The 54,989-nt window shown below is 69.8% G+C and carries 61 protein-coding genes; 43 read left to right on the top strand and 18 right to left on the bottom strand.

What is annotated here, in order from left to right:
- Positions 1 to 304: 304 nt before the first annotated feature.
- On the bottom strand, positions 305 to 1,660 hold the full coding sequence (locus ACFW0G_RS06315; protein WP_378323718.1) for a hypothetical protein: 1,356 nt from the start codon (positions 1,658 to 1,660) through the stop codon (positions 305 to 307).
- A 381-nt stretch (positions 1,661 to 2,041) separates the two neighbouring features.
- On the opposite strand from ACFW0G_RS06315, the gene ACFW0G_RS06310 reads away from it, so the two are divergent.
- A complete protein-coding gene (locus tag ACFW0G_RS06310) occupies positions 2,042 to 2,542 on the top strand; it encodes an RNA polymerase sigma factor (protein WP_378323717.1) in 501 nt (166 codons plus the stop codon).
- 34 nt (positions 2,543 to 2,576) lie between these two features.
- Here ACFW0G_RS06310 and ACFW0G_RS06305 read toward each other — a convergent pair whose 3' ends face one another.
- A complete protein-coding gene (locus ACFW0G_RS06305) occupies positions 2,577 to 3,743 on the bottom strand; it encodes a pyridoxal phosphate-dependent aminotransferase (protein ID WP_378323716.1) in 1,167 nt (388 codons plus the stop codon).
- 29 nt (positions 3,744 to 3,772) lie between these two features.
- Here ACFW0G_RS06305 and ACFW0G_RS06300 point away from each other — a divergent pair, with 29 nt between their 5' ends.
- The gene (locus tag ACFW0G_RS06300; RefSeq protein WP_378323715.1) at positions 3,773 to 5,071 is read left to right on the top strand and encodes a DUF445 domain-containing protein; all 1,299 of its coding nucleotides are present in this window, start codon (positions 3,773 to 3,775) and stop codon (positions 5,069 to 5,071) included.
- A 795-nt stretch (positions 5,072 to 5,866) separates the two neighbouring features.
- Here ACFW0G_RS06300 and ACFW0G_RS06295 read toward each other — a convergent pair.
- The gene (locus ACFW0G_RS06295; protein ID WP_378323714.1) at positions 5,867 to 6,334 is read right to left on the bottom strand and encodes a CGNR zinc finger domain-containing protein; all 468 of its coding nucleotides are present in this window, start codon (positions 6,332 to 6,334) and stop codon (positions 5,867 to 5,869) included.
- Between the two features lie 90 nt (positions 6,335 to 6,424).
- On the opposite strand from ACFW0G_RS06295, the gene ACFW0G_RS06290 reads away from it, so the two are divergent.
- From ACFW0G_RS06290 to ACFW0G_RS06280, 3 genes are read left to right on the top strand one after another with little or no spacing between them, the layout of a single operon-like run.
- Positions 6,425 to 6,793 carry a VOC family protein gene (locus tag ACFW0G_RS06290; RefSeq protein ID WP_378323713.1) on the top strand — a complete coding sequence of 123 codons (369 nt, stop codon included), beginning with the start codon at positions 6,425 to 6,427 and terminating at the stop codon, positions 6,791 to 6,793.
- Positions 6,794 to 6,825: 32 nt separating this feature from the next.
- Positions 6,826 to 7,221 (top strand): zf-TFIIB domain-containing protein, encoded by a 396-nt coding sequence (locus tag ACFW0G_RS06285; RefSeq protein WP_378323712.1) that lies wholly within the window; start codon positions 6,826 to 6,828, stop codon positions 7,219 to 7,221.
- Positions 7,222 to 7,878 carry an AAA family ATPase gene (locus ACFW0G_RS06280; RefSeq protein ID WP_378323711.1) on the top strand — a complete coding sequence of 219 codons (657 nt, stop codon included), beginning with the start codon at positions 7,222 to 7,224 and terminating at the stop codon, positions 7,876 to 7,878. It abuts the gene before it with no gap.
- On the opposite strand, the gene ACFW0G_RS06275 is transcribed toward ACFW0G_RS06280, so the two are convergent.
- Positions 7,821 to 8,999: a methyltransferase domain-containing protein gene (locus ACFW0G_RS06275; protein ID WP_378323710.1), complete on the bottom strand. Its 1,179-nt coding sequence runs from the start codon at positions 8,997 to 8,999 to the stop codon at positions 7,821 to 7,823. The two genes, ACFW0G_RS06280 and ACFW0G_RS06275, sit on opposite strands and share 58 nt — an antisense overlap.
- A 151-nt stretch (positions 9,000 to 9,150) precedes the next feature.
- On the opposite strand from ACFW0G_RS06275, the gene ACFW0G_RS06270 reads away from it, so the two are divergent.
- The 6 genes from ACFW0G_RS06270 to ACFW0G_RS06245 all read left to right on the top strand — a co-directional run bounded on the left by ACFW0G_RS06270 (position 9,151) and on the right by ACFW0G_RS06245 (position 13,635).
- Positions 9,151 to 9,582: a helix-turn-helix domain-containing protein gene (locus tag ACFW0G_RS06270; protein ID WP_378323733.1), complete on the top strand. Its 432-nt coding sequence runs from the start codon at positions 9,151 to 9,153 to the stop codon at positions 9,580 to 9,582.
- Positions 9,579 to 10,256: a hypothetical protein gene (locus ACFW0G_RS06265; protein WP_378323709.1), complete on the top strand. Its 678-nt coding sequence runs from the start codon at positions 9,579 to 9,581 to the stop codon at positions 10,254 to 10,256. Before ACFW0G_RS06270 ends, ACFW0G_RS06265 begins: the two co-directional genes overlap by 4 nt.
- A gap of 85 nt (positions 10,257 to 10,341) precedes the next feature.
- Positions 10,342 to 10,635 (top strand): DUF2516 family protein, encoded by a 294-nt coding sequence (locus tag ACFW0G_RS06260; RefSeq protein ID WP_378323708.1) that lies wholly within the window; start codon positions 10,342 to 10,344, stop codon positions 10,633 to 10,635.
- Positions 10,636 to 10,678: 43 nt separating this feature from the next.
- Positions 10,679 to 11,233: a YbaK/EbsC family protein gene (locus tag ACFW0G_RS06255; protein WP_378323707.1), complete on the top strand. Its 555-nt coding sequence runs from the start codon at positions 10,679 to 10,681 to the stop codon at positions 11,231 to 11,233.
- A gap of 6 nt (positions 11,234 to 11,239) precedes the next feature.
- Positions 11,240 to 12,700, top strand: coding sequence for an aromatic amino acid lyase (locus ACFW0G_RS06250; RefSeq protein ID WP_378323706.1), 1,461 nt, complete (start codon positions 11,240 to 11,242; stop codon positions 12,698 to 12,700).
- Between the two features lie 50 nt (positions 12,701 to 12,750).
- Positions 12,751 to 13,635 carry a hypothetical protein gene (locus ACFW0G_RS06245; RefSeq protein ID WP_378323705.1) on the top strand — a complete coding sequence of 295 codons (885 nt, stop codon included), beginning with the start codon at positions 12,751 to 12,753 and terminating at the stop codon, positions 13,633 to 13,635.
- Here the strand turns inward: ACFW0G_RS06245 and ACFW0G_RS06240 are convergent.
- Positions 13,632 to 15,023, bottom strand: a complete 1,392-nt coding sequence (locus ACFW0G_RS06240; RefSeq protein ID WP_378323703.1) for an AlkA N-terminal domain-containing protein — start codon at positions 15,021 to 15,023, stop codon at positions 13,632 to 13,634. The two genes, ACFW0G_RS06245 and ACFW0G_RS06240, sit on opposite strands and share 4 nt — an antisense overlap.
- Before the next feature lie 153 nt (positions 15,024 to 15,176).
- On the opposite strand from ACFW0G_RS06240, the gene ACFW0G_RS06235 reads away from it, so the two are divergent.
- Positions 15,177 to 16,016: an isocitrate lyase/phosphoenolpyruvate mutase family protein gene (locus ACFW0G_RS06235; protein WP_378323701.1), complete on the top strand. Its 840-nt coding sequence runs from the start codon at positions 15,177 to 15,179 to the stop codon at positions 16,014 to 16,016.
- Here the strand turns inward: ACFW0G_RS06235 and ACFW0G_RS06230 are convergent.
- The 3 genes from ACFW0G_RS06230 to ACFW0G_RS06220 form a co-directional block, all read right to left on the bottom strand.
- Positions 15,968 to 16,846, bottom strand: a complete 879-nt coding sequence (locus tag ACFW0G_RS06230; protein ID WP_378323700.1) for a GNAT family N-acetyltransferase — start codon at positions 16,844 to 16,846, stop codon at positions 15,968 to 15,970. The two genes, ACFW0G_RS06235 and ACFW0G_RS06230, sit on opposite strands and share 49 nt — an antisense overlap.
- A gap of 630 nt (positions 16,847 to 17,476) precedes the next feature.
- The gene (locus ACFW0G_RS06225; RefSeq protein WP_378323699.1) at positions 17,477 to 17,659 is read right to left on the bottom strand and encodes a DUF397 domain-containing protein; all 183 of its coding nucleotides are present in this window, start codon (positions 17,657 to 17,659) and stop codon (positions 17,477 to 17,479) included.
- 16 nt (positions 17,660 to 17,675) lie between these two features.
- A complete protein-coding gene (locus ACFW0G_RS06220; RefSeq protein WP_378323697.1) occupies positions 17,676 to 18,509 on the bottom strand; it encodes a helix-turn-helix domain-containing protein in 834 nt (277 codons plus the stop codon).
- Between the two features lie 457 nt (positions 18,510 to 18,966).
- On the opposite strand from ACFW0G_RS06220, the gene ACFW0G_RS06215 reads away from it, so the two are divergent.
- On the top strand, positions 18,967 to 20,034 hold the full coding sequence (locus tag ACFW0G_RS06215; RefSeq protein WP_378323696.1) for a transporter: 1,068 nt from the start codon (positions 18,967 to 18,969) through the stop codon (positions 20,032 to 20,034).
- A 65-nt stretch (positions 20,035 to 20,099) separates the two neighbouring features.
- Here the strand turns inward: ACFW0G_RS06215 and ACFW0G_RS06210 are convergent, their stop codons facing one another.
- Both ACFW0G_RS06210 and ACFW0G_RS06205 read right to left on the bottom strand, forming a co-directional pair.
- Positions 20,100 to 20,816, bottom strand: coding sequence for an ABC transporter permease (locus ACFW0G_RS06210; protein WP_378323695.1), 717 nt, complete (start codon positions 20,814 to 20,816; stop codon positions 20,100 to 20,102).
- A complete protein-coding gene (locus tag ACFW0G_RS06205; RefSeq protein WP_378323732.1) occupies positions 20,813 to 21,508 on the bottom strand; it encodes an ABC transporter permease in 696 nt (231 codons plus the stop codon). The genes ACFW0G_RS06210 and ACFW0G_RS06205 overlap by 4 nt, the downstream gene beginning before the upstream one ends.
- Positions 21,509 to 21,650: 142 nt before the next feature.
- Between ACFW0G_RS06205 and ACFW0G_RS06200 the strand changes: the two genes are divergently transcribed.
- The 3 genes from ACFW0G_RS06200 (at position 21,651) to ACFW0G_RS06190 (ending at position 24,268) form a co-directional block, all read left to right on the top strand.
- Positions 21,651 to 22,562 (top strand): ABC transporter substrate-binding protein, encoded by a 912-nt coding sequence (locus ACFW0G_RS06200; protein WP_378323694.1) that lies wholly within the window; start codon positions 21,651 to 21,653, stop codon positions 22,560 to 22,562.
- Between the two features lie 142 nt (positions 22,563 to 22,704).
- Positions 22,705 to 23,139 (top strand): SRPBCC family protein, encoded by a 435-nt coding sequence (locus ACFW0G_RS06195; RefSeq protein WP_378323693.1) that lies wholly within the window; start codon positions 22,705 to 22,707, stop codon positions 23,137 to 23,139.
- A 112-nt stretch (positions 23,140 to 23,251) separates the two neighbouring features.
- Positions 23,252 to 24,268, top strand: coding sequence for an NADP-dependent oxidoreductase (locus ACFW0G_RS06190; RefSeq protein WP_378323691.1), 1,017 nt, complete (start codon positions 23,252 to 23,254; stop codon positions 24,266 to 24,268).
- Between the two features lie 14 nt (positions 24,269 to 24,282).
- Here ACFW0G_RS06190 and ACFW0G_RS06185 read toward each other — a convergent pair whose 3' ends face one another.
- Complete coding sequence (locus tag ACFW0G_RS06185) at positions 24,283 to 24,924, bottom strand: pyridoxamine 5'-phosphate oxidase family protein (protein WP_378323690.1); 642 nt, start codon at positions 24,922 to 24,924, stop codon at positions 24,283 to 24,285.
- A 9-nt stretch (positions 24,925 to 24,933) separates the two neighbouring features.
- Positions 24,934 to 25,536 carry a TetR/AcrR family transcriptional regulator gene (locus tag ACFW0G_RS06180; RefSeq protein WP_378323689.1) on the bottom strand — a complete coding sequence of 201 codons (603 nt, stop codon included), beginning with the start codon at positions 25,534 to 25,536 and terminating at the stop codon, positions 24,934 to 24,936.
- 98 nt (positions 25,537 to 25,634) lie between these two features.
- Here ACFW0G_RS06180 and ACFW0G_RS06175 point away from each other — a divergent pair, with 98 nt between their 5' ends.
- Complete coding sequence (locus ACFW0G_RS06175) at positions 25,635 to 26,684, top strand: NAD(P)-dependent alcohol dehydrogenase (protein ID WP_378323688.1); 1,050 nt, start codon at positions 25,635 to 25,637, stop codon at positions 26,682 to 26,684.
- 25 nt (positions 26,685 to 26,709) lie between these two features.
- On the opposite strand, the gene purU is transcribed toward ACFW0G_RS06175, so the two are convergent.
- Both purU and ACFW0G_RS06165 read right to left on the bottom strand, forming a co-directional pair.
- Positions 26,710 to 27,585, bottom strand: coding sequence for a formyltetrahydrofolate deformylase (purU, locus tag ACFW0G_RS06170; RefSeq protein WP_378323686.1), 876 nt, complete (start codon positions 27,583 to 27,585; stop codon positions 26,710 to 26,712).
- 100 nt (positions 27,586 to 27,685) lie between these two features.
- Complete coding sequence (locus ACFW0G_RS06165; RefSeq protein ID WP_378323685.1) at positions 27,686 to 28,420, bottom strand: DedA family protein; 735 nt, start codon at positions 28,418 to 28,420, stop codon at positions 27,686 to 27,688.
- Between the two features lie 233 nt (positions 28,421 to 28,653).
- Here ACFW0G_RS06165 and ACFW0G_RS06160 point away from each other — a divergent pair, with 233 nt between their 5' ends.
- Entirely contained in the window at positions 28,654 to 29,418 is a 765-nt protein-coding gene (locus ACFW0G_RS06160) for a S1 family peptidase (RefSeq protein ID WP_378323684.1), read from the top strand.
- Between the two features lie 113 nt (positions 29,419 to 29,531).
- Here the strand turns inward: ACFW0G_RS06160 and ACFW0G_RS06155 are convergent, their stop codons facing one another.
- Both ACFW0G_RS06155 and ACFW0G_RS06150 read right to left on the bottom strand, forming a co-directional pair.
- Positions 29,532 to 30,338 (bottom strand): class I SAM-dependent methyltransferase, encoded by an 807-nt coding sequence (locus ACFW0G_RS06155; RefSeq protein ID WP_378323682.1) that lies wholly within the window; start codon positions 30,336 to 30,338, stop codon positions 29,532 to 29,534.
- A complete protein-coding gene (locus ACFW0G_RS06150; RefSeq protein WP_378323681.1) occupies positions 30,320 to 30,820 on the bottom strand; it encodes a DUF2505 domain-containing protein in 501 nt (166 codons plus the stop codon). The genes ACFW0G_RS06155 and ACFW0G_RS06150 overlap by 19 nt, the downstream gene beginning before the upstream one ends.
- Before the next feature lie 25 nt (positions 30,821 to 30,845).
- Between ACFW0G_RS06150 and ACFW0G_RS06145 the strand changes: the two genes are divergently transcribed.
- From ACFW0G_RS06145 to ACFW0G_RS06085, 13 genes are all read left to right on the top strand, one after another.
- A complete protein-coding gene (locus ACFW0G_RS06145) occupies positions 30,846 to 31,907 on the top strand; it encodes a UDP-N-acetylmuramate dehydrogenase (RefSeq protein WP_378323680.1) in 1,062 nt (353 codons plus the stop codon).
- 166 nt (positions 31,908 to 32,073) lie between these two features.
- Positions 32,074 to 33,246 (top strand): Ig-like domain-containing protein, encoded by a 1,173-nt coding sequence (locus ACFW0G_RS06140; RefSeq protein WP_378323679.1) that lies wholly within the window; start codon positions 32,074 to 32,076, stop codon positions 33,244 to 33,246.
- A complete protein-coding gene (locus ACFW0G_RS06135) occupies positions 33,247 to 34,074 on the top strand; it encodes an alpha/beta fold hydrolase (RefSeq protein ID WP_378323678.1) in 828 nt (275 codons plus the stop codon).
- Positions 34,075 to 34,145: 71 nt separating this feature from the next.
- Entirely contained in the window at positions 34,146 to 35,399 is a 1,254-nt protein-coding gene (gene mshA / locus ACFW0G_RS06130; protein ID WP_378323731.1) for a D-inositol-3-phosphate glycosyltransferase, read from the top strand.
- Complete coding sequence (locus ACFW0G_RS06125; RefSeq protein WP_378323677.1) at positions 35,399 to 35,908, top strand: YbjN domain-containing protein; 510 nt, start codon at positions 35,399 to 35,401, stop codon at positions 35,906 to 35,908. Before mshA ends, ACFW0G_RS06125 begins: the two co-directional genes overlap by 1 nt.
- A 66-nt stretch (positions 35,909 to 35,974) precedes the next feature.
- A complete protein-coding gene (locus tag ACFW0G_RS06120; RefSeq protein WP_378323675.1) occupies positions 35,975 to 36,874 on the top strand; it encodes a DUF4349 domain-containing protein in 900 nt (299 codons plus the stop codon).
- 548 nt (positions 36,875 to 37,422) lie between these two features.
- Positions 37,423 to 38,172: a phosphoglyceromutase gene (locus ACFW0G_RS06115; protein ID WP_378323674.1), complete on the top strand. Its 750-nt coding sequence runs from the start codon at positions 37,423 to 37,425 to the stop codon at positions 38,170 to 38,172.
- A 262-nt stretch (positions 38,173 to 38,434) separates the two neighbouring features.
- Positions 38,435 to 38,641 carry a hypothetical protein gene (locus tag ACFW0G_RS06110; RefSeq protein WP_378323673.1) on the top strand — a complete coding sequence of 69 codons (207 nt, stop codon included), beginning with the start codon at positions 38,435 to 38,437 and terminating at the stop codon, positions 38,639 to 38,641.
- Between the two features lie 63 nt (positions 38,642 to 38,704).
- Entirely contained in the window at positions 38,705 to 38,995 is a 291-nt protein-coding gene (locus ACFW0G_RS06105) for a hypothetical protein (RefSeq protein WP_378323672.1), read from the top strand.
- 139 nt (positions 38,996 to 39,134) lie between these two features.
- A complete protein-coding gene (locus ACFW0G_RS06100; protein WP_378323671.1) occupies positions 39,135 to 40,061 on the top strand; it encodes a hypothetical protein in 927 nt (308 codons plus the stop codon).
- Positions 40,051 to 41,472: a peptidoglycan-binding protein gene (locus ACFW0G_RS06095; protein ID WP_378323670.1), complete on the top strand. Its 1,422-nt coding sequence runs from the start codon at positions 40,051 to 40,053 to the stop codon at positions 41,470 to 41,472. Before ACFW0G_RS06100 ends, ACFW0G_RS06095 begins: the two co-directional genes overlap by 11 nt.
- On the top strand, positions 41,469 to 42,182 hold the full coding sequence (locus ACFW0G_RS06090; protein ID WP_378323669.1) for an ABC transporter ATP-binding protein: 714 nt from the start codon (positions 41,469 to 41,471) through the stop codon (positions 42,180 to 42,182). The genes ACFW0G_RS06095 and ACFW0G_RS06090 overlap by 4 nt, the downstream gene beginning before the upstream one ends.
- A complete protein-coding gene (locus tag ACFW0G_RS06085; RefSeq protein ID WP_378323668.1) occupies positions 42,179 to 43,411 on the top strand; it encodes an ABC transporter permease in 1,233 nt (410 codons plus the stop codon). The genes ACFW0G_RS06090 and ACFW0G_RS06085 overlap by 4 nt, the downstream gene beginning before the upstream one ends.
- A 23-nt stretch (positions 43,412 to 43,434) precedes the next feature.
- On the opposite strand, the gene ACFW0G_RS06080 is transcribed toward ACFW0G_RS06085, so the two are convergent.
- Positions 43,435 to 44,085: a DNA-binding response regulator gene (locus ACFW0G_RS06080; protein ID WP_378323666.1), complete on the bottom strand. Its 651-nt coding sequence runs from the start codon at positions 44,083 to 44,085 to the stop codon at positions 43,435 to 43,437.
- A 76-nt stretch (positions 44,086 to 44,161) separates the two neighbouring features.
- Here ACFW0G_RS06080 and ACFW0G_RS06075 point away from each other — a divergent pair, with 76 nt between their 5' ends.
- The 3 genes from ACFW0G_RS06075 to ACFW0G_RS06065 all read left to right on the top strand — a co-directional run bounded on the left by ACFW0G_RS06075 (position 44,162) and on the right by ACFW0G_RS06065 (position 47,078).
- Complete coding sequence (locus tag ACFW0G_RS06075; protein WP_378323665.1) at positions 44,162 to 45,049, top strand: oxidoreductase; 888 nt, start codon at positions 44,162 to 44,164, stop codon at positions 45,047 to 45,049.
- Positions 45,050 to 45,156: 107 nt separating this feature from the next.
- Positions 45,157 to 46,392 (top strand): sensor histidine kinase, encoded by a 1,236-nt coding sequence (locus tag ACFW0G_RS06070; protein WP_378323664.1) that lies wholly within the window; start codon positions 45,157 to 45,159, stop codon positions 46,390 to 46,392.
- Entirely contained in the window at positions 46,389 to 47,078 is a 690-nt protein-coding gene (locus ACFW0G_RS06065; RefSeq protein WP_378323663.1) for a response regulator, read from the top strand. The genes ACFW0G_RS06070 and ACFW0G_RS06065 overlap by 4 nt, the downstream gene beginning before the upstream one ends.
- Positions 47,079 to 47,093: 15 nt before the next feature.
- Here ACFW0G_RS06065 and ACFW0G_RS06060 read toward each other — a convergent pair whose 3' ends face one another.
- The gene (locus ACFW0G_RS06060) at positions 47,094 to 47,333 is read right to left on the bottom strand and encodes a hypothetical protein (protein ID WP_378323661.1); all 240 of its coding nucleotides are present in this window, start codon (positions 47,331 to 47,333) and stop codon (positions 47,094 to 47,096) included.
- Between the two features lie 182 nt (positions 47,334 to 47,515).
- Between ACFW0G_RS06060 and ACFW0G_RS06055 the strand changes: the two genes are divergently transcribed.
- The 9 genes from ACFW0G_RS06055 (at position 47,516) to ACFW0G_RS06015 (ending at position 54,891) form a co-directional block, all read left to right on the top strand.
- A complete protein-coding gene (locus ACFW0G_RS06055; protein ID WP_378323659.1) occupies positions 47,516 to 48,397 on the top strand; it encodes a helix-turn-helix domain-containing protein in 882 nt (293 codons plus the stop codon).
- Complete coding sequence (locus tag ACFW0G_RS06050) at positions 48,366 to 48,608, top strand: DUF397 domain-containing protein (protein ID WP_378323658.1); 243 nt, start codon at positions 48,366 to 48,368, stop codon at positions 48,606 to 48,608. Before ACFW0G_RS06055 ends, ACFW0G_RS06050 begins: the two co-directional genes overlap by 32 nt.
- Positions 48,609 to 48,716: 108 nt before the next feature.
- A complete protein-coding gene (locus tag ACFW0G_RS06045; protein WP_378323657.1) occupies positions 48,717 to 49,700 on the top strand; it encodes a hypothetical protein in 984 nt (327 codons plus the stop codon).
- A gap of 157 nt (positions 49,701 to 49,857) precedes the next feature.
- A complete protein-coding gene (locus tag ACFW0G_RS06040; protein ID WP_378323656.1) occupies positions 49,858 to 51,387 on the top strand; it encodes a hypothetical protein in 1,530 nt (509 codons plus the stop codon).
- Positions 51,388 to 51,490: 103 nt separating this feature from the next.
- On the top strand, positions 51,491 to 52,297 hold the full coding sequence (locus ACFW0G_RS06035; RefSeq protein WP_378323654.1) for a sugar phosphate isomerase/epimerase family protein: 807 nt from the start codon (positions 51,491 to 51,493) through the stop codon (positions 52,295 to 52,297).
- Positions 52,298 to 52,527: 230 nt separating this feature from the next.
- The gene (locus ACFW0G_RS06030; protein WP_378323729.1) at positions 52,528 to 53,301 is read left to right on the top strand and encodes a thioesterase family protein; all 774 of its coding nucleotides are present in this window, start codon (positions 52,528 to 52,530) and stop codon (positions 53,299 to 53,301) included.
- A gap of 117 nt (positions 53,302 to 53,418) precedes the next feature.
- Entirely contained in the window at positions 53,419 to 54,228 is an 810-nt protein-coding gene (proC, locus tag ACFW0G_RS06025; RefSeq protein WP_378323653.1) for a pyrroline-5-carboxylate reductase, read from the top strand.
- A gap of 203 nt (positions 54,229 to 54,431) precedes the next feature.
- Positions 54,432 to 54,647, top strand: a complete 216-nt coding sequence (locus ACFW0G_RS06020; protein WP_345397694.1) for a helix-turn-helix domain-containing protein — start codon at positions 54,432 to 54,434, stop codon at positions 54,645 to 54,647.
- 142 nt (positions 54,648 to 54,789) lie between these two features.
- Entirely contained in the window at positions 54,790 to 54,891 is a 102-nt protein-coding gene (locus ACFW0G_RS06015; protein ID WP_007030867.1) for a 30S ribosomal protein bS22, read from the top strand.
- The last annotated feature ends 98 nt before the right edge of the window (positions 54,892 to 54,989 follow it).

Genomic DNA, 54,989 nt, shown 5'->3' with positions numbered 1-54,989 from the left:
CTCATCTGGGTTTTTGTTGTGTTTTTTTTGTGTTGGGGGTTTGTTTTTTTTTTTTTGGGCGGGGGGGGCGGGGGGGGGGGGGGGGGGCCCGCGCCGGGACCAGGACCCGATCCAGCCGGGCGCGGTCGGCCGGTCGGGAAGCTGATGGGTCGAGAACCCCTGGTGTCGTCGAGGGAACACAGCAGACGTGAAGAAGTCACGGATAATGTGCTGTATCAGGGAAAACGTCGCGGACAGCCGCGGCCAAGGCCCGAAAGTTGATCTTGTTTTGGGCGTTCTTCTCCCCGCTGACCCGGTTTGGTGGTCAGTCGGGGGAGGTCGCGGGAAGGGCTGCTTCCCGGCCCGCGCCGTCGGCCGCGTGGTCGCGGCTGACGCCGATCAGGCGGAGCTGGGTGACAGTCGCCTCGTCGGTGTGCACGGCCAGCGGCTGGCGGGTACCGCCGGCGCTGTCGTGGCTGGTGCTGATGCTGGTCGAGGGCGCGACGACCGGCGCGTTCGGGGCGCCGGGCAGGCCGCCGCCTCCGCCGCCCCCGTCGGTCCTGGCGTGCGTGCCGGAATCGCGCGGCCGGTCCGGCGCGGTGGCGGTGGCGGCTGGTGTCTCCTGATGCCACCCGGATGCCCGCGGCGCCGGATCGGACGTGGCGGGGTACTGCGATGAGCCGGCCGCCGGGGTCGCCGGCGCGGCGGGGAGCGCGGCGGGCAGTGCCACGATCGGGCGTGCTTCGCCGGGCACGGTGATCTGGATGGCCGGCCGCGTCGCGGTGACGGTGCCGCTGCCGGACGTTCCGCCACCGGAGAACACCGGGTCGAGGATGTCGTCGAGCGGTGCCCGCACGATGGGGCCGGGTTCGCAGGATGGTGCTGTCGGCGGCGAAGCGAGCGGCGGCAGCACGGTGCCGACGGCGCCGGTGATCGTGTCGACCACGCCGCCCAGGGTGTCGCCGACGAGGCCGACCAGGCCGCCGACGAGCCCGCCGAGCAGTCCGGGCCCCTGCCGCGGCTGTGCTTGCGGCGTGTCGGCGGCAGGCTGGGTGTCGGCTGCTTCAGGCGTCGACGTCGCAGGGCTTTGCCGCTCGGCTGTTCGCGCGCTGTCGGGATCCGGCGTGCTGCTGCCCGCTGCGGGGCTTGGTGGCGCGGATGCCGCGGGTTCGCTCGGCGGCTGGGGAGCCGTCGACACGGCGGTGTGCCGCTGTGCGACCACCTGCCCGCTCGCGCTCGTGCTCCTGGCCGCGATCGACCGCCCGGAACCGCTTTCTTCGGACGCAGTGTCCGTTGTGGACGAACCGGTGGACGGAGTGGTGGGCGAAGTCGCCGGCGAGTCGGCGGGCGACCTGTGCTGGCGATGAGGCCGCGTCGCGTGCGCGTCCGCGTGCGAAGCCGAAGACGAGGCCGGTGTGGCGACGGCGGTGTCACCGGGCGACCCCGGGACGTCGTCGGCCGACGCGGCGGAGTTCGAGAGCGCGGCGCCGAGCAGCCAGCCTGCCAGCGTCAGGCCGCCGGCGAGGAGAATCCGGGCTGCGGGCCGGGGCAACGGGGCCGCCCACGGGCGTGGGCCGCGGAACCTGCCCGCGTGCGCCGGAGCGGGAACCGGGAGCGTGGCTTCTACCGGTCCGAGCGCGGGTAGCGCGATGCCGCGGCGAACTTCCGCCGTGCCAGTCACCGCCACCACCACCGTCCGCGCCTGAAGCTCAAGCGTTGCGCCACTTGAGGTTGCTCTTGCTGGGGTCTCTTCCGGCCAGGTCGCAGTTCCCCCGGTGCTCGCCCTCTTTCTAGCACCGCTGGCGAGTCTTTCATCTCTTCGGCGTTGTATCCACCCCGTAAGGCGGAACGGGCGTACCGGCTTCGGTGGCTGGTTGTCGGAAGTTGATCACTCTCAGTGTGATTTTTCCCGACTTGGAGCGGCCGACCGGGCGGCTGCGCAGAAGTACTCAAATGCCGGTTGACCTGATGTTTCCCGGATCCGTGCTGCGGAGCGTGCCGTCGAAGTCGCGTTCGGTGCTCGAATCCGGCGCTTCGCCGGGCGAGGTGGAAGGGGACGGCGGTGTGGTGGGACGAGGACTGGGACGACGCGGTGCGCAGGCTCTTCCCCGCGGTGGTGCGGCGGCTGGTGGCGCGGCACCTCGCCGAGGCCGATGCGCAGGACGCGTGTCAGGAGGCGTGGCTCGAACTCTTCCGGAAACCGTGCGCGCTGCGTGATCGTGACCGGTTGGAAGCGTGGCTCTGTACCACCGCGCGGCGTTGCTCGGCACGCATGATCGCCAGGCGGGCGCGGGAGGCCGTGGCGCTGCCGCGCTCTCCGGAACCCTCACCCGAAACCCGGGTGGTGATCGCGGAACGTGATCAGAAGCTGTGGAGCGTGGTCGCCGACCTGCCCGAGCGGTCACGGCGGCTGCTGTACCTGCTGGCGCATCGGCCGGAGCTGTCGATCGCCCAGGTCGCCGCCGATCTGGGGGTGAGCCCGGCGAGTGTCGCCACGCTGAGACGCCGTTGCTGCGAGCGTGTCCGGCGAAGACTGCAGGCCGAAGGCGTGCATCGCGGCTGAACGGATAGTGATCAGACGAGTCCGCCGGTCGGCGTCAGCCCAGTTTGCGCAATCGGGTGATGGCCTCGTCGATGACCTCGTTGCGCTTGCAGAACGCGAAACGCAGCAGGTGTTTCCACTCGTCCGGGTGATCTGTGAACACCTTGACCGGGACGGCCGCGACGCCCACTCGCTCGGGCAATTCCCACGCCAGTTCGGCGGCGTCGGTGAAGCCGAGCGGCCGGACGTCGACACAGATGAAGTAAGTCCCCGCAGTGCGGCGCACCGCGAACCCGGCGTCGGCGAGGCCCGTGGCCAGCCGGTCGCGTTTGTCCTGGAGGCTGTCGCGGAGGCCGTCGACCCAGGGCAGCTCGTGGTCCAGCGCGTGCGCGACAGCCGGTTGCAGCGGGCCGCCGGAGACGAACGTGATGAACTGCTTCGCGGCCTTCACCGCCGCGACCAGATCCGGCGTCGAGCAGACCCAGCCGATCTTCCAGCCGGTGCAGTTGAAGGACTTGCCCGCGCTCGAGATGCTCACCGTCCTCGACCGCATGCCGGGCAGCGTGACCAGCGGGATGTGTTCCGCGTCGTCGAACACCAGGTGCTCGTACACCTCGTCGGTGATCGCGATCAGGTCGCGCTCGACGCAGAGCGCCGCGAGCGCCGCCAGCTCCGCGCGGGTGAACACGGTGCCGGTCGGGTTGTGCGGCGAGTTGATCAGGATCGCGCGGGTGCGCGGGGTGACCGCGGCGCGCAACGCGTCGACGTCGAGACCGAAGCGCCCGTCGGGGCCTTCGACGAGCCCGACGACACGACGTTCGGCGCCGGCCATCGCCACCGCGGCCGCGTACGAGTCGTAGTACGGCTCGATGACGATGACCTCGTCGCCGGGCTGGGTGAGCGCGATCAGCGACGCGGCGATGGCTTCGGTGGCGCCCGCGGTGACGAGGATCTCGGTGTCCGGGTCGTACTCGGTTCCATACCGCGCCCGGTGGCTTGCGATGGCCGCGCGCAGCTCGGGCCTGCCGGGGCCGGGCGGGTACTGGTTGGCGCCGCCGTACAGGGCGTCCTTGGCCGCGTCGAGCATGCCGGCGGGGCCGTCGGTGTCGGGAAAACCCTGGCCGAGGTTGATCGCTTCGTGCTTGACGGCCAGCGCGGTCATCTCGGCGAAGATGGTCGACGTGAACGGCTGGAGGCGGGGGACGAGAGCAGGTTCGCGCACGAAGAGCCATCCTCACGGACAATGGCGTCGTGGAGCAACTGATCCCCGCGAAGACGACTCCGGCCGACCCGCCCGGCGGCGCCGCGGCCGAGGCCGAGAAGCAGCGCGGCCTGCGCAAGATGAAGCGGGTCGCGCTTTCGTTCCTGCTCGGCGCGACCGTGATCTTCCTGCTGACCAGCTGGGCCCAGTCCGCGGGCTGGCCGGGCTGGGTCGGCTACGTGCGGGCCGCCGCCGAGGCGGGCATGGTGGGCGCGCTGGCGGACTGGTTCGCCGTGACGGCGCTGTTCCGTCATCCGCTGCGGCTGAAGATCCCGCACACCGCGATCATCCCGAACAAGAAGGACGCGCTCGGCTCGAGCCTGGGTGACTTCGTGTCCACGAACTTCCTCTCGGAGGAGGTCATCCGCGACAAGCTGCGCCGCGTCGAGATCTCGAAGCGGCTCGGTGCCTGGCTCGCGCAGCCGGAGAACGCCGAGCGGGTCACGTCCGAGCTGGCGACGGCGGTGCGCGGCGCGGTGAAGGTGCTTCGCGACGACGACGTCCAGGCGATCATGGAACAGGCCGTGGTCAAGCGGGTCATGGCGAAGCCGTGGGGACCGCCGATCGGGCAGATCCTGGCCGGGGTGTTCGCCGACGGCGCGCACCACAAGCTGGTGGACCTGATGTGCGACCGCGGCTACGAATGGGTCCGCGACAACCACACGACGATGCTGCGCGTGGTCTCCGACCGGGCGCCAAGCTGGTCGCCGAAGTTCGTCGACGAGATGCTCGCGGACAAGGTCTACGGCGAGGTGCTCTCGTTCGCGTGGGCGGTGAAGACGGACGTCAACCACCCGATGCGGCTGGCGCTGGACAAGTTCCTCGGCGAGTTCGCGCAGGACCTGCAGACCGATCCCGAGGTGATGGCGCGGGCCGAGCAGGTCAAGACGCAGGTGCTGGAGCACCAGGAGGTCCAGAAGCTGATCGGCACGGCATGGGCCTCGACCAAGGAGATGCTGCTCAACGCGGCCGAAGACCCGTCGAGCGAACTGCGGCGGCGAGTGCGCGAAGGCCTCCGCTCGCTGGGCGGCCGCCTGGTGTCCGACGACCAGCTGCGGTCCAAAGTGGACGATTGGGTGGAAGGGGCCGCGGCGTACCTGGTGCGCAACTACGCCAAGGAGATCACCACGATCATCACCGACACCGTGGAACGCTGGGACGCCGAGGAGACCTCGCGCAAGATCGAACTCCAGGTCGGCAGGGACCTGCAGTTCATCCGCATCAACGGCACCGTGGTGGGTGCCTTGGCGGGTCTCGTCATCTACTCGGTGGCGCAACTGCTCTTCTGACCCGGCCCTGCGCCACTCCTGCCGCCGCCGGACTCCCTCCCGGCTAACCCCCTCCCCCACCCTTCCCTTGGGGGGCAGCCCTGCAACAGTCTATCGCCCCGGCACGACAGAACCCGGGCGAAAGCCGCTGAGGGCGCGAGTTGTCCACAACGGGGGTAAGGCTGTGGAAAGTTCGGTGCGGCAAGGCAAATCGTGCTGTGAAGGGGTCCTTACCGGCGCTGAGCGCCGGTAAGGATTCGGCGGGACCTCGTCACTGGCGAAGCCGGACGTTGGGCGTCCCGAACGGCGCGTTCGAGACGTTCAACGTCCGCACCGCGTCGTTCGGGACACGGGGTTCCGGGCCGCCACGCCCCACCAGCCTCACCCGTCACCACAGCCCCGAACGTCGGGGCCGCGAACGGCACCTTCACGACGTAGATCGCACCGGCGAGGCGGCCGAGTGCTGAAGGACACTTCAGTGCGTTGGCCGTGGTGAAGCGCCTTCAGTGCTCCGTCCATGCCCTCGCCACCACCCTCAACGGAGACGCTGCGCGTCCACAGCGCACCGAAGGCGTCCTTCAGCGCGAGCCGCACTACCGCGGCCGAGTCCCAGCACGCGAACAACGGCCGCGGCTCTATACCACACTTCGAGGACCCCGAAACCAGTTGTCCACAGGAAGCTGAGTTATCCCCCGGGTTATCCACAACATTTCACGGCGATGGAGTAGTGGGTATCCACAACGTGTGGGGGTGTGGATGAACAGTGAGCGGATATGTGGGGGCGCCGAGCGAGTTGTCCACAGTCGCCCGGTGGGGTTAGCTGTGGATCTCCGCCGCCCTGGCCCGCCAGGAGCGGGCCTTCTCGCGGTTGCCGCAGACCCGCATCGAGCACCACTGGCGGGAGCGGTTGCGGGATTCGTCGTAGAAGGCCCACAGACAGTCGTCCGCGGGGCAGATCTTCAGCCGGATCCAGTCGCCTCGCACCGCCAGCCGCGCCGAAGCCGCGAGAACCGCGCCGACGGCGTCCGCGGCGACCAGCGCCGGGCCGTCCTCGGTCAGGGAGATCTGCGTGGCGACGTCGAGGGCGCCGCCTGGTAGCCGGGGATCGCCGATCGCGGCCCGCAGTTTGTCCCGGGCTGCCCGCGCATCAGTAGCCGGATTCGGGGAAACCCCGTGTTCGGCGGCCCAGCGATGCCAGCGCTCGGGATCGTCGAGCAGATCGTCGCCGCGTTCGACGTTGACGGTGTTGAGAAAGGCCACCACCAGGGAAGCGTCGGTGTGCACCCCGTCAGTGTACGGGCGTGACCGGTTGCGACCTGCCCGCCTAACCACCATAATCCGAACATCGGTTACAGCTGGCGAAAGGGGCGACGGATGAGTGCGATACCGACGTTCGGGGGAGTGGCGCTGGACTGCCCGGATCCGGCGGCGCTGGCCGGGTTCTATCGGGAACTGCTGGGGTGGGACTCGGCCGAGATCAAGCACGAGGGGCACTGGGCCACGCTGACCAATCCCCAGGGCGGTGCACGGCTGGAGTTCCAGCGCGTCGAGGATTTCCGGGCGCCGGCATGGCCGTCGCAGGAGAATCCCCAGCAGGCGCACCTGGATCTCGACGTCGCCGACATGGAAGCCGCGCACGAGCGGGCACTGGAGATCGGCGCGAAGCTGCTGGACGACTCGCCACGTACGTTCCGCGTGTACGCCGATCCCGTCGGTCACCCGTTCTGTCTGTGCGCCTGCTGACCGGAACGCGCGGCTGACGCGCCGACCGGAAAATGCGTAGGCTGCCATATGTGATTTGTCCGAAGTGTCAGAATCAGATGCGGACCGTCGACAAGAACGGCATCCACATCGACCAGTGCGACGGCTGCCGCGGCATCTTCCTCGACCGTGGTGAGCTGGAAGCCATCGTCGGCGCGGAGAACACGTACTACAACCAGGCGCCACCGCCGTACCAGGGCGGTCCGCCGCCCACCGCGCACTACGGCAGGCCGGACTCGCCGAAGCCGTATCGCGGCGGCTACGGCGATTCACCCAAGCCGTACCGCGGTCGCTACGGCGATTCGCCGAAGCCCTACCGGCACGGCGGCTACTCCGACTCACCGCGGCCGTACGGACACGGCGGGCACGGCCACCGCAAGCGCAGCTTCCTCGAGAACCTCTTCGACTAGGTGGTTCTCGACCTCAGGATCTGCCCGGCCTGCGGGGACCGCGCCGAGCACCCGATCGTCGACGGCGAAACGCTCACCTGTGCCCACTGTGGGCACAGGTGGCCGTTTCGCAAGCTCCCGCTGTTCGCGCTGACCGGCCCGAGCGGCGCCGGGAAGTCGACCGTCGGGCCCGAGCTGGCCCGGCGGCTAGCTCCCGATGTCGTCGTACTGGAGCAGGACGTCCTGTGGATCGGCGCGCTGCGTGACGACATCCCGGCGTTCCGCTCGGCCTGGCTGCGGATGGCGGCGATGCTCCACCAGAACGGTCGGCCGGTCGTGCTGTGCGGGACCGTCGCGCCGCCGGAATTCGAACCGCTTCCCGAACGTGTCTTCTTCGACGGCATCCACTACCTCGCGCTGATCGCCGGCAACGACGTCCTGCGCCGCAGGCTCCGGGCCCGGCCGGAATGGCGCGAGTGGGACGAGTCGCGCATCGACGAGATGCTGGAGTTCACCGACTGGCTCCGTGACAACGCGAAGGCGCTCGACGTCGAGCTGTTCGACACCACGGACGTCCCGCTCGAGGCCGCGACCGACCACGTCGAAGCCTGGGTCCGGGATCAGCTCACCCGCAGCGGCCAGCGGCGGCCGTCCGGCGAGTCCAGCCAGAACTCCTGACGCTCGCCGTCGAGGGTCAATCCGAACCGGTCCCGCTCCGGCTTGCCCAGCTCGCACCATTCGCCGTACGCGCGCTCGGCGATGTCCCACAACGCGCGGGGGCCGCCCTGAGCGACTTCGCGGACGTCGCCCGCTTCGCGGCAACGTGCCCATGAGCCGTCCGGATGGACGAGGACGAGTCCGCTGGTCGTGCCGTCGACGCCGGGTTGCGGGTCGAATTCCGTGGTGTCCTCGCGGATCGTGCCGACGCCTTCCAGTGCGAGACCGGCGAAGAACTCGAACCGGTTCTGCGGCTGGAGCACCATCGCCAGGGGCAGGTGGGCCCGTCGCCAATCCTTCGCGCACGGCGAGGGCGGCATCGGGAGATCGCGCCGGTGCGCGCGAAGCGGCATGAAACGTCCGTCGCGGGCGAGCACCTGGCCTCGTCCCGTCCCGCCTTCGCCGACGACGATCCGGACCAAGCCGGCGCCGATCGGCCGGTTCAACGTCGTGACGATCATGCCGCCGGGCACGGTTTGCGCCAGCCACGCGGGCGGGATCACCGACACCGCGCAGGTGCACAGGATCCGGTCGTAGAGCACCCCGGCCGGGAATCCCTGGGCACCGTCGGCCGCCGCGCACGACGGCGCATACCCGCATTCCGCCAGCCGCGCCTTCGCCGCTGCCACGAGCGCGCCATCGATGTCCACTGTGGACACCTGGCCGGAGCCGGCGCGGTGGCAGAGCAGGGCGGTGTTGTAGCCCGTCCCGGTGCCGATCTCCAGCACCCGCTGGCCGTCGCCCAGCAGCAGTTCCTCCAGCATGATCGCCATGATCGAGGGCATGCTCGACGAACTCGTCGGCGTCCCGGCGACCGGTCCCGACCCGCGCGCCAGCTCCCAGAGGTTCGGGTCGTCGTCCAGCTGGGTAACCAGGACGTCGGTGGAGTAGACGCGCTCGCGCCAGCCGGGGTCGCCGCGTTCGACGGCCCGCCAGCCGCCGTCGACCGGCAGGAAGAACCGTGGCAGGAAGGCGTGGCGCGGCACCGAACGGAACGCGGCGATCCAGCGCGGGTCGTGCAGCACTCCCTCGGCGAGCAGCCGCTCGACGAGGCGGCGTCGCAGGCGCGCCATGCCTGTCATGTCCCCACGGTAGCGGGTGAGCGCGAACACACCCGATAGTTGCAAGCAGAGTGCTTGCAATAGCTAGCACTGGCGCGTAGCGTGGAAACCGTCGCGAGGAGGTGACCGGATGGCAGAAACCGGTGGGACCCAGCCTGGTACGGGCGGCCCGATGGAGAAGGTCGCGGACATCGCTTCCGACATCGGCGAGTACATCCGCCAGCAACGGAGCAACGCGAAGATCTCGCTGCGCCAGCTGTCCAAGCTCGCCGGAGTGTCCAATCCGTACCTGAGCCAGATCGAGCGCGGGGTCCGCAAGCCCAGCGCGGAGATCCTCCAGCAGATCGCCAAGGGCCTGCGCATCTCGGCCGAAGCGCTCTACGTGCAGGCGGGAATTCTCGACCTGCCGACGGGCGGCCCGGTCGGCGACGCGATCCGGGCCGACGCCGAGCTGACCGAACGCCAGAAGCAGGTCCTGCTCGACGTCTACGAATCCTTCCGTCGCGAAAACTCAGCTGCCCGGCCAGCCGCTGAGCCCACCGTGACCCCAGAGACCTCTGCACCAGCCGCCGAAGGCACCAAAGACACCAAGGAGTCAGCATGACCGCCCCGAAGACCGAGGACGTCCGCAAGGCCCTCAACAACGCCATCGACCAGGTTCGCACGCCGCTGCTCGCCGCGCTCGGGGCCGGCAACCTCGCCACCCAGGCCGTTTCCGACGCCGTGTCCAAGGCCAAGGAGAAGGTGACCGAGGGCAGCGAGACCGCCCGCAAGAACCTGTCCGACCTGCCGACCGACGTCGAGAGCCTGCGCGAGAAGGTCGACCCGGCCGAGCTGCGCAAGATCATCGACGAGTACACCGAGGCCGCGCTCAAGCTGTACAACAAGCTGGCCGAGTCCGGCGAGGAGGCCTGGGACAAGCTGACCGCGCAGCCGCAGGTCAAGAAGGCCATCGAGCAGCTCGAGGACGCCTTGAGCACTGCTCAGGAGCGCGTCGAGGGCGCCACCTCCGAGGCCCGCGAGCGCGTCGACGAGGTGCTCTCCAAGGTCACCAAGCGCACCCGCTCCGCCGGTGAGAAGACCGCCCGCACGGTCAAGAAGGTCGCCGCCGACACCGCCGAAGCCGTCGAGGACCTGGGTGACGACGTCGCCCACGAGACCCGCTCGGTGACTCGCAAGGTCGCGAACAAGACCGCTCCGCGTGCGGCCAGCACCACCCGCCGCACCACCACGAGCCCGGCCGCGAAGAAGCCGGCCACCCCGAAGGCCGACAAGTAACGAGCCCGCTCCGGCTCAGTCCCCCGGCGCCCGCATCGGCGTCGGGGGACTGAGCCGTTCGGGCGGTTTGCCGTAAGCTGGGACAGTGCTAGTCGCCGAATGGATCATGAGAGTCGTCCACTGGGGCAGCGCATCGGTCGGGCTCTTCGCCTTCATTCACGCGCTCCTTCAGCGAGCGGACGCGTACTCGGCCGCCGATCGCAAGACCAAGCCGATCTGGATGCTCATCACCGGCGGCAGCACGCTGGCGATGGCCCTGTTCCGGCTGGACACCGCCGGGATGATCTTCTGGGTGCCCGCGATGGCCGCCACGCTCGTCTACCTGGTGGACGTGCGGCCCCGGCTGATCGAGGTCCAGCGCGGCGGCCGGAACTGGTAGCACCCTCAGTGGAGCCGCTTCGCGTCACGGCTACATTCGAGAAGTGACGACCTGGACCATCGCCGGGAGCCTGACCGTCGTTCCCGCCCCCACCCGCACCGAACTGCTCGCCGAGCCCGTCGCGAAGGCGCTCGCCTCGCTGGCCGATCCGGATGCCATCGGAGTCTCCGAGATCGACCCCGAACTGGCCGACACCGCCGCCTTCTGCGAGGCCTACGGTTCCCCGCTCGACGCGTCCGCGAACTGCGTCGTCGTCGCCGGTAAACGCGCGGGCGAGGTCCGGTTCGCCGCGGCGATGGTGCTGGCCACCACCCGCGCCGACGTCAACGGCACGATCAAGCGCCGTCTCGACGTCCGCAAGGCGTCGTTCGCGCCGATGGACGAAGCCGTCGAACTCACCGGCATGGCCTACGGCGGGATCACGCCGGTCGGCCTCCCCTCGGACTGGCCGATCCTGATCGACAAGGCCGTCGCCGACGCGCCGGAGCTGGTCATCGGCAGCGGGATCCGGGGCAGCAAGCTGCTGATCTCCGGTGCCGCGCTCGCCGCGCTGCCCGGCGCCGAGGTGATCGAAGGGCTCGGCCGCCCGGTTGCCTGAGCGACGATGATCATCGCAAGCCACAACGACATCTACCCGCTCGACATCGAGGAGCGGATCGAACTCGCGCCCGGGCTGCTCGGCGCGATGGCCGGGAACCGGGCGCGGATGCTGGCCGCGCTGGCGTCGTCGCCGCGGGCCGTCTACGGCGTGAACACCGGTATGGGACGGCTCGCCGCTCATAAATTGTCACTCGAACAACAAGCCGAGCACCAACGGAATCTGCTCGTCGGACGCGCTGTCGGTGGCCCGCCGTGGCTGCCGGAGACCGATGTCCGGATGCTGCTGGTGGCGCGCCTGCGTGACGTCCTGCGCCCGGACGCCGGAGCGAGCCCGGAGCTGGCGCTGTTCCTCGCCGACCGGATCAACGACCGGTTCATCCCGGCCGTACCGCGTTCCGGACTCGGCAGCGCGGGCGAGATCATCCCGCTCTCCCATGCCTTCCAGACGTTCCTGGGCATCGGCACGGTGCTGGAGGACGGCGTCGAAACCCCGGCGGCGGACGCACTCGCGCGGCGGGGCGCCGAACCGTACGTGCCGGGTCCGAAGGAGGGCGCGACGCTGATCCAGGGCTCGCCGCTCGCGATCGTGCACGCGGCGCGTACCTGGGGCGAGACCCAGCAACTTGTCGACTTACAGACGTTGGCGGCGGCGATCACGATCGACGTGATGGGTGCGCCACGCGACGTCTACCAGCCGAAACTCGCTCGTGGCGACGACCACCGGTACACGTTGATGCACGAGCTGGAGATGCTGATCTCGGGCTCGTCGGTGCGGGCCGGGGTCGTGCAGGCGCCGGTGTCGGTGCGGGTCGGCCCGCGGGCCATCACCCACGCGGACCGGGTGAACAGCGATCTCGCCGCCGCGCTCCGGCGCTGGCGGGAGGATCCGACCGACTCGCCCGCGTTCCTCGACGGCGAGTTCGTGCCGACGACCGGGTTCCACGCGGTCGAGCTGGGCTTGCGGATGGACGCCGTCTCCGCCGCGCTGGTGCACCTCGGCGAGGTCTCCGTGCAGCGGATGAACCGGCTGCTCGACGAACGCTTCAGTGGCCTGCCGCCGCAGCTCGCTGTCGATCCGGGGCCGCAGGCGGGGCTGGTGCCGTTGCACAAACGGGCCGTCGGGGAGTTGCACGCGCTGCGACGGCTGGCGGCTCCGGCGACGCTCGGCTCGATGGACACGTCGGCAGGCCAGGAGGACGTGCAAGCGTTTGCGTGGGCAGCCGGGGAGCAGACACGGGCGGCCGCGGCGCATTTGTTCGCGATCACGGCGTGTGAGCTGATCGCCGGAGTGCAGGCGCATCACCTCCGCGAGACGCCCGCGCCGCTCGGGCTGCGCGCGGCGTACGCGTGGCTGACCGGGATCGTCCCGCCTGCGCTGGTCGACCGTCCACTCGGCCCAGACGTCGAGACGCTCGTCGGGCACTTGCGAGAGTCCTACTTCAACGACCTCACGACATTGACCTGAACCGGTCGCGACGGGACCCTTCCCAGCGCGCGAGGCTTACGGTGCCGGACGTGGCGCAGAACGACGTCGAGGCGTTCCAGTTTCCCGAGGACACCCTGCCGGTCCTCGGGCTGACCGACGAGGTCGACCGGCTGTGGGATCAAGGCCGCTTCGGCTCGGCCGTCGACGTGATCCTGCGGTACCTCAGGACGTACGGACGGTCGGCCGCCGCGTTCCGGTGGGCGCTGCCGCTGCTGCGGGCCACCCGGACTCCGGACGCGAACCTCGTCGAGCCGGTCACCGACGCGCAGCGCGCCAATCCCTATTTCGCACCCATCGCGACGGAGTGCGCGCGCTGTCAGTCCTTTTGGTACTCCGGCCACGTTCTCGTGCGGGAGCACCGGATGACGGTGACCAACCCGATCGGCAGGCAATGCCAGTCGTGCCGGTTCACGCTGTGCCGCGACTGCTTGACGCCCGACGACGCCCGCTGTCCGGAGGAAGGTTGTCCCGGCGAACTCGGCGTTCCGGTGCTGCCGACGGGACGTCCTCGCGGCATGCCTGCCAATCGGCACACCGGGAAGATCGAGCACGTGATCATCCTCTGGGAGGGTGAGCCGACCGAGATCGGCGAGATCACCCGGCTGCTCGATCTGGCGTGTACCTGGCAGGACTTCGCGGGTATCCGGGTGATGTCGCAGGAAGCCGATCTCGACCGGGAATCCGGCGATCTGCTGGTGGCCGCCTGCGAACTCAACGGCGTACTCACTCCGCGCGCGTTGGATCGCACCCGCGGCCTGCTGATCGACAGTCCCGGCCTCGGACGGCGGCAGCTGCTCATCACCGCCGCGCCCGCCACCGGCCCGGCGTCCCGGCTGACCGGGCCGATCAGCTACACGGTGGCCAGGAAGCCCCGCAGCGCGAGCAGGCGCAACTGGTTTCGCAAGGCGAACTAGGCTAAATGTCCACAGTGGACTCCCGTGGTCGATGGGGCGAGGGCGTCACCGTGGCGGATCAGGTGAGTCGCGGCGAGGGCGGACCATGGCTGCCCTCGGAGAGCTCGCGTGACGCCTAGCTCGGCGAGGGCGGCCTTGAGCGCGGGATCGGCGGCAGGGAACGCCGTGTGGTCCCCGAGGCGGTACGCGATCAGGTGCCCCAATTCGGCGTCGAGACCGGGAGCGTGCGCCAGCTCCGCCGCTGAAGCGCCGTGCCGCAATGGGCTGTCTTCGCTGCGCGCGAGAACGGTGACGGCCGCGATCGTGGTGACGTCCTGGGCGGGAAGCCCGAGACCGGTCAGACCCGCGGCGTCGACGGCGGCCGGATCGGGGAACGTATGGGTGAGTCCGCCGGGCAGGCCCGCGACCGGAGTACCCAGCTCCCTCGCGATCCGGCCCAGCCAGGACCGTACTTCATCGTTCTCGCGGCCACGGCTCAGGACGGCCCGCACGGCGACCTCGAACGGGCTCCACGTGCCCGGCACGGCCAGCCCCGGGCGGAGCCGGACGAGAAGGCCGAGCTGTGGATCGCCACGCAGCGCGGTGGCCGCCGCTGTCTGGTCGGTGTCGAGACCCAGGAGCTGGCCGACCCTGTCGACGATGTGGATCAGCCCGTACCAGTACGGCAGATGTGCCCGCAGCAGCAGGTGATCCGTGGTGCCGGGCAGGATTTCCAGCAGCCCCGGCGCGCCTTCGAGGGTGACTGTGCGGCGATACGTTTCGCCGTCCACCGATTCGACACCGGGAACCGCGCGAGCGGCGAGAAAAGCGCGGATCGCGTCCCAGTCGTAGCCGCGCAGGATCGGCAATCGCAGTGTCAGCCCGCCGTCCGCGACGAGCCGATCGGCCTTGCGGCGCCGGTTGCGCAGGTCCGTCGGCGAGGCGTGGAACACCTCGCGCATCGCCCGGTTGAACTGCCGCAGGCTGCCGAAGCCGGACGCGAAGGCGACGTCGAGGACCGTGAGGTCGCTGTCGTCGAGCAGCCGACGGGCGAAGTGCGCGCGACGCGACCTGGCCAGCTGATCCGGGCTGGCGCCCAGATGCCCCAGGAACAACCGGCGCAGGTGCCGGGCCGAAAGGCCGACGCGCTCGGCGAGCGCGGCCTCGGTGCCGTCGTGGTCGAGCGCGCCGTCGATGATCATCCGGACCGCGCGGCACACCAGCTCGGGAGCGTCGGAACCGATCGGCCCCGCCACGCGATACGGACGGCAGTGCAGACAGGCGCGAAAGCCTGCCGCCTCCGCCGCGGCGGCGTTCTCGAAGACGCGGATGTTGCGGGCGAGCGGTTTCGAGCCGCAGCCCGGCCGGCAGTAGATCCCGGTGGTGACTACGGCGGAGTAAGTGGTCACGGTTCCTTCCTACCCGGCACCACCGACAATTCCCGGCCGTCATGTCCGGATACGGCCGGACTCGGTGCGGTGCCGACGGAATGCTGGGTTTCGTCACCGGCGCTGGGGGTGCCGGTGCGAGCTTTCCCCGCAGGCACGTCGAAAGAACGGGACATGGACCTCGAAACACAGAACCGCTACGCCGCAACGTTCGCGGCGCTGCACCGGCCGGTCGAACCGCTGTTGCTGCCGAATGCGTGGGACGCCGCGTCGGCGGCCGTCATCGCCGACGCCGGTGCCCCGGCGATCGCGACCACCAGCGCCGGAGTCGCCTGGTCGCTCGGTGTTCCCGACGCCGCCGACCTCGGTGCGGAGCGCGCCGCCGGAGTCGTCGAACGCATCACGGCGGTGGCCGGGATCCCGGTTTCCGCCGACATCGAAGCCGGATACGGCCCCGCTCCCGAGGATCTCGCCGCGACGACCGAGGCCGTGGTCAAGGCGGGCGCTGTCGGCGTGAACATCGAGGACCGCATCGGTGCCACCCTGCTCGAACCCGCCGAGCAGGCCGAACGGCTCGCGGCCGCCCGCGCCGCCGCGGAACGTCTCGGCGTCAAGCTGTGGATCAACGCCAGGACCGACCTTTTCCTTGCGGGAGAAGGTTCTCTCGACGTCCGGGTCGACGCGGCGCTGGACCGCGCGTACCGGTATGCCAAGGCGGGTGCGGACAGTCTGTTCGTGCCGGGGCTACTGGATCTCGACGCGATCGCCAAGCTCGTCGCGGGGCCGTTGCCGGTGGCGGTGATGGCCTTCCCCGGCGCGCCGTCGGTCGCGGACTTCGCCGAAGCCGGGGCTGTCCGCGTCAGCCTCGGCGGGGCGATCGCCCAAGCGGCCTATGCCGTCGCGGCGCGCGCGACGACTGAGCTGCTCACGAAGGGCACGTACGAAAGCACCGCCGGTGGAGTCGATTACGGGGCCGTCAACCGGCGCTTGACCCAGGTCGCCGAACGGGCGTGAGCCCGGAAGCCCAGCGACTGGTAGAGCGGCACGGCGCCCACCGACTTCGGGTGGCCGATCACCGGGTAGACCACGGCCTGGTGGGCGCCGGCCGCGCGCAGCGCGTGCAACGCCGCGAGGCAGACCGCGCGGCCGAGGCCCTTGCCCCGATAGCGCGGGTCGGTACCGACGGGTTCGAGTTCGCCCGCGCCGTTGTGATCGTCGAGCCAGATCAGGCACTGCGCGGCGAAATCGCCGTCGGGTGCCTCGACGACCCAGTCCAGATCCGCGCGATACGGCCAGGCACGCATGACGTTCGCGTAGCTCTCCTCGGTGACCCGCGACGGATGCCAGACGGCCTGGTGCACCGCGACGCGCCGCGCGAGATCGTCAGCAGTGCAGGGGTGGAGGTGAAACCCTTGTGGCACAACAGGTTCCGGCAGGTCGTCGAGGTCGCGTGACATATAGGTCTCGAACACTGCTCTCTCTTCGCGAGAGTACCCGTCCGTTTCGAGAGCAGTGCTCACGTGTTTCTCGGCGTCGACGATCGTGACGGTCAGCGTGGGTGAGGTGGCGACCTCGGCGAACCAGGCGAGGACTTCGGCGGCGAGTTCGGGCCGGGACGGGTCGACTTGGAGCATGAGTTCGCCGGGGAGCGTCACCCAGCCCCAGGCGAGGGTGGTGTCGTTCTCGGCCCAGATCGCGGTCGGCCATTCGGCTTCGCGGCCGGTGCACTGGTAGCGCTGCCAGGGAAGATCGCCGATGTGGACGGAACTTTCCGGGGACCAGATGCGCCGTGTCAGCTCCTGCATGGAGCGGAGATCGTCGGCCCCGCCGAACTGTCGTCGCATGGGCCCATCCTGCGATGCCTCCGCGCCCGGGGCCACCCAATTTCACGGACGGGGTGGGCGTGGCGGCAGCTCATGTCTTGACAGCGCGACGCGGCCAGTGCACTGAAGGACGCCTTCGGTGCACTGGCCGTGCTGAAGGACGCCTTCAGCGCACTCAACGCACTGAAGGCGTCCTTCAGCGCAACCGGTGACCATCGTGCGATGGGGGATTCCTGGAAGGGGAGCCGCCTCGTTCCGCAGCAGGGTCGAAGGCTGTAAAGGGGCCCTTCATGGCATCCAACGCACCGAACGACCCCTTCGCAGCATCACGGTCCACAAAGGACACTGTGGCTGTGTGGCGCACGACACCTTCGCGTCAATCCAGGTACAGCGTCGCCAACGGAGCGTTCGGGACGTCAGCTTCCGGAGGGGCCGAGGTGGCGGCGGATCGTGTCGCGGATGGCGACTTCGGCGGGGGTTCGGTCGTGGGGTCGGCGGAGGTAGGCGCGAAGGTGGTCGAGACACGCTTCGCGTCCTTCGCCGAGGCGTTCCTGGGCGAGTTCCGCGATGGCGTGGACGCCCGCGAGCCGCTCGGCGGGATCGGCCGAGTCGAGCTGGGCTATCGCTTGGGCGAGGGGTTCGATGTCACGCTCACAGGCCGTCGACGAGGTGTCGCCATGCCTTCGGAGAGACGGCGAGTGCACCTGCGGCCGGAGCTTTCGAGTCGCGGACACCTACGAGACCGGGGAAGAAGGCAACCTCGACGCAGTTGCCCTTGGCGCCGTCGCCGGAGCTGTAGCTGCTTTTGCGCCACTGAACTTCGATCAGGTTCACGGCTCGCCACTCCGTATCACAGCTCGGTGATCACCTGCCGGATCAGCCGGATCGAGTCCTCCTCGTCGAAGGCCACATCCATGAGGTGGTTGAAAACCAGCCTAGCAGGCTTGACCTCATGCTCCTTCTCAAACTGCATGGCGCCGAAACCGTGCTCGATAAAGGCGACGTCCGGCTCACCGAGCTTGGGATAGCTCAGCACGGTGAAGCCGCCGTTCCGACCGGCGTGAATGCCGATATCGATGGGGATGACCTGCAACGTGATGTTCGGAAGAGCGGCGCATTCGATCATGTGCCCCAACTGCGCCCGCATCTCAGCGGGCGGCAGGTCCGGCCGATGAAGAACAGACTCATCGATGATCGCGTGCAAGATCAAGGGAGGATCCTCGGTGAGCCGGACCTGCCGCCGCAAGCGGACGGCGACCTCGGCGTCCTGCTTGCGCGGCGGCAGCGGCACCCTCGCGCTGGAGAAGGCCGTGCGCATCCACGACTCAGTCTGGAGAAGCCCCGGCGGGTAGCTCAGCTCGTAGGTGCGAACCTCATCGGCGTCGGCCTCCAGAGAGACGTAGCCCTTGTCGTTCAGGCCGTAGGCGTGCCACCAGCCCTTCTCGAAGGCGCGGTCGTACTGGCGGACCCAGTCGTCGTAGTCGGAGACGATGACGCCGTAGCGGTCGAGCAGCGCCAGGAACTCGTTGTACTTCGGCAGATGGCCGAGTTCGATGCGGCTCAGCTTGCTCGTGCTGAAGCGCAGTGGTTCACCGGCCTCTGCCTGTGTCATCCCGGTGTCCTCCCGCAGCCGCAGGAGCTTGCGGCCGAGCAGCCGTTTTCGCGGATTGGGCTTGCTAGTCACTCGTTGTCACCCCTCGGAGCCGTTTGCGCACGGATCGTAGGGTGCGAATCCGCGAAGTGAGAATCCCACCGCCCGATCGGGTGGCCGCCGGAACCAACGCGGTCCGTCCACTCGCTGGAGTGACCTGGGTGAAACTGCCCGATAACGTGGTCAGGTTGGAGGCACGTTTCGCAGCGTGAATGGGGAGAAAATGCGTTTACGAAGACGGGTGTGTACTGCCCTCAGTCTGTCATTCGCGATACTTACGGCTGTCTCGCTCACCGGTATCGCGCAGGCCGCTCCGGTCAAGGCCAAGCACGCGGTGGGGATTCTCCGGGAATTCCCGGCCACGATGAACATTCCACTCGACCAGGATCTTCGCAAGCTTCCGGCCGCGCTGGCGATCCAGCCGGACGCGCCGGCGGTCCCCGAAGACGAGGTCACCACGAAGGCCTGGCAGTCGAACACGCCGGAGCCGGTGAGCTTCGACGAATGCCATCCCGATCCGCGCGCTGGAAACGGATACGTGGTGAAGAACCGGCTCGCCGCGTGCAAGATGACCAACCTGCGCTACCAGCGTTACGCCTGCCCGGAGGCGGACTGCCCGATCATCGGCAGCGCGAGCGCGCGCGTCACCGTGATCTTCAACATGCAGCCCGAACAGCGGCGTGCCGTCGTGATGCACAAGCTTTACGACATTCATTACAACGGCGTCCCGGACAGTACACAGCTTGGTATCGGAATGTCCTGCGAAAAAGTGAACAAGGGTACCGCGTACTGCGACGAGCCGGATACCGAAATGGACAAGAGTATCGCCGAATGGAAGGACGAGCCCATCGACTTCCAGGTGCTCACCATGCACGGCGAGGACGCGCCGAACCCTGCCGACAATCCGCGGATCCAAGCCGAGAAACGCACGTCGTATCTCCACACCCGCCATTTCTTCGTCGTGGACCCGGATGACACCGAACGCGTGGAGGACACGCCGCTCAAGGTCACGTTCCGATGCGACGTCGGGCGGAAGCTCTCCGCCTCGTACGTGCTGGGCAGCGACTGCGTCTTCCCGGTGATCGCCAAGTTCCTGCTCGACACCAACGATTCCTCGATCAAGGACGCGGCTTCGTTGATCACTCAGGCGATGCACAACTACCGGTCGACTTATCCCGGGCTCACCCAGGGCGACTTCGTGCCAGGTCGGTTTCATTGGAACAGCGGGCTCAGGAAGCCCCCGCTGACGCGGCTTTATCACAACAAGGCGGCTCAGGACGCCAACCGGACGCGGGCCGAACAGTCCTGTGCCGAGCACTGGGGTCCGGGCTACCGTGACCGTCCGGACGGGAAGACCAACGACTGCTTCGCGTATCCGTTCAACAGCACCACGCAAGGTGCGAACGCGAAGCCGCCGAACACCCCGCACGGTCAGGGCTATGCCGTTCAGCCGGTCCTCTCGGACGCCTCGCGGCTGCTCAACGTTGCTATCGACCGCTTCACCTACGAGAACCACATCCTCGACGGTGACCAATACTGGATCCTGATCCCCGACTAGAACGGTCCGTGAATGCCACATTGAGGGACTCTGAGTCCCTCAATGTGGCATTCACGGACCACCAGTCAGCTCTGGGACCGCGAAGCGTTCTGGAGTGCGAGACCGCGCGGAGTGGCGAAGCGCTGAAGCAGCGTGAAGACGCCTTCGCAGAGAAGCGCGAGCACGATGACAGCGATCGCACCGCCGAGGATCTCGCCGCGGCCGGACACGCCCTGCGCGAAACCGTCCACAATGTACCGACCGAGCCCGCCGCCGTCGTTCACGATGGCGCCGATCGCGACGGTGGCGATCAGCTGGAGGAACGACACCCGAGCGCCCGCGAGGATGACAGGCGACGCCAGCGGAAGTTCCAAGCGCAGCATGATCTGCCACTCGCGGTAACCCGTTCCGCGTGCGGCGTCGACGACGTCCTGTTCCAGCGCCACGACACCCGCATACGTGTTCGTGAACAGCGGCGGCAAAGCCAATGCGACGAGCGCGAGCAGCAGCGGCCAGAACCGCGTGTCCGCGCCCCAGCGGCTCGCGAGGAACCAGAACAGGATGATGAGCCCGAAACTGGGGATCGCGCGACTGATGTTCATCGCGCTGGTCGCCAGGAACGGCGCGCGCCGGTAGTGCGCGAGCCACGCGCCGAGCGGGATCGTCAGCACCGCGGCGATCGCCAGTGCCAGCAGTGAGAACCGCAGGTGTTCCAAGGTCCGGTAGGGGATTCCGGCGCGGACCGTCCAGCTCCAGCGGTCCGGTTCGGCGAGCCAGTGGTTCAGCTGGTCGAGGATGGTCATCGGGCCCGCACCTTCCGTGCCCACGGCGCCAGCGCGCGCTCGCTCAGCCACAGCAGCAGGTCGACGGCGACCGCGAGCGCCACCGAAAGCACGATGCCGACGATGATCGGCGTCGGGTTCGGGATCGTCGTCCTGATCCCCGCGAGGATGAAGTACCCGAGCCCGCCCTTGCCGAGGATCGAGGTGACGGTGACGAGCCCGATCGTCGTCACCGCCGCGACGCGCAGCCCGGCGATCACCACGGGCAGCGCGAGCGGGAGTTCCACCTGCCACAACAGTCGCGATCGCGTGAAGCCCATGCCGATCGCGGCTTCGCGGACCTCCTTGGGTACCTGGTCGACGCCGGTCACGATGTTGCGGATGAGGATCAGCAACGTGTACGTCGCCAGCGGGATCACCACGGTGGCGTACGACAGGATCCCGAAAATCGGTGCCAGCACGGCGAAAGCGCCGAGGCTGGGGATGACGTACAGCGCGCCGGTGGTACCGAGCGTCACCGAGTAGAACCACCGGTAACGCAGTGACACGACGGAAAGCGCGAGCGAGACGACGAGACCGATGCCGAGCGCGGCGGCGGTCAGCGAGACGTGTTCGGCCAGGCGCGTGACGATGGCGTCCGCGTTGCGCTCGACCCAGCGCCATTCGAAGATCGGCCGCCCGCCCTCGGCCGCGAACGGGGCCACGGAAGACACGAGCACCGGCCGACCTTACCCCGTTCGGGTCGGGAAATTCCGCTTCGTGAGAATTCTCCCGCAACTGCTCCCAGTATGTGGTTTCTGTCGGTGCCCGGAGCTAGGTTCGAATCCTCTGTTCGAGTGATTGAGGAGTGTGCACGTGCGCTGGACACGAGTAACCCGGGTCGCCGCGGTGCTGGCCGCCGCCGCGCTCGGCGTGACCGCCTGTGGGGGTGGCAGCGACCAGCCGTCCGCACCGAGCAAGGGCGGCGCGCCGATCGTCGTCGCGTCCTTCAACTTCACCGACAGCCTGGTGCTGTCCGAAATCTACGCCCACGCGCTGGAGGCCAAGGGCTATCCGGTGAGCCGCAAGCTCAACCTGGGCTCGCGGGAGCTGATCTACCCGTCGCTGAAGTCCGGCGAGCTGCAGTTCATCCCGGAGTACCAGGGCGCGGCCATCTCGACCGGGTTCGGCGCGACCGCGGCCAAGGACTCGGCCGCCGAGCACGACCAGCTCGCGAAGCTGTTCGAGCCCGCGGGCGTCAAGCTGCTGAACTACGCGCCCGCCGAGAACAAGAACACCTACATCGTGAAAGCCGACGTCGCGAAGTCGAAGGGCATCGCGTCGATCAGCGACCTGAAGAAGCTGGACAAGGTCGTCCTGGCCGGTCCGCCGGAGTGTGAGAAGCGGTTGCCGTGCTTCCGCGGTTTCACCGAGACGTACAAGCTGAACGCCACGTTCCAGACCGTGCAGGAGGCCGGGCCCCGGGTCGAACAGCTCAAATCGGGCGCCGTCACGGTGATCCCGGTCGACTCGGTGAGCCCGCTCGTGGGTGACTCGCAGTTCGTCGCGCTGAAGGACGATCTGACCATCGTGCCGACCGAGAACGTCGTGCCCGCGGTGAACAAGAAGGTGCTCGACGAGCGCGGTGCCGATTTCGCGAACGTCGTCAACGCGGTAAGCGCGAAGCTCAGCACCGACGCCATGCGCGAGCTGAACAAGCGGGTCGACGCCGACGGTGAGCAGGCGGGCGACGTCGCGAAGGACTGGCTTTCGAAGCAGGGCATCTAGCCGCTGCGGAAGTGGCGCCGCTCACGGAAAATGAACGGGCCGTTCGTCGTGAAATTCACGATGAATGGTCCGTTCATTGCGTTCTGGGACGGGTGTGCAAGGGTGACGTTGGCACCGCCGTAAATCTGGAGTGAGGAGTGCGATGGGTAAGGTCACGGCCACCGCGGAACGGACGATCGACGCGCCTGCCGAGAAGGTGCGCGAGCTCGTCGCGGACTACGCCGAAACACGCCCCAAGCTGCTCACCGAGCACTACCGCGACTACGAGGTCACCGAGGGCGGCGTCGGCGCGGGCACCCAGGCGAGCTGGAAGCTGCAGGCGACGTCGAAGCGGGTGCGGAACGTCGCGGCGACGGTGACCGAGCCGAAGCCCGGCACGCTGGTCGAGACCGACGCGAACTCCAGCATGGTCACCACGTGGACGGTCACCGAGGCGGGCGAGCGCAGCGTCGTGCGCATCCAGACCAGCTGGGACGGTGCCGGCGGCATCGGCGGCTTCTTCGAGAAGACGTTCGCGCCCGGTGGTTTGCAGCGCATCTACGACGGCGTGCTCGCGAAGCTCGCCGAGATCGTGTAGCTGGATCGTGTAGCGGTCGCCACAATCGGAATGTACGCCCCGGTTGACTCGTTGGACCGGAGGTAATCGGGGCGTCCGCCCCGCTTGACCCTCAGGCCTTAGGAGTTCGACGGTGAACGCTCCCACTCAGGCGACCGAGATCCGGCTCGCCTCGCGTCCGCACGGTGTCCCCGCGTTCGACAACTTCGAGATCGTGGACACCGAGATCCCGTCCCCCGGCGAGGGACAGATCCTGGTGCGCAACCTCGTGATGAGCGTCGACCCGGCGATGCGCGGCCGCATGCGGGACGTGAAGTCCTACGCGCCGCCGTTCGAGGTCGGGAAGGCCATGACCGGCGGCGCCGTCGGCGAGGTCGTCGAGTCCACTGTGGACGCTTTCAAACCGGGTGACCACGTGCTGCACCAGTACGGCTGGCGCACGCACGCCGTCGTGGACGCCAAGCACGCGGTGAAGGTGGACGCGTCGGTCGCGCCGCTGTCGACGTACCTGGGTGTGCTGGGCATGCCCGGCCTGACGGCGTATTCCGGGTTGCTGGAGTCCGCCGAGTTCAAGGCAGGCGACACGGTGTTCGTGTCCGGCGCGGCGGGCGCGGTCGGTTCGCTGGTCGGCCAGCTCGCGAAGCTGAAGGGCGCGAAGCGGGTCATCGGCTCGGCGGGTTCCGCGGAGAAGGTCCGCTATCTCGTCGAGGAGCTGGGCTTCGACGCCGCGTTCAACTACAAGGACGGCCCGGTCGTCGAGCAGCTGCGCGCCGCGGCGCCGGAAGGCATCGACGTCTACTTCGACAACGTCGGCGGCGAACACCTCGAAGCCGCGATCGACGTCATCAACCTGCACGGGCGCATCGCGGTGTGCGGGATGATCTCGCAGTACAACGCGACCGAGCCGACCCCGGCGCCGCGCAACCTCGCGCAGATCATCGCCAAGCGGTTCACCATGCGTGGCCTGCTGGTGCTGGACCACTTCGGGCTGCAGGAACAGTTCGTCGCCGAGGTCGCGCCGCTGGTCGCTTCCGGGCAGATCAAGTACTCGGAGACCTTTGTGGACGGTATCCGCAACGCGCCGGACGCGTTCCTCGGCCTGCTGTCGGGCGCCAACACCGGCAAAATGCTGGTCCGCATCGCCGAGTGAGCATTCGGGTCGTGCTAGTACTGCTCGTGGAGGGCGCGGTGGTCGAGGCCCTCGTCGAGGGACTCGGCGGAGGCGTCGAGCTTCAGCTGGTCCCGCAGGATCGTGCCCAGCGTCGGCAGCGTCGTGCGCTCCGGCCAGGTCTCCGGCTTCCACAGCGACCCGCGCAGGAACGCCTTGGCGCAGTGCATGTACAGCTGCTCGACCTCGATCACCACGGCCAGCTTCGGGCGCTTGCCCTGAACCACCAGGTCGTCGAAGAACGGCGCGTCGGACACCAGCGTGGCGCGGCCGTTGACACGCAGCGTCTCGTTCATTCCCGGCACGATGAACAGCAGTCCGGCGTGCGGGTTGCCGAGGATGTTCCGGAAGCTGTCGATGAGCTTGTTGCCCGGCCGGTCCGCGAGTACCAGCGTCTTGTCGTCCAGCACCAGCACCGAACCCGCCGGGTCGCCGCGCGGTGAGACGTCGCAGCTGCCGTCCGGCGCCGACGTCGCGAGGAGCACGAACGGCGAGTGGGCGATCAGCGTCCTGGCGTGCTCGTCGATCCGGTCGATGATCTTGCGCTGGGTGGTTTCCTTCGCTTCGCCGAGCAGTTCGCGCAGCGCGTCGAGGGAGTCGATGACCGTGGCGTCGAGTGTCGCGTTCGTAGTCCCCATGCACCCAAGCTAGCGCGCCATCCGGCCCGCGATCGCCATCCGCGCGGCTTCGGCGGACTTCCGCACGGTCAGGTCCACCGAGTAGCCGTGCTTCACGAAGACGCCGTCGAGGTGGAACGTGCCGTAGCCGTGGGCCTGCGTGAACAGCTGCTCCATCAGTTCCAGCGCCGTCGGCGGGTCGGGGGCGACGGTCAGGCACAGCATCAGGAACTGGTCGGTCAGCCGCCGGGTCTGTTCGATCAGCTCCTCGTTGCCGGATTCGTGGAGCCCGTCGGCGTAGATGATGTGCATCCCGGCCCGGCGCTCGATCAGGTACCGCGTGTACGCGCCCGCGGCGGCGGCCAGCGCGTCCACCGGGTCGTCGTGGGCGGCGATTGCGTCGGCGACACGGTCGGCCAGCTGGCAGGCGATGTGGCAGGCGACCTCGGCGAGCAGGCTCTCGCGCGTCGGGAAGTGCCGGTAGGGCGCGCCGGGGCTGACCTTCGCCCGCTTCGCGACCTGCGCGACGGAGAACCCGGCGAGGCCCTGCTCGGCGATCAGGTCCAGTGAGACGCGTATGAGCTCGGCGCGGAGGTCGCCGTGGTGGTACTTCCCGCCCATGACCTGGATCACATCTTTCGTTCGGAATTGTAAGAGGCCTCTTACGTCAGCATGTAAGAGGGCTCTTACAAGGAGGCCCCATCGCAACAGTACTCACCTTGGAGGGTTCCATGAGCACGACGACGCACGCCATCGCCGCTCCGGCGCCGGGCGCGCCGCTCGCCCCGACCACCATCGAGCGCCGGGACCTGCGTCCGAACGACGTGCTGATCGACATCGCCTACGCGGGCATCTGTCACAGCGACATCCACCAGGCCAAGGAGGACTGGGGCCAGGCGATCTTCCCGATGGTGCCCGGCCACGAGATCGCCGGCGTCGTCGCCGCGGTCGGCTCGGACGTCACGAAGTACCAGGTCGGCGACCGCGTCGGCGTCGGCTGCATGGTCGACTCCTGCGGCGAGTGCGAGTACTGCCGCGCCGGCACCGAGCAGTTCTGCGTCAAGGGCAACATCCAGACGTACAACGGCGTCGGCTTCGACGGCGAGAACACCTACGGCGGCTACAGCAACCAGATCGTCGTGAAGGACGCCTTCGTCTGCCGGGTTCCGGAGGGCATCAGCCTCGACGTCGCCGCGCCGCTGCTCTGCGCGGGCATCACCACCTACTCGCCGCTGCGCCAGTGGGGCGCCGGACCGGGCAAGAAGGTCGCCGTGATCGGCCTCGGCGGTCTCGGGCACATGGCCGTCAAGATCGCCGCCGCGATGGGCGCCGAGGTGACGGTGCTGAGCCAGAGCCTCAAGAAGCAGGAGGACGGCCTCAAGCTCGGCGCTTCTTCGTACTACGCGACCAGCGACGAGTCGACGTTCGAGGTGCTGAGGGGCAAGTTCGACGTCATCCTGAACACCGTGTCGGCGAAGCTGCCGGTGGACGCGTACCTGAGCCTGCTGCGCGTCGGTGGCGCGATGGTGAACGTCGGCGCGCCCGGCGAGCCGCTGTCGTACAACGCGTTCTCGCTGCTCGGCGGCAACAAGGTGCTGGCCGGGTCGATGATCGGCGGGATCGCCGAGACGCAGGAGATGCTGGACTTCTGCGCCGAGCACGGCATCGGAGCGGAGATCGAGACCATCTCGGCCGACAAGGTCAACGAGGCCTACGAGCGCGTCGAGAACTCCGACGTGCGCTACCGGTTCGTCATCGACGCCTCGACCATCGGGGCGTGAGGCCGCAGGGTGCGCGGCAACCGCGTCAGAACACCACGGTGCGGTTGCCGTGCACCAGCACGCGGTTCTCCAGGTGCCACCGCAGCCCGCGCGCCAGCGTGACCTTCTCGATGTCGCGGCCCTTGCGGACCATGTCCTCGACCGAGTCGCCGTGGTCGACGCGGATCACGTCCTGCTCGATGATCGGGCCCGCGTCGAGGTCGGCCGTCACGTAGTGGCAGGTCGCGCCGACCAGCTTCACGCCCCGGGTGTGTGCCTGGTGGTACGGCTTCGCGCCGATGAACGACGGCAGGAAGCTGTGGTGGATGTTGATCGCCCGGCCCGCCCATTCGCGGCACAGCTCGGCGGGCAGGATCTGCATGAACCGGGCCAGCACCACCGCGTGCGGGTCGTGCTCGCCGACGAGCTTGCGGACCTGCTCGAACGCCTCGGCCTTGCCCTCCGGATCGCCGCTCGGGAAGCGCACGTGGTGGAACGGGATGCCGTGCGCGCGGGTGATGTCGCCCAGCGAGGCGTGGTTGCCGATCACTGCGGCGATGTCGACGTCCAGCTCGCCGGAGGCGACGCGGCCGAGCAGGTCGTACAGGCAGTGCCCGGCCTTCGAGACCAGCACGACCGCGCGGCGCCGCTCCCCGGTGTCGCTGACCTGCCAGTTCGAGTCCGCCGACAGTGACGCCGCGACTTCACCGAAGCGAGCGCGCAGCTCAGCGGCGTCGAAGGGCAGTGAGTCCGCGCGGACGACCTGGCGCGTGAAGAACCAGCCTGTGTCGGGGTCGGTGTGGTAGGCGGCCTCGACGATCCAACCACCGTGCTCGGCGAGGAACCCGGAGATCCGGGCGATGATGCCGGTGCGGTCGGGGCAGCCGAAGGTGATGACGTAGCGGCGTTCGGGAGCGGACACGCGTCCATTGTCTCCGGTGCTGGTCACGGCGCTGTGCGGGGCTCGGTGAGTGTGACGTCGCCGATGGTTTCGGCGCGGTTCGGACGGGACCGTCCAGTTCTCAGGATTCGCGGTCGGGGCAATGAATGGTGAGCGCACCGTCGCCAGGCACGCCGGACTCGTCGGCCGCATCGGGACGGAGGCTTGGACGCCGAGCGTTTCGAGCAGCCGCGGTGTTCGCCTGCGCCGACCGTAGCGCGCGCAGCCGCAGGCGCCGTCCGCCTTCGATCGCGGCGACCAGGCCGAGGCCGAGGGAGAAGGACAGCAGCAGACCTTTGGCCGGTTCGTCGGCGAAGGCCGCGCCGCCGACGGCACCGATCAGCGCGCTGTAGATCGACCAGAGGGTCGCGCCGGCGGCGTCGAGCGCGGCGAAGCGGGCGAACGGATAGCCGAGACTGCCGTTGGCGAGCGCGCTCGCGACGCGTCCGCCCGGCAGGTAGCGAGCGGCCATGATCAGCAGCACCCCGTGCCGCCGGACCTGTACCCGTGCCCAGGCGTAGCGGCGACGTCCGGACGGGCCGCGTTGCATCCGCGCGATGACGTGTGGTCCCGCGGCCCGGCCGACGGCGTAGCCGAGGCAGTCGCCTGCCAGGGCACCGGCGGCCGCGACGACGGCGAGTGCGGCGAGCCGTCCGGGGTCGGGGCCGATGAGCACCGCGACCGTGATCACCGTGGTCTCGCTGGGCATGAACGGCAGCAGCGCGTCCAGCGCGGACACGGCGAACACCAGCGCCCACAGCCATGGGGAGCCGAGGGTGCCGCGCAGCAGCTCGGTGATCTGGGCGAGCAGGGTCACCCGTCCATCGTGATCACTCCAGGTCGCCCCTGGGTGACGCAGCGGGGTGCACGGGATGAACAGCACTTTCCCGGATCGGGGGCAAAACGCGTTCGACGCGAGGGCAGAAAGCGCCGAAGCGCTTGATCAACAAAGAGAACCTGCCCTAGGTTCGGATCGCCACAGGGCCGTCACCGGAGGCTTGCTCCTTCCAGCGCGCCGGGGCCCTTTGCCAATTCGGGGAAGAAGAACGCATGCGTAGCCTCTTGAAGAAAACCCTTTCTGTCGGTGCCGTCGTGGCGGCCGCCGGCGTGCTGGTCGCGTCGCCCGCCGACGCGGTGGCCAACGGACGGCCCGCGCCCGCCGGCGCCTACCCGTTCAGCGTCAAGTTCACGATGACCAAGATCCCGAAGCCGGACGGCGGCACGCGCGACAGCGCGTGTTCGGGCGCGCTCGTCGCGCCGCAGTGGGTCATCACCGCGGGCCACTGCTTCCACGACGTCAACGGCACCCGGGTCAGCGGGCCGGTGCCGTATCCGACGACGGCGACGCTCGGCAAGGTCGACCTCGCCGACAAGGGCGGCGAAGTCCGCAACGTCGTCGAGGTCCGGCAGACGGACGTGAACGACATCTCGCTCGGGAAGCTGGACCGCCCGGTGACCGGCATCCGCCCGCTCGCGATCGGCAACGAGGCGCCGACCGTCGGCGAAAAGGTGGTCCTCGCCGGGTGGGGCGCGACGTCGTCGGTCGACCCCAAGCCGTCCACGCACCTGAACCTCGGCGAGCTCAAGGTGAACGCGGTGGCCGACTCCACGGTGGGCGTCGTCGGTGTCGCGCCCGCGAACGACACCAGCGCTTGCTCGTACGACTCGGGCGCCCCGTACTTCGTGGCGAAGGGAACCAAGGCGGGCACGCTCGTGTCGGTCGAAAGCGACGGCCCGGACTGCCCGCACGCCACGCCCGAGACGACGTCTCGCGTGGACGTGCTCGCCCAGTGGATCGCCTCAGAGATCGGCTGAGTCCGGGATATCTCGCGGGTTTCCGTTGCGCGGGGCCATGCGCCCCAATGTGGCGTTCGCTGCGTCCAACGCACCCAATGCCACATTGGGGCGTTTGAACCCCGTCGGAACGCTCACACGGGGGCGACACTGTCCCAGGGGACGGTGAGTTCGCCGAGGCGCCAGCGCGCGGGGCGGCCGAGCACCGGCCAGCCCCGCGCCGCGAGCATCCGCACGGTTTCCAGCCATCGGGCCCGCACACCGAACGACCGCAGCGGTGCAGCTGCCGCCCAGCAGGCATCCAAAGTGGACAAGAACGCGTGCACCCGCTCGCCGGGAACATTGCGGTGGATCAGGATCTTCGGCAGGCGTTCGGCCACTGTGGACGGTTGATCGAGGGCATCCAGCCGGAGCGACAACGTCAGCGAAACCGGGCCGGAAGCGTTCACGGTGACCCATGTGGACAGTCGTCCGATCTCGTCGCACGTGCCCTCGACGAGCAATCCGCCCGGCGCGATCCGCGAGAGCATCAGCGACCACGCGTCCGCGACCTCGTCCTCCGCGTACTGCCGCAGGACATTGAAGGCGCGCACCAGCACCGGCCGCGTCCCGGCCAGTTCGAACCCGCCCCGCCGGAACTCCAGCCGCGGCGGATCGGCCGCCCGCTGCGCGAAAGTCACCCGCACCGGGTCCAGCTCCAACCCCAGAACCCGGACATCCGGACGCACCGAACGCAGCCAGCGCGCCAGCTCGACCGTCGTCACCGGCGAAGCGCCGTAGCCGAGATCGACGACGAGCGGGTCCGGCGCACGACGCAACAACGCCGCGACAGCGGGGTCACCGGCCAGCCAGCGGTCGACACGCCGCAGGCGGTTCGGGTTCGTGGTGCCCCGGGTCGGCGCGCCGACGAGCGCGCCGGGTTTCAGTGGTCGGCCAGCCACTTCGCGGTGAATTCCCCCTCGCGCTCGAGCAGCTTCGTCACCTGCTCGGCGATCACGCTCTCCAGCTTCGCGCCGAACAGCGGGATCCGCACCGTCACCTCGCCGCGGGTCAGCAGCACGACACGGTCGCCCGACACCGCGAGCGACGTCCGCGCGGTGATCTCGCCCGGCACGCCACCGACCTCGACGGTCGCCTCGCCGGTGTAGTCGTCGCCGTCCGGCCGCCAGGTCTGGGTCCGGTGCACCACCAGGTCGCCCTTGTGCAGCGCCCGCACGGCCTGGGGGAGCCGCTCGGCGCTGATGCCCTGGCGCAGTTCGTAGGAGATCTCGTCGTCGTCCGACCAGGAGTACGCGAGCAGCGCCGCGCCGTCGCCGCCCAGCCGCTCCAGCCGTGCCGCCAGCGCGTCCTCCCCGGCGACCGCCGCCAGCACGTCGGCGACGTCGTCGGAGAACTCTGCGCGGTGCTCGATCCGAGATCCCATGAGCCGGACAGTACCGTTTGGGAGCGTGAAGCCTGCCGAAACTCCCGCCGCGACGCACCTCGCCGCCCACACCACGCTGCGCCTCGGCGGCCCCGCCCGCCGGTACGTCACCGCCGTGACCAGCGCCGGCCTCGTCGACGCCGTCCGCGAGGCCGACGCCGCGGGTGAGCCGGTGCTGCTGCTCGGCGGCGGTTCCAACCTCGTCGTCGGCGACGCCGGGTTCGACGGCACGCTCATCGAGATCGCCACCACCGGCTGGAGCCGCGACGGGAAGATCGTCGAGGTCGCCGCCGGGCAGAACTGGGACGAGTTCGTCGCCGCGCTCGTCGCAGAGGGGCTCGGCGGGCTCGAATGCCTGTCCGGCATCCCGGGCTCGGTCGGCGCGACGCCGATCCAGAACGTCGGCGCCTACGGCTGCGAGGTCGCCGAATCGATCGTCTCGGTCGACCTCTACGACCGCGCCACCGGCGAGGTCCGCACGGTCAAGGCCGACGAACTCGGCTTCGCCTACCGCACCAGCGTGCTCAAGGGCACCGACGCGGGAGTGGTGCTCACCGTCCGCTTCGAGATCCGTGAGGACGGTCTTTCCGCGCCGATCCGGTACGCCGAACTGGCACGGGTGCTCAACGTCGAGAGCGGTGCTCTCGTCCCGGCCGCCGACGCGCGGGAGGCCGTGCTGAACCTGAGGCGTGGCAAGGGAATGGTGCTCGACCCGGCCGACCACGACACGTGGAGCGCGGGCTCGTTCTTCACCAACCCGATCCTTCCCGCCGCCGAAGCCGACGCCGTGCTGGCGCGGATCGGCGGCGTCGTGGGCGCCGAGGTGAAGGTCCCGCGGTATCCGGCGGACGGCGGCGTCAAGCTGTCGGCGGCCTGGCTGATCGAACGCGCCGGATTCACGAAGGGACATCCCGGGCCGGGCGGACGCGTTTCGCTCTCGACCAAGCACACGCTCGCGCTGACCAACCGCGGCGAGGCCCGTACCGAGGACCTGCTCGCACTGGCCCGCGAGGTCCGCGACGGCGTCCGCGACCGCTTCGGTGTGACGCTGCACCCAGAGCCGTTGCTCATCAACTGCGCACTGTGAACCGGGTTTTGTGCTCCTGAACACTGGCAACCCGTTCCCCGCACGGGCGTCTACACAGGTAGTGGGCCTGGGTGACCTTGCGGGTCGGCAGGTAACGTCGAACCCGTCGCCGACGTTGAGAGCGTGGAGGCTGCCGGTCGGCGAGGGGGCAAGCGGGAGGTTGTAAGTGTTGGATCGCCGCATGGTGTTCAAGGCCGCACTGGCCGCAGGGGCCACGGTCATCGTCGCCGCGTGTTCGGGGGAGGACAACGGAGGCAGTGGCGGCAATGGGGGACAGCCGTCCGCGCCGGCGCAGCCGAAGGCGAAGATCACCGCCGTACCCGCCGTCGACGCCAAGGACGCACCCGTCGCGACGCCGGTTGTGGTGAAGGTCACCGAAGGGAAGCTCACCGAGGTTTCGCTCACCGGTGACGGTGGCAAGCAGGTCAAGGGCGAGCTCGCCAGCGACGGGCTGAGCTGGACCAGCGCCGAGCCGCTCGGCTACGGCAAGACCTACACCTACGCCGCGAAGGCCACCGGCAGCGACAACAAGGTCGCCGAGCTCAAGGGGGCCTTCACCACGCTGAAGCCCGCGAGCCAGAACCGGGCGACGCTCAACCCGATCGACGACGCCCAGGTCGGCGTCGCGATGCCGATCAGCGTCAAGTTCGACTCCCCGGTGAAGGATCGGGTCGCGGTCGAAAAGGCGCTCACCGTCAAGACCGACAAGCAGGTCGAGGGCGCGTGGGGCTGGCTTTCCGACACGCAGGTCGACTACCGGCCCAAGGAGTACTGGCCCGCCAACATCACGGTCGACGTCGAGGCGAAGCTGTACGGCGTCGACCTCGGCGGCGGGGTGTACGGGAAGTCCGACGTCACCACGAAGTTCAAGATCGGCCGCAACCAGGTCGTCAAGATCAACACCCCGGACCACCAGATGAACGTCTACCGCGACGGGGCCAAGGTCAAGAGCTACCCGTGCAGCAACGGGCTGGACTCCGACGTCGAGCGCAACACCCCGCTCGGCACCTACATCATCATGGAGAAAAAGGAACACGCCGTCTTCGACAACGCCCGCTACGGCTACACGAACGTCAACAAGAAGTGGGCGTGCCGGTTCTCCAACCACGGCGAGTTCATCCACGAGAACCAGGACAACGCGGCCGCGATCGGCAAGACCAACAACTCGCACGGCTGCGTGAACCTGCTCGACGCGGACGCCAAGGAGTACTTCTCCTCGGCGCTGATCGGCGACCCGGTCGAGGTCACCGGCTCGAAGCTCGGGAAGCAGACGCAGTCCGACGTCAACGACTGGCTCTACGACTGGGGCACCTGGAAGTCCTTCTCGGCGGTCAAGTAAGTGCGTACCGAAGTCACCGGCGCCGACGGCGCCAGAATCGGCCTGTCCGTGGGCGGCGCGCGGCACGCGCGACCGCTCGTCCTCGTGCACGGCTGGGCGCAGTCGTCCCGTGTCTGGGCGTCGCAGTTCGCGGATCCCGCGCTGGCCGGGCAGTTCCGGCTCATCGCGATGGACCTGCGCGGCCACGGCGCGTCCGACACGCCCAAGCAGGGCTACGACGACCCGCGGGTGTGGGCCGACGACCTGGCCGCGGTGCTGGAGTTCGCCGGTCCGGACCCGATCGTGGTCGGCTGGTCCTACGGCGGGCTCGTCATCACGGACTACCTGCGCGTGCACGGTTCCGCACGCATCGGTGGCATCGTGCTGGCCGGGGCGCTCACCGAGATCGGCAAGGGGCACGAGGGCGGCCGGATCGGCGACGCGATGCGCGCGGCGATCCCGGCGGTGCTCTCGGAGGATCCGGACGTCGCGGTGCCCGCGCTGATCGAGTTCAGCAAGGCCATGGCGGCGAAACCGGTTCCCGGACCGCTGGCGCAGGCCCTGCTCGGCAGCTGCCTGAGCGTGTCGCCGTCGGTGCGGTCCGCGATGTTCCGCCGCGACGTCGACAGCGCGGAGGTGCTGGCCGCGATCGACAAGCCCTGCCTCATCGTGCACGGGACGAACGACCGGGTGGTTGCCCCCGCGGCCGCGGAATACGCCGCCGGGAAGATTCCGGGGGCCGTTCTGCGTTGGTTCGTTGACGCGGGGCATCTGCCGTTCGTCGAGTCAGCGGAGGAATTCAACTCCGTGCTTCGGCAGTTCTCCGGAGAACAGCCACAGCACCGGTAGATACCACAGGAGTTGACCAGGTGAGCATCTCCCTGCAGGGGTTTCGTGCTGCGCCGCGCCGGATCGCGGTCATGTCCGTGCACACGTCTCCGCTGGAACAGCCCGGCACCGGTGACGCCGGCGGGATGAACGTCTACATCAGCCAGACCGCCACCGAGATGGCCCGCCGCGGGGTCGAGGTGGAGGTGTTCACCAGGGCCACCTCCTCGGACCAGCCGCCGCTGGCCGAGCTGGCGCCGGGGGTCACCGTGCGGCACGTCCCGGCGGGGCCGTTCGAGCCGCTGGGCCGCGACGAGCTGCCCGCGCAGCTGTGCGCTTTCACCTCCGGCGTGCTGCGGGCCGAGGCGTTCCACGAGCCCGGCTACTACGACCTCATCCACTCGCACTACTGGCTGTCCGGCCAGGTCGGCTGGCTCGCGCGGGACCGCTGGGGCGTCCCGCTCGTGCACACCGCGCACACGCTCGCGAAGGTCAAGAACGCCGCGCTCGCCGAGGGGGACACGCCGGAGCCGCGGACGCGGGTGATCGGCGAGGAGCAGGTCGTCGCCGAGGCCGACCGGCTGGTGGCGAACACACCGGTCGAGGCGCGTCAGCTGATCGAGCTGTACGACGCGCCGCAGGACATGGTGCACGCGGTGCCGCCAGGGGTGGATCTCGACCGCTTCACGCCGGGCTCGCAATACGCGGCCCGTGCCGCGCTGGGGTTGCCGCAGGACGCCGTCGTGCTCGCGTTCGCCGGGCGCATCCAGCCGCTCAAGGCGCCGGACGTCCTCCTGCACGCGGCGGCGGAGCTGCTGCGGAAGCGGCCGGAGGTGGCGTCACGGCTGGTCGTTCTGGTCGTCGGCGGCCCGTCGGGGACAGGGCTGGAGCAGCCGCAGGCGCTGCGCGAACTGGCCGTCTCGCTGGGGATCGAACGGCACGTCTCGTTCCTGCCGCCGCAGCCGGGGCAGGCGCTGGCGAACGTCTTCCGTGCGGCCGACGTCGTCGCGGTGCCGAGCTACAACGAGTCCTTCGGGTTGGTGGCGCTGGAGGCGCAGGCGTGCGGGACGCCGGTGGTGGCGGCCGAGGTCGGCGGGCTGCCGGTGGCCGTGCCGCACGGCGTGTCCGGGCTGCTGGTGCCCTCGCACGGCGCGCCGGAATGGGCGGACGCGCTGGCGTCGGTCGCGTTGCGGCCGGGGCGCCGGGCGGAGCTGGCGGCGAACGCGGTCACCCACGCGCGGCGGTTCTCCTGGCGGCGCACCACGGACTCGCTGCTGGACATCTATGCTCAGGCCACCACCGCGTTCCGGCGGGCGCTGGAACTACGTTCGGAGGTTGCCGTCTGATGCTCGACGCCGTCATCAAGTCCACTTTGGACGCCGCGGAGCTGAAGTACGACCGGCGGGGTCCCGGCAAGTACTTCGTGACACTGCCCGGAACCAAGAAGCTCCAGACGAACTGCTGGCTCGTCGAGGGTGACCACGCGTTCTCGGTGGAGGCGTTCGTCTGCCGCCGTCCCGACGAGTCGCATGAGGACGTTTACCGTTTTCTGTTGCAGCGCAACGCGAAACTGTACGGGGTTCACTACACAGTGGACAGTATGGGGGACATCTACCTGGTCGGCCGGTTCGGCATCGACACGGTCACCGAGTCCGAATTGGACAAGATTCTCGGCCAGGTCGTCGAGGCCGCCGACGGCGATTTCAACATCCTGCTGGAGCTCGGGTTCGCGACGTCGATCAAGCGTGAATGGGACTGGCGGGTCTCGCGTGGCGAGTCGCTGGCGAACCTCCAGGCGTTCCGGCATCTGGTCGAACCCGCGAAACCGCACGAGCCTGGCTTGACCGACTCGTGACCAGGCGCGTGCAACCGCGCTGATCGTCCCGTTCGTCCTCCCGCCATGACTGGAGGGAGAACACGGATGCGGACCAGGTGGAGAGCGGCGCTCGCGGCGGCCGGGCTGGCGCTGGTGCTCGCGGGATGCACGAACGGGGCGAAGGAAAGCGCGGCGCCGATGCGTGCCGACAGCGCGGGCTCGGGCAACTCCGCGCCGGTGGAGCAGGGCAAGGCGCCGCAGCCGGACAAGGGCAAGAGCGGGGCGCCGGTGCCGGTCGGCCAGCCGGGCGTCAGCGACCGGAAGCTGGTGCGCACCGCGCGGCTCGAACTGAGCACGCCGAAGGTGGCCGACGTCATCGGGCGCGCACGTCAGGTCTCGCAGGCCGCCGGCGGCTACACCGGGCAGGAGAGCAGCGGCGGCACGCACGCGACGCTGAGTCTCGCCGTGCCCGCCGAGAAGCTCGACGGGGTACTGGACGAGCTGGCCGGGCTGGGGAAGACCGTCAAGCGCGAGCTGAACACCCAGGACGTCACCGAGCAGACCGTCGACGTCGAGGCCCGGCTCGCGACGCAGCGGGCGAGTGTCGAGCGGATGCGGGCGCTGCTGGCGAAGGCGACGTCGGTCACGGAGATCTCGGCGGTGGAGACCGAGCTGACGCGCCGGGAGGCGGATCTGGAGTCTCTGGAGCAGCGTCGCAACTCGCTGGCGGGCAGCGTAGCGATGTCCACGATCACGCTGACGGTCTCCGAGGGCACGCCGCCTCCTGCCCCCGCGCCCGAGGGGCCGAGCGGCTTCCTGGGCGGCCTGGCGGGCGGCTGGCACGCCTTCCTGGTCTTCGGCGGCGGCCTGCTCACCGTCGTCGGCGCCATGGCCCCCTTCCTGCTCGTCTTGGGCGTCCCCGCGGTCGCGGTGCTCCTCTGGCTCCGCAAACGCCGCCGCGAAGCCAAGGTGACTGCCGAGACGGTCCCGGACGCGACGACGTAACCACGCTGGGTCCGGCACCGGACGCACCGTGGGGGTGTGGGGGCTCGGCCCCCACTACGAAACGGGACACCGGGAGGAAACCGCCAGGTTTCCGACTAGGCGAAGCCGGTCAGCGGAACGGCTCGAGGGAGGGGGGAGTCGCGATCTCGAGCCGTCCCGCTGAAGTTCCCGCCTCGGTGGACCCGGTGACGAGGGGGATGCCAACGGGGCCTGGCGGGCCGCGGCTCGGCAGGGGGGAGACGAGCCGCGGTCGTACCCGACTCCGGCCGGGGAGTGCGTGGAATCCGGCCGAGTAGGACGTAGCCAAACCTGTCAGATGTCGACCAGTAATCACAAGACTACTGGTTACTCCGTTCGAGTGAACTTTCCTACCGGGGATAACGGAGTGGAGTGCATTGCACCTTTTTTCGCGCTTGTTGACAGTCGGCCTTCTGGTCGGGTGAAAGTGTTACTCATCGGTAACGCACTCTGTGTAGAACACCGTTCAAGCCGGCCCGGCAACCCGGCCTCGCGGCGGGCGCGCGGAAGGGTTCTGGCAGGCTGTGGGCATGGCCGAACTTGGGACGCTGGTGCTGCTGCGACACGGGCAGAGCACGTGGAACGCGGAAAACCTGTTCACCGGCTGGGTCGACGTGCCGCTGTCGGAGCAGGGCGAGGGCGAGGCCCGCAAGGGCGGGCAGCTGCTGGCAGGCTCCGGGCTGCTCCCGGACGTCGTGCACACCTCGCTGCTGCGGCGCGCGATCTCGACCGCGAACATCGCGCTCGACGCCGCCGACCGGCACTGGATCCCGGTCAGGCGCGACTGGCGGCTCAACGAGCGGCACTACGGCGCGCTGCAGGGCAAGAACAAGAAGCAGACCCTCGACGAGTTCGGCGAGGAGCAGTTCATGCTCTGGCGCCGCTCGTACGACACCCCGCCGCCGGAGATCGACCCGGCGGACGAGTTCAGCCAGGCGGGCGACCCGCGCTACGCCGGCCTCGGCGACGCGGCGCCGCTGACCGAGTGCCTCAAGGACGTCGTGGCGCGGCTGCTGCCGTACTGGGAGACCGCGATCGTGCCGGACCTGCGGGCGGGCCGGACCGTGCTCGTCGCCGCGCACGGCAACTCGCTGCGCGCGCTGGTGAAGCACCTCGACGGCATCTCGGACGCGGACATCGCGGGCCTGAACATCCCGACCGGCATCCCGCTGCGCTATGACCTGACCGAGGACCTGAAGCCGGTCAAGCCGGGTGGCGAGTACCTCGACCCGGACGCCGCCAAGGAGGCCGCGGCCGCCGTCGCCAACCAGGGACGCTGACGGTATATCGCCGGAAAATTTCCGACGGCCGGTCGATTTCTGGCATTCGTGCCCGAATCGGCCGGCCGTTTTTTGTCCCCCGTGCGCTGAAAGGGTGAACTGTCCGGATATCGCCCGGACGTCGTTGCCCGGCGCTCGGCGGCGTTGGTAGATTGGGAATCGATGGACCGTCGACATCGGTCGCGGCTTCCGATTCCGTGGCCGATGGCCGTTCACACTGTTCGACTCAGGGGCTCCAGGGGATTTCGTCATGATGTGACGAATGGTCATACCTGCCGATGTGCAGGACAAGGGGAAGGGCGATCCGCAGGGATCCGTCATTTTCTTTTCGAGCATCATCGAATCCGGTGAGCTTGATCGTCTCGGGCGTGCAATGGGGAGGGGGAAGCTCGATTTCGTCGTCGAGCCGGTTCGACCCGGACGAGGCTTTTCGGCGGGCATCGAAATGGTGCCCTGTTTCCGCCGGTAAATTCGTCGTGTGGAAACCGGGTGCTGAAAGGTCATCCCTACTCGATGATTGGGAGATCGTACGATGCGCAAGTTTTTCGTCACGCTGGCAGCGCTCGCGTCGGCGTTCCTGCTGCTGGGCACCGGTGTCGCTTCGGCGGGCTGGCACGGTGACTACATCGGCCAGGGCATCCGGATCAGGTCGGTGCCCGACGGAGGCACTGTCAAGGGGCTCGGCTACCAGGGGCAGGGCCAGTGCAGCACGGTGGCGCGGAAAGTGGGCAGCTACTGGTGGGGCTACCACCGCAACGACACGACCGGGGTGGTCGGCTGGAGCCGAGGTGACTATCTCAGTGTCGACGGCCGTGGCTGCTGAATGACCGGCCCCGCTTCCGTGGCGGTTTCGTAATTCGTGGCCAATGGCGGTGATTTCTGAGCTTTCCGGACGTCGTATCGGCGTCCGGAAAGCTTTTCCGCCGTCTATCGGAAAACAGGAACTGGTAGGGTGGGCTCGTATGAAGAGACGTTCGGTTCTTCTTCCGGCGTTCGGTTTTCTCCTGGTGCTGGCGGCTTCCTGCGCCGCGGGCCCGTCCGGCACCCCCGACGCGGGATCGCTTCCGGAGCCCGCGGTTCCGGCGAACCCGGCTCCCGCCCCGGCCGATCCGGCGGCGGTCCACCTCCCGCTCGACCCGTACGTCCGGCTCGCGGCAGGCCGTCAGGAAACGCTGGACAAGGCGGGCGTCATTCTCACCACGAAATGCATGCGGGAAAAGGGATTCGACTACAAGACGGACGACGCCCCCGGCGGTGGCAAGGCCAAGGGCGACAGCGTGCCGCTGCCCGCATACGGCATCAACGATCTCGCTCAGGCGAAGGAATCGGGCTACTCGCCGCCGGGCACCGGAACCCTGCAGTCGCTCGGCGAGCAGGGCGTGAAACTGCCGACGCTGGACGACGCGGTGCAGAAGCACGGTGCGGCCTGGGTCAAGGCGCTCTACGGCTTCGCCCCGCCCGAAAACGAGGGCAGCGGCGGCTGTTTCGAGGCCTCCGTCGTGCATGTGCCCGAGTACGACAAGCTCGACAAGGAACTGGCGGGCAGGCTCGCCGCACAGGCCGCCGAACGCGCGCAGGGGGACAGCAGGGTCGTCGCGGTGAACGCGGCGTGGAGCGCGTGCATGGCCGAATCCGGGTATGCGTACAAGTCGCCGGAGGAACCGCGCAAGCAGAAGTGGCCGGCACCGCGGTCGTCGGCCGAAATCGCCACCGCCGTCGCCGATGTCACGTGCAAACAGCGCACAAACCTGCCGGGGATCCGGTTCGCCGTGGAAAGCGGATATCAGCAGGCGTTGCTCGAAAAGAACGCGCCCGCGCTGAACCAGCTGCGTGACACCTGGCAATTGGTCGTCAAGGCGGCGGAACAGATTGTGGCCAATGGCGGCTGACGGCTCGTCCCCCGGCGGTGTCCCCCGCGAAAAGGAAACCGCGCCGGGCAGCGTGCTGAAACGTCGTAAAAGGGTGCTGCTGCTGGTGGCCGGTGCCGTCGTGCTGTTCACCGCGGGCGGGGTGGCGGGTGCCGCGTTCGTGAAATCGCCGGCACAGCTGGCGGCCGAGGAACGTCCGGTCGCGCCGACCGTGCTGACGGCACCGGTCAAACGGCAGGTCGTGGGCACCACCGTCGTGGTGCGGGGAACCGTGGCCGGGACCGACGACGTCCAGGCCACACCCGTCCCGGCAGGGGGCCCCGCCGGTGCCGCAGCGGGACCGAAGCCCGTGGTGACCGCGGTGCGCAAGGCCGCGGGGGACACCGTCAACGCCGGTGACGTGCTCGTCGAGGTGTCGGGCAGGCCGCTCGTCGCGCTGCCCGGCACCGAGCCCGCCTATCGCGACCTCCGGCCGGGCGACACCGGAAAGGACGTGGCCGGGCTGCGGCGTGCGCTCGCCGAGCTGGGATTCCCCAGTGCCGGTGATCCGGACGGGGTGTTCGGCGCCGCGACCAAGCGGGCCGTGCGGGCGTACTACGAGCGGCTGGGTTTCGCCGTGCCGACGACCGGTGGCGCGGGCGGCGCGTCCGGCGAGGACCAGGCGGCGACGCAGGCCGCGCAGGACGCCGTGACGCAGGCGAAGCGACGGCTGCGCGATGTCTCCGAGGGACAGGCCGCGCCGGGACAGCCCGCGTCCCCGCATGTCGTCGAGGACGCCCGCGCGGATCTGCGCACGGCGGAAAAACGGCTGGCCGACCTGGACGCCAGGACCGGCCCGATGGTGCCGCAGGCGGAACTCGTCTTCCTGCCGTCGTTCCCGGCCAGGGTCACCAAACAGGGCGCTCAGCCCGGCAAGGCGGTGGAGGCCCCGCTGGTCACGTTGTCCTCGGGCAGGCTGCAGGTGATCGGCCGCCTCGACCCGGCCGACCGGAGCCTCGTCCAGCCCGGTGCCGTCGCGGAGATCGACTCCGAGGTGACCGGGTTCCGCGGCGCGGGAAAGGTCGCCGCGATCGGGGAGCAGCCCCAGAACCCGCCCAGCGCTTCAGGGGACCAGCAGGGCAAGGGGCAGGCGTCGGGGACCTCGTACGTGGCCGTGACGATCACCCCGGACACTCCGCTCGAACCCGCGCTGATCGGCCAGGACGTCCGGCTCACGCTGAAGTTCGCGCAGACCGGGGGGCCGGTGCTCGCGGTGCCCTCGGCGGCCGTGACGTCCTCGGGCGACGGGCGGACCCGGGTCGTCGTCGCGGGCGCGGCTGGTACGCAGCGGACGGTCGAGGTCAGGGCGGGCCGCTCCGGCGGCGGTCTGGTCGAGATCACGCCGGTCGCGGGTGACCTCGCGGAAGGAGACCAGGTGGTGATCGGCCGGTGAACGCCGTGGCGGAGGTACCGCCGGTGATCGCGCTGCGCGGGGTGCACCGCGTCTATCCCGGCGCCCCGCCGGTGCACGCCCTGCGCGCCACCGATCTGACCGTGCGGGCCGGCGAGTACGTCGCGGTGGTCGGACCGTCCGGGTCCGGGAAGTCCACGCTGCTGAACCTGCTGGGCATGCTGGACACGCCGACCGGCGGGGTCTACGCCCTCAACGGCGTCGACGTCGCCGGGTTGCCGGACGCCGACCGGACCACGGTGCGCGGGAGCACGGTCGGGTTCGTCTTCCAGGCGTTCCACCTGCTGCCCCATCGGACGGCCACCGAGAACGTCGAGCTGGCCATGCTCTACAACCGGACGCCGCGGCGGCTGCGCCGGACCCGGGCGCACGAGGCACTCGAGCGGGTCGGCCTCGGCGCCCGTCGTGACGCGTTGCCCACGACCATGTCCGGCGGCGAACGCCAGCGGGTCGCGATCGCCAGGGCGCTGGCCAACCGGCCGAGCCTGCTGCTGTGCGACGAACCGACCGGCAACCTCGACTCCGGCACCACTTCCGCGGTGCTGGACCTGTTCGGCGGTCTGCACGAGGCAGGCCTGACCATGGTGGTGATCACCCACGATCCCGTCGTCGCGGCCAGGGCGGGCCGGGTGCTCGAGATCTCCGACGGCACCATGCGGGAGCGGCAGGCCGCGAACGGGCGGGGGCGGTGACCGTGCGGCGCCCCCGGAGATCGGCGCTCGCCATCCGGGACCTGGCCGCGGAGGCGCTGGCCGGGCTGCTGCAGCGGCCCGCGCGTTCGGCGCTCACCATGCTCGGCACCGTGATCGGCACCGCCTCGCTGGTGGCCATCCTCGGCTTCACCGCCACCTCGGCAGGGCAGATCAGCGCCCGGTTCACGGTGCTGTCGGCGACCGAGGTCACGGTGACCGACGCCGGGGCCAAGGTGCGGACCATCGACCCGGTGCTGGACTTCCCGGCCGACGCGGACCAGCGGGCGCGGGCGGTGAACGGGGTCGCCGACGCGGGCCGGTACTGGAAGGTCCCGCTGCCGCCGGGCACCCAGGTCAGTGCCAGGGCGCTGCCGGGAGCCCGGGACGCCCACACGCTGGACGTCTACGCGGTGTCCCCGGGAGCGCTGCGGGCGGCGCACACCCCGGTCGTGAGTGGCACCCTGTTCGACGAGTTCCACGAGCGGCGGGGCGAACGAGTGGCGCTGCTCGGGGTGCCGGCCGCGGCGCAGCTCGGTGTCTCCCGGCTCGACGCCCAGCCCGCGGTGTTCCTCGGGGGCCGTGCCTACACGGTGATCGGTATCGTCCGCACGCCGGAACGGCTGCCCCAGGCCGGTCTCGGCGTGATCGTCCCGGCCACCACCGCGCTCGACGGTTACGGTCCGCCCGCGCCGGACGACCCGGCGAAGATGCTGGTCGAGACCCGGCTCGGCAGCGCACAGGTCGTCGCGGCCCAGCTGCCGACGGCGCTGCGTCCCGAAGCGCCACAGCTGCTTTCCGTCGCGGCCCCACCGGATCCCCGGTCACTGCGCGACACGGTGGCCGCGGACGTCGACAGCCTGTTCCTGCTCCTCGCCGGGCTGGCGCTGGTGATCGGCGCGGTCGGGATCGCCAACACCACGCTGGTGTCGGTCATGGAACGGGCCGCGGAGATCGGCCTGCGGCGTGCGCTCGGCGCGCGGCGGCGGCAGATCGCGGCCCAGTTCGTCACCGAGTCCGCGGTGCTGGGGCTGCTTGGCGGGCTGGTCGGTACCAGCCTCGGCGTGCTCACCGTCGTCCTGGTGGCACTCGCGCGCGAGTGGACGGCCGTCGTCGACCCGCTCGTGGTGCTGGCCTCCCCGGTGGCTGGTGCGCTGGTCGGGCTGCTGGCGGGGGCGTACCCGGCGCTGCGGGCCGCTTCGATCGAGCCGGTGGACGCGTTGCGCGGCTAGGCACTACCGCGCCAGGCGCGCCTTCACAGCAGCCCCGCTTCCCTGGCGCGGGCCCCGGCCTGGAAGCGGGAGGTCGCGCCGAGCGCGGTCATCAGCTCGGCGACCCACCGCCGGTACGTCCGCAGGCCGACGCCGAGCGTGCGCGCGGCCGTCTCGTCCTTGCAGCCGGACGACAGCAGTTCGAGAATCCGCGGCACTTGCTCCCGCAGTTCCGCGAACCGCGCGTCGTAGACGGCCAGGTCCGCCGCGGAGCGCCACGCGGCGTCGAACAGCGACGAGATGCCCTGCACCAGCTCGGGTCGCGTCAGCACGCTGTAGGTCCGCACCCCGCCCGACTGGTCGCCCGCGAGGATCGCGACCCGCCCGTCCAGCAGGATCGTCTCGTTGATCTCGGCGGTGGTGATCCGGATCCGGGCACCGAGCGCGACGCGTTCGGCCAGCTCGGCGGCCGCGTCCGGGGCGAGCAGCACGCCCGGCAGGTAGATCTTGCGGATCCGCAGGTCGCGGGGAGCGCCGGAGGCCCCGCCGTGCCGCACCTGACGCTGCGAAGTGGCCCAGGTGTGCAGGTCGCGCGCGGCGCACGCGATGTCCGACGCGCGCTCGAAGAGGTGCGCCGTCCGGTCGAACAGCTCCTGTTCGCCGCGCACCGCGACGACGTCCCTGATCGTCTCCACCCGGCCAGTGTCCTCCGGTTTGGCAGCATGCTGCCAAACCCGGCGCGATCCGGGCGCGGAGAAGAGCCTTGAAGGCATGACACGGACAACCACTCCCGCCGCCGCGGCGGGTACCTGGCAGCTCGGCTCGTTCACCGTCAACCGCCTCGGCTTCGGCGCCATGCGCCTGATGGGCGGCGGCGAGGGCCGGGGCCGCGAGACGGCGATCGCGGTGCTGCGCCGCGCCGTCGAGCTGGGCGTGAACCACATCGACACCGCCGCGTTCTACTTCTCCGGCGCCTACTCGGCGAACGAGCTGATCAACACCGCGCTCGCGCCGTACGCCGACGACCTGGTCATCACCACCAAGGTCGGCCCCGGCCGCGACGCCTCGGGCGAATGGCTGCCGCCCGCGCGGCCCGAGCAACTGCGCGGGCAGGTCGAGGAGAACCTCCGCCAGCTCGGCCGCGAGCACCTCGACGTCGTCAACCTGCGGCTCGGCGAGCAGCTCGAACGCGGCACCGGTTCGCTGGCCGACCGCTTCGGCGCGCTCGCCGAACTGCGCGAGGCCGGGCTGATCCGCGAGCTCGGCATCTCGAACGTCGGGCCGGAACACCTCGCCGAGGCCAAGGCGATCGCGCCGGTGGTCTGCGTGCAGAACCAGTACGGCCTGACCGCGCGGCGCGAGGACGACGACCTCGTGCGGCTCTGCGCGGAGCAGGGGATCGCGTTCGTGCCGTTCTTCGCGGTCGCCAGCGGGCAGGCGGCCGTGGACGAACGGGTCGAATCCGTCGCGCGACACCACGGGGTCACCGCCGCGCAGATCCGGCTGGCGTGGACGCTGCACCGGTCACCGAACGTGCTGGCCATCCCCGGAACGGGGGATATCGACCATCTCCAACAGAATGTCGCGGCGGGCGGACTGAAGTTGTCCGAAGAGGACATACGGTCTATCGAAGGTCTCGGCACGGCGTCCGAAACGTGAACGAGGCCTGACACCAGGGCGAACTTGTCGCCTGGAGGTGTCACGGTGCTCACGACAAGGCATCCGGGACTAGGCCGGAAGGCCACTTCGATGCTTACGATTCCCCCGTGACCACGCCTGCTTCACTCGCACTGGCCATCGGCGCATTGGTGGTCGGCGTGGTTGTCGGCTTCCTCGCGGCCAAAATCCGCACCCGAAGGGGGGAAGCCCGGCGCCCCGCCGGCCCCACCGTGGCCGAGCTGCTGGCCCGGCTCATCCGCTCCTCGAACAACGGCGTCGTCGTGCTCAACAAGTTCGGCGACATGGTGCTGCACAACCCGCGGGCCTACGAGCTCGGCCTGGTGAAGGTCAACCAGGCCGACCCGCGCGCCCGCAAGGCGGCCGAGCAGGTCGTCGAGACCGACGAGCCGATGGAGATCGACCTTTCGCCGCTGGAGGCACGCGGCCGCCAGCCCGAGGCGGTGCTCGGCCTGGTCCGTTCGCTGGGGGACGGGTTCACCGTGGTCGAGGCCGTCGACCACTCCGAGGCGATCCGGCTCGAAGCGGTTCGCCGCGACTTCGTGGCGAACGTCAGCCACGAGCTCAAGACCCCGGTCGGCGCGATCGCGCTGCTCACCGAGGCCGTCCTCGACGCCGCCGAGGACACCGAGGAGGTCCGCCGCTTCGGCGGCAAGATCCTCCGCGAGTCCACGCGCCTCGGCCAGCTCGTCACGGAACTGATCGCGCTTTCGCGGCTGCAGGGCGCCGAGCGGCTGCCCGATCTGAACGTCGTGGAGGTCGACGCCGTCGTCCGCGAGGCGCTGGGCCGGGCCTCGATCTCCGCCGAATCCGCCGAGATCACCGTGACCACCGACGCCGCCAGCGGCCTGCTCGTCGAGGGCGACCGGACGCTGCTGGTCACCGCGTTGTCGAACCTGCTGGAGAACGCCGTCGCGTACTCGCAGCCCGGCAGCCCGGTGTCGATCAGCAGGCGGCTGCGCGACGGGGTGGTCGAGATAGCCGTCACCGACCGCGGCATCGGCATCGCCGAGGAGGACCAGCAGCGCGTGTTCGAGCGGTTCTACCGCGCGGACAAGGCCCGCTCGCGCGCCACCGGCGGCACCGGCCTCGGCCTGGCGATCGTCAAGCACGTCGCCGCCAACCACGGCGGATCCGTGGGACTCTGGAGCCGTCCCGGCACCGGCTCCACGTTCACCCTGCGCATCCCCGCGCACGCGGGCGAACCCGCACCCGAACCCGGCCGCACCGCGATCCCGGCGGGGCGGCAGGAGAAGACCCCCGAGCGGACACCCCGGCTCGTGGCCACAGGGCAGGACAGCCCGGATCATGGAGGAAACCTGTGACGAGGGTTCTCATAGTCGAGGACGAAGAGTCGTTCGCCGACCCGCTCGCCTTCCTGCTCCGCAAGGAGGGCTTCACCGCCGCCGTCGCGGGCACCGGCCAGCAGGCGCTGGAGGAGTTCGACCGCAACGGCGCCGACATCGTGCTGCTCGACCTCATGCTGCCCGGGATGAGCGGGACCGACGTGTGCAAGCAGCTGCGTCAGCGTTCCGCGGTCCCGGTGATCATGGTGACCGCGCGCGACAGCGAGATCGACAAGGTCGTCGGCCTCGAACTGGGCGCCGACGACTACGTCACCAAGCCCTACTCCGCCCGGGAGCTGATCGCGCGGGTGCGCGCGGTCCTGCGCCGCGGCGGCGAGGGCGACACCGGTGACGCGCTGACCCCGCTGGTGCTCGCGGCCGGCCCGGTGCGGATGGACGTCGAACGCCACGTCGTCACCGTGGACGGGGCCGAGGTCTCCTTGCCGCTCAAGGAGTTCGACCTGCTGGAGTACCTGCTGCGCAACGTCGGCCGGGTGCTCACCCGCGGTCAGCTCATCGACCGGGTGTGGGGCGCGGACTACGTCGGTGACACCAAGACGCTCGACGTCCACGTCAAGCGGTTGCGGTCGAAGATCGAGCCGGACCCGGGGTCGCCGCGGCACCTGGTCACGGTGCGCGGGCTGGGCTACAAGTTCGAGTCCTGAGCGGCGCGCGCCACGTCACTGGTTGGCGCGGGCGAGTTCATCGGCGTGGGCGACCAGGTCCTCGCCGGTGAAGCGGAGCGCGTTGCCGACCGAGCGGAGGGCGTTGGGGAACGCCTCCGGGTCCTGGCGCTGGAACCTGAGCCAGACCAGCAGTTCGTCCAGGTGGGCGCGCAGCGTGCGAGCCTGGTCGATGACGCCCTCGGTGCGTGACACGGGCGACGCGCCCTCTTCGTCTGTCGCGACGGAGCCGTCCATCTACAACCTCCTCGGTTAGGGCCGGTGGGGTGGCGACGGGCGCTTCACCACCATGCGACGCCACCCGTCTTCCGGGGCACTCCACCCCACCGGCTTGTGCAACGGTAGAGACGCGCAATTGCATGAGCAATGCCCGTAAAGAGTGATGCTCGCGCACGTGCAAGGTCGCTACGATGCAGCGCATGGCGTCCCCAACGAGGGCCAAGAAGCGACTTGGCCACTTCCTTCTCGAACTCCGGACACAGGCCGGTCACGCGCTGTCCGCTCCGGCGGATGAGCTGAAGGCCTCCGAAAGCACCGTGAGCCGCTACGAGTCGGGGCACGTGCTCCCGGTCTGGTCGACGGTCCTGGCGCTGCTCGGGTTCTACGGCGCGAGCGACGCGGCTCGGGAGCTGGCGGTCAAGCTGTGGGAACAGGCCCGCGACGAGCCCAAACCGGTCCGCCTGCCGTCGAGCACGCCGAAGTCGTTCCGGCAGATGCTCAACGCCGAACGCGAAGCCAACGGGATCAGGGCGATCGAACTGAGTGTGGTGCACGGCCTGCTTCAGACCGAGGCCTACACGCAGGCGCTATTCGCGGCCGCGTCGCGCTTCCATGACCAAGAAATCCCGGTGGACGGCGATATTGCGGTGCGGAAGGCGCGCCAGGAAGTGCTGTACGACTCCAATCCACTGAACTTGCACATGGTGTTCGACGAGGCAGTCATCCGCCGCAAGGTCGGCAGCCGTGAGGTGCAACGCGACCAGTTGGAGCACCTGCTGCGGGTGGCGGCTCTGCCGCACGTCACCGTGCAGGTCATGCCCTTCTCGGCAGGCGCGTACGGAACGATGTCTGGCGCTGTGACGATCGTGGACTTTCCGGACAAGGGTGAGACGCCTGGTGTCTACCTGGAGTACCCGGCGGGTGGGGCTTGGGTGGAAAATGAGGCCGATGTGCAGCGCTTCACCACCGCATTCGAAGACGCCGTACTCGCCGCGTTGTCACCTGACGACTCGGCGCACCTGATCAAGCAGCAGATGAGGGCACTGGCAGATGATGACGAACAGGAACTGGCGGAAGAGTAGTTACTCGGGCGGCACGAACAACAACTGCGTCGAAGTGGCGCTCGACTGGCGGAAGAGCAGCTACTCCGGTGGGCAAGTCAACGCGTGTGTCGAGGTGGCGCTGAGTGCTCAGGCGCACGTCCGGGACACCAAGGCGCGGGAGGCGGGCGAGCTGGCCTTCTCGGGCGAGGCGTTCACCGCGTTCCTCTCCGCATTGAAGCGTTCCCGCTGATCGACCGGCGCCGCGTCGAGTGCTGACGGGCAACGAAAACCGTACGGAAGGCTGTGGCGTTGGTTACGATTTCGTGACCTGGCCGTGCGGCCGGTACGCTGGACCCTCGTGCGCCTAGGGGTACTCGACGTCGGTTCCAACACCGTCCATCTCCTCGTGGTCGACGCCCATCGCGGCGCCCACCCGACCCCCATGCATTCCGAAAAGTCGGTGCTGCGGCTGGCCGAGCAGATCACCCGTTCCGGCGACCTCAGCAGGCAGGGGGCCGACGAGCTGGTCGGCGCGGTGGAATCGGCCAAGGCCGCCGCCGCGCGGCTCGGCTGCGAGGAGGTCATGGCCTTCGCCACCTCGGCGGTACGCGAGGCCAGGAACTCCGCGAAAGTGCTGGCCAGGGTCGCCGAGCAGACCGGGGTCGAACTCAAGGTCCTCTCCGGCGTCGACGAGGCGAGGCTGACGTTCCTCGCGGTCCGCCGGTGGTTCGGCTGGTCGGCGGGGAACCTGCTGGTCCTCGACATCGGCGGCGGCTCGCTGGAGGTCGCGATGGGCGTCGACGAGGAGCCCCAGCTCGCCGAATCCCTTCCGCTCGGCGCCGGTCGCATCACCAGGACCCGGTTCCAGCACGACCCGCCGACCCGCTCGGAGCTCGTCGCGACGTCGGCCTGGCTTGAGGACCAGCTCGCCGGGCTGGCCAAGAAGGTCGCCAAATGGGGTGAACCCGACCGGGTCGTCGCGACGTCGAAGACGTTCCGCTCGCTGGCCAGGCTCACCGGAGCCGCCCCCTCGGCGAGCGGCCCCCGCGTCCGACGTACCCTCACCGACACCGCACTGCGTCAGCTTCTCGCCTTCATTTCGCGGATGCCTTCGGGCGAGCTGGCGCACCTGGAAGGGGTCAGCGCGAGCCGGTCCCACCAGCTGGTGGCGGGGGCGCTGGTGGCGCAGGGCGCCATGCGAGCGCTTTCTCTCGGAGAACTCGAGATCTGCCCATGGGCTCTGCGAGAGGGTGTCATCCTGCGGCGGCTGGACCATTCCAACGGTGCGGACGACACTGGGGCCGGTCTTTCCCGGCGCTTCGGCGCGGGAGAAGACCGGTGACAGCAGCGGACTGGACTTCGCTGACGGAAAACGGGCACGGTGAAGAGGTGACGGAGATGCAGAGGACGGTGTTCAGCGCGCGCGGCGCCGCCGGCGACCCGTCGGGTACCGACTTACCCCGTGCGGTAACCCCCGAGCGCGCTTGGGACAGCACGGTATGACGGATCAGACCGGAGGCGACCAGCCGCAGAAGACCGTGGCCGAACTGCTCGCCGAACACGGCGGGCAGGTCGAGAGTTCACGGCGCCGCCGCAGGCGTGCCGCCGAGGACGACGACCCGGCCCCGGAACCCGGTGGACGGCGGAGAGCGAGCGTCGGCGACACCGCTCCGCAGGCCATCATCGACCGGGTCACGGCCGACGGCCCGCCGCCAGGGGCCCCGCCGGCCCCGCCCGCGGCACCCACGTCGCGGCGCCGCCCGGCCGGGGACACCCCGCCCGCGCCGCGGCCGATGCCGCAGGAATCGCAGCCGCTGCCGCGGCCGAACGTGCAGCCGCCCGCCCCTCCTGCCCCTCCCTCGCGGCCCGCCGCGCAGGAGTCCGGCCAGTTCGTCCGGCCGCAGGAGTCGGGTCAGTTCGTCCGTCCGCCGCAGGAATCGGGTCAGTTCGCCCGGCCGCCCCAGGAGTCGGGGCAGTTCGCGCGCCCGCAGGAGTCCGGCCAGATGCCGGTGCCGCCGCGCCGTCCGCCGCGCCCGCCCGCTGGCCCGCCTGCGCCGCCCACTCCGCCCGCAGCCGAAGAGACCCGCGAAGAGGTGCAGCCGGTCCGCCGGCGCCCCGGCCAGGCCCCGCCACCGCCCGCCGGCCCGCTGGCGGCCCGGCTGGACGGCCTCGACGGCGCGCCCGACGCCGACGCCCCGCCCGCGCCGGGCCCGATGGCGAGCGGCACCTTCGCCGCCCCGGCGCCCGAGAACGCGCCCCGGCGCCCACGCCGGGCCCCCGGGCGGCGGCAGGCCCCCAAGGCCGAGCCGCACACCGAGCAGTTCGCGGCCGTCGCCGACGAGCCCGAGGCGCCCGCGGGCGACGTCCCGCCCGCCGGGCTGGCGGGCTGGCGCAAGCGGCGGCAGAAGGAACAGCTGGAGGACACCGAGGTCGGCGTCATGCCGGTCGTCCCGCCGGTGCCGCCCGCCGAGGCCGAACCCGAGCCGTACCCGGAGGCCGAGGACTACCCGGCCCACGACGACTACGACGACGGCGGCCCGCCCACCATGGGCCACCCGGCGCCGATGCCGTTCGCTCCCGGCCGCGAGGACGCGCCCGACAACCTCGACGAGTACGAGCGCGAGTTCGACGAGCCGTCCTACCCGGACGGCCCCCCCGACTTCGACCGCGACGACTACGGCTACGAGCAGTCCGGCGAGTACGAGGACGAGTACGACGAGGACGCCCCGGCCGCCGAACCTGTCGCCGAAGCCGAACCCGCCGGGTCACCGGGCAAGCAGTGGCTGGTGCTGGCGGGTCAGCTCGCCCTCGGCGTGGTCGGTGGTGCCGGGGTCTGGCTGGGCTTCAACTGGCTGTGGGTCAACCTCGCCCCCGCCGCGCTGATCGGCGCGCTGGTGGTGATCGTCGGGCTGGTCTGGATCGTGCGGAAGATCCGCCGCGCCGAGGACCTGCAGACCACGGTCCTCGCGGTACTGGTCGGCCTGGTCGTCACGGTGACACCCGCGGCACTGCAGCTCGTGTCACGTTAGCCGAGCGGCCGGGCAGCTCCGGCACCTTCCCGAGGTCGCCCATGCGCGGCGCCACGGTGACCGGCGCGGGGCACTGGAGCGAGCAGCAGGCAGGATGGGCGGCGTGAGCGAATCCTCGGCCCATGTCCCCGTCGGGCTGTCGACGGCGTCGGTGTGGCCACTCGGCGCCGGTGCCGCGTTCGAGCTGGCCGCGGACCTCGGCTTCGACGGCGTCGAGGTGATGGTGTGGGCCGATCAGGTCAGCCAGGACGTCTCGGCGTTGCGACGCTGGTCGCGGCGCACCGGCGTGCCCGTGCTGTCGATCCACTCGCCGTCGCTGCTGATCACCCAGCGCGTCTGGTCGCCGGATCCGGAGGTGCGGCTGCGCCGGTCCGTGGACGCCGCCGTCGAGCTGGGCGCCCGCACCGTCGTGGTGCACCCGCCGTTCCGCTGGCAGCGCCGCTACGGCGACGCCTTTCCCGGGCTCGTCCGGGAGCTCGAAGACGCCAGCGGCATCGAGATCGCGGTCGAGAACATGTTCAAGGTGCGGCCGCCGGGTGGTTCGCGCAACGCGCGCGTGTCGGCTTTCCGGCCGTCCATCGATCCGACCGATGTCGGGTTCCGGCACTACACGCTGGACCTGTCGCACACCGCGGCGGCCAGGATGGACGCGCTGGCGCTCGCCGACCGGATGGGCGCCGGGCTCGGGCACGTCCACCTCGCCGATGGCACCGGCGTGCCGAAGGACGAGCATCTGGTGCCGGGACGCGGGAACCAGCCGTGCGCCGAACTGCTGGAGAAGCTCGTCAGCAGCGACTTCGCCGGTCAGATCGTGCTCGAGATCAACACCCGGCACGCGACCGGCGCCGCCCAGCGGGCCCGCGATCTCGCCGAGGCGCTGCTCTTCGCACGGCTGCACCTGGGGCAGTAGAAAGATCATCTTCTGCGGACACGATCACCAGGTACCTGCGTTTCCCCCTTGTGAACACGTAAAGTTCCGACCGTGAACCCGCTGCGCACGCTGCACCTCGCCGCCGGTACGGACCCGCTTCCCCTGCTCGGCTCAGGGGGCCCGGGCTTCCGGGGGACCGGGATCGGCCGTTCGTGAGCACGACGGACAACGGCGGCGCGTCGCTCGAAGCGGCCTGCGCGATCCGCTCGATGGGGGACGGGACGTTCACCGCGGTCCTGCGCGCGGAATGGTCGATCGGGTCCCATCCGCACGGCGGCTTCCTGCTCGCTCTGCTGGCCAGGACCGCGGTGGTCGGCCTGCACGAACGCGGTGAGCCACCGGCCGAGCCGCTGGCCATCAGCGCCGAGTTCCTGCACGCGCCCGCACTGGGGCCGGTGCTCCTGCGCACCGATCTGCGCAAGGTCGGCCGCCGCGCGACGGTGGTGGCCATCCGGCTGGAACAGCGTGGCCGCAGCTGCGTCGAGGCGCGGGTGACCACCGGACGGCTGCCGATGCGGCGCCCGGAATGGTCCGACGTCCCGATGATGCCCGCCGAGCCGCCGCCGGGATCGCCGTCGATCACCGGGGAGACGTCCGAGGGCGTGTTCGGTCTGGCCAAGGCGTGCGAGGTCCGCGTCGACCCGGCGACCGCGGGTTACCTGGCGGGCCGTGTGGGCGAGCCGCCGCGCATGCGGCTGTGGGTGCGGCCGCGCCACGGCCTCGCCGACCCGTATTTCGCGCTGCTCGCCGGGGACGTCAATCCGCCGGTCGTGATCAACCTCGGCCGCGTCGGCTGGGCACCGACCGTGCAGCTGACCGCGTTGCTGCGCACCCGCCCGGCGCCCGGCTGGCTGCGGGTGATCGTCGAGTCGCGCGCGGTGCACGAGGCCTGGTTCGACTCCGACGCGATGGTGGTGGACTCCCAGGGGCGGCTCGTCTGCCAGGCACGTCAGCTCGCGCTCGCCCCGGCACCGAGCCCCTGACACCAAGCCCCTGACGCTCGTTTGGCACGCTGAGCGCATGAGCGATGCTTGCGAGCGAATCATGGACATCATGCGCCGAAAGGGATTGAACACAGTCTCGCGAAGCGAGTCGATCGCATGACTGTGATCGCGGTACTGGGGGCGGGCAAGATCGGGGAGGCCCTGCTTTCGGGGCTGCTGCACGGCGGGCACCGGCCCGAGGACCTGCTCTTCACCGAGCGGTACCCGGCGCGGGCGGCCGAGCTGACCGAGCGCTACCGGGTCCGCGGCGTCGAGGTCGAGGAGGCCGCGAAGCAGGCGGACGTGCTCGTCGTCGCCGTCAAACCGCAGGACATCGACCCGGTGCTGGCCGAGCTGGCGCCGCTGCTGGGCCCGGAATCGCTGGTGGTGTCGCTGTGCGCGGGCCTGCCGACCTCGTTGTACGAGCGGCGGCTGGCCGAGGGCGTGCCGGTGGTGCGGGTCATGCCGAACACGCCGATGCTGGTCGGCGAGGCGATGAGCGCGATCTCCGCGGGCAAGTACGCGACCTCGGAGCACCTCGCGCTGGTGAAGGAGCTGCTCACGCACGTCGGCCAGGTCGTCGAGGTGCCGGAGGGGCAGCAGGACGCGGTGACCGCGCTGTCGGGTTCCGGACCGGCGTACTTCTTCTACCTGGTCGAAGCCATGATCGACGCCGGGATCCTGCTCGGCCTGCCGCGGGCGCTCGCCGGGCAGCTGATCATCCAGTCCGCGGTGGGCGCGGCGAAGATGCTCGCCGAGTCCGACGAGCACCCGGTGCTGCTGCGCGAGGCGGTGACGTCCCCGGCGGGGACGACCATCAACGCCATCCGTGAACTGGAGAAGCACGGTGTCCGCGCGGCGTTGCTGGCCGCCATCGAGGCCGCGCGCGACCGCTCCGTCGACCTGGGCAAAGCCCACGAAGGCTGACGGCTGGGACGCCATTCAGCCGAATGTGCGACTTCACAGCGTGACAGACGCCCTGCTAGTGCACCATCGCGAGTGCGAGATTGAACCCGGTCTGACGTCGCTTTAGCCCCACCTGTCCCGCTACCCTCGGGGGAGCACGTGCGTGTCGATACCACAGGTGGGGAAGCCTCGTGGCGCGACACGTGTCGAAGGACGCGGTAATCATGTCGCCGAACAAGAAGGAGGAGCTGCCTTCAGTAGGGCAGGTCCAGTTCCTGACGGTCGCCGAGGTGGCCACGCTGATGCGGGTCTCGAAGATGACCGTCTACCGCCTGGTGCATTCCGGGGAGCTGCCCGCGGTGCGGGTGGGCAAGTCGTTCCGGGTGCCGGAGAAGGCGGTGCACGAGTACCTCCAGGGTGCCTACTTCGACGTGGGCTGACCGGTCGCGGGCACGCACCACGTGCCCGCCGACCGGCCCGCGAACCCACACGGGTAACCTGGTAGACCGCTCGTGCCTGTGCGCTCCACGCGGTTGGACGCTGCGCCGGGCAGCGTGACCAACGACGAGGAAAGGAGCGCTCATGGGCTCTGTGATCAAGAAGCGCCGCAAGCGTATGTCCAAGAAGAAGCACCGCAAGCTGCTGCGCCGCACGCGCGTGCAGCGCAGGAAAGCCGGTAAGTGACCCGGTATTTCCTCCGGTCGTGATCGTGGCCCGTCCAGCTGCTGGACGGGCCACCTCCAACTGTGTCTTATAAAAAAAACAGAGCCCACCAGACAAAG

The sequence above is a fragment of the Amycolatopsis sp. NPDC058986 genome (assembly GCF_042741125.1).
Lineage (GTDB): Bacteria > Actinomycetota > Actinomycetes > Mycobacteriales > Pseudonocardiaceae > Amycolatopsis.
The sequence above is the reverse complement of the archived record's forward strand: the minus strand, read 5'-3'. Positions and strand labels throughout refer to the sequence as shown.

What these genes read in the sequence shown, in the direction of transcription:
- ACFW0G_RS06050 (WP_378323658.1), top strand. Translation starts at nt 48,366, where the DNA reads ATGATGACGAACAGGAACTGGCGGAAGAGTAGTTACTCGGGCGGCACG.
- ACFW0G_RS06100 (WP_378323671.1), top strand. Translation starts at nt 39,135, where the DNA reads ATGAAGAGACGTTCGGTTCTTCTTCCGGCGTTCGGTTTTCTCCTGGTG.
- ACFW0G_RS06115 (WP_378323674.1), top strand. Translation starts at nt 37,423, where the DNA reads ATGGCCGAACTTGGGACGCTGGTGCTGCTGCGACACGGGCAGAGCACG.
- ACFW0G_RS06040 (WP_378323656.1), top strand. Translation starts at nt 49,858, where the DNA reads ATGACGGATCAGACCGGAGGCGACCAGCCGCAGAAGACCGTGGCCGAA.
- ACFW0G_RS06275 (WP_378323710.1), bottom strand. Translation starts at nt 8,999, where the DNA reads ATGACAGGCATGGCGCGCCTGCGACGCCGCCTCGTCGAGCGGCTGCTC.
- ACFW0G_RS06105 (WP_378323672.1), top strand. Translation starts at nt 38,705, where the DNA reads ATGCGCAAGTTTTTCGTCACGCTGGCAGCGCTCGCGTCGGCGTTCCTG.
- ACFW0G_RS06265 (WP_378323709.1), top strand. Translation starts at nt 9,579, where the DNA reads ATGACCGCCCCGAAGACCGAGGACGTCCGCAAGGCCCTCAACAACGCC.
- ACFW0G_RS06270 (WP_378323733.1), top strand. Translation starts at nt 9,151, where the DNA reads ATGGAGAAGGTCGCGGACATCGCTTCCGACATCGGCGAGTACATCCGC.
- ACFW0G_RS06110 (WP_378323673.1), top strand. Translation starts at nt 38,435, where the DNA reads ATGGTCATACCTGCCGATGTGCAGGACAAGGGGAAGGGCGATCCGCAG.
- ACFW0G_RS06020 (WP_345397694.1), top strand. Translation starts at nt 54,432, where the DNA reads ATGTCGCCGAACAAGAAGGAGGAGCTGCCTTCAGTAGGGCAGGTCCAG.
- ACFW0G_RS06235 (WP_378323701.1), top strand. Translation starts at nt 15,177, where the DNA reads ATGGACCTCGAAACACAGAACCGCTACGCCGCAACGTTCGCGGCGCTG.
- ACFW0G_RS06175 (WP_378323688.1), top strand. Translation starts at nt 25,635, where the DNA reads ATGAGCACGACGACGCACGCCATCGCCGCTCCGGCGCCGGGCGCGCCG.
- ACFW0G_RS06060 (WP_378323661.1), bottom strand. Translation starts at nt 47,333, where the DNA reads ATGGACGGCTCCGTCGCGACAGACGAAGAGGGCGCGTCGCCCGTGTCA.
- ACFW0G_RS06250 (WP_378323706.1), top strand. Translation starts at nt 11,240, where the DNA reads ATGATCATCGCAAGCCACAACGACATCTACCCGCTCGACATCGAGGAG.
- ACFW0G_RS06185 (WP_378323690.1), bottom strand. Translation starts at nt 24,924, where the DNA reads ATGGGGACTACGAACGCGACACTCGACGCCACGGTCATCGACTCCCTC.
- ACFW0G_RS06055 (WP_378323659.1), top strand. Translation starts at nt 47,516, where the DNA reads ATGGCGTCCCCAACGAGGGCCAAGAAGCGACTTGGCCACTTCCTTCTC.
- ACFW0G_RS06125 (WP_378323677.1), top strand. Translation starts at nt 35,399, where the DNA reads ATGCTCGACGCCGTCATCAAGTCCACTTTGGACGCCGCGGAGCTGAAG.
- ACFW0G_RS06075 (WP_378323665.1), top strand. Translation starts at nt 44,162, where the DNA reads ATGACACGGACAACCACTCCCGCCGCCGCGGCGGGTACCTGGCAGCTC.
- ACFW0G_RS06120 (WP_378323675.1), top strand. Translation starts at nt 35,975, where the DNA reads ATGCGGACCAGGTGGAGAGCGGCGCTCGCGGCGGCCGGGCTGGCGCTG.
- ACFW0G_RS06160 (WP_378323684.1), top strand. Translation starts at nt 28,654, where the DNA reads ATGCGTAGCCTCTTGAAGAAAACCCTTTCTGTCGGTGCCGTCGTGGCG.
- ACFW0G_RS06150 (WP_378323681.1), bottom strand. Translation starts at nt 30,820, where the DNA reads ATGGGATCTCGGATCGAGCACCGCGCAGAGTTCTCCGACGACGTCGCC.
- ACFW0G_RS06095 (WP_378323670.1), top strand. Translation starts at nt 40,051, where the DNA reads ATGGCGGCTGACGGCTCGTCCCCCGGCGGTGTCCCCCGCGAAAAGGAA.
- ACFW0G_RS06285 (WP_378323712.1), top strand. Translation starts at nt 6,826, where the DNA reads ATGCGTAGGCTGCCATATGTGATTTGTCCGAAGTGTCAGAATCAGATG.
- ACFW0G_RS06195 (WP_378323693.1), top strand. Translation starts at nt 22,705, where the DNA reads ATGGGTAAGGTCACGGCCACCGCGGAACGGACGATCGACGCGCCTGCC.
- ACFW0G_RS06015 (WP_007030867.1), top strand. Translation starts at nt 54,790, where the DNA reads ATGGGCTCTGTGATCAAGAAGCGCCGCAAGCGTATGTCCAAGAAGAAG.
- ACFW0G_RS06210 (WP_378323695.1), bottom strand. Translation starts at nt 20,816, where the DNA reads ATGACCATCCTCGACCAGCTGAACCACTGGCTCGCCGAACCGGACCGC.
- ACFW0G_RS06290 (WP_378323713.1), top strand. Translation starts at nt 6,425, where the DNA reads ATGAGTGCGATACCGACGTTCGGGGGAGTGGCGCTGGACTGCCCGGAT.
- ACFW0G_RS06030 (WP_378323729.1), top strand. Translation starts at nt 52,528, where the DNA reads ATGGGGGACGGGACGTTCACCGCGGTCCTGCGCGCGGAATGGTCGATC.
- proC (WP_378323653.1), top strand. Translation starts at nt 53,419, where the DNA reads ATGACTGTGATCGCGGTACTGGGGGCGGGCAAGATCGGGGAGGCCCTG.
- ACFW0G_RS06230 (WP_378323700.1), bottom strand. Translation starts at nt 16,846, where the DNA reads ATGCGACGACAGTTCGGCGGGGCCGACGATCTCCGCTCCATGCAGGAG.
- mshA (WP_378323731.1), top strand. Translation starts at nt 34,146, where the DNA reads ATGTCCGTGCACACGTCTCCGCTGGAACAGCCCGGCACCGGTGACGCC.